General features: G+C 70.8%; 51 protein-coding genes and 1 pseudogene (1 of these 52 cut by a window edge). 37 read left to right on the top strand and 15 right to left on the bottom strand.

The window, feature by feature from the left end:
* The 4 genes from AC1DWR_RS15705 to AC1DWR_RS15690 form a co-directional block, all read right to left on the bottom strand.
* Nucleotides 1-854, bottom strand: partial view of an alpha/beta fold hydrolase gene (locus tag AC1DWR_RS15705; protein WP_477614571.1) — the 5' portion only. The gene continues 58 nt to the left of window position 1, outside the view; 854 of the gene's 912 nt are visible here — the first part of the coding sequence; its start codon is at nt 852-854; its stop codon lies off the left edge, out of view.
* Nucleotides 855-935: 81 nt separating this feature from the next.
* The gene (locus AC1DWR_RS15700) at nt 936-1,367 is read right to left on the bottom strand and encodes a phage holin family protein (protein WP_477614572.1); all 432 of its coding nucleotides are present in this window, start codon (nt 1,365-1,367) and stop codon (nt 936-938) included.
* A 48-nt stretch (nt 1,368-1,415) separates the two neighbouring features.
* The gene (gene nhaA / locus AC1DWR_RS15695) at nt 1,416-2,810 is read right to left on the bottom strand and encodes a Na+/H+ antiporter NhaA (protein ID WP_477614573.1); all 1,395 of its coding nucleotides are present in this window, start codon (nt 2,808-2,810) and stop codon (nt 1,416-1,418) included.
* A 90-nt stretch (nt 2,811-2,900) separates the two neighbouring features.
* A complete protein-coding gene (locus AC1DWR_RS15690; RefSeq protein ID WP_477614574.1) occupies nt 2,901-3,437 on the bottom strand; it encodes an NADPH-dependent FMN reductase in 537 nt (178 codons plus the stop codon).
* Nucleotides 3,438-3,558: 121 nt separating this feature from the next.
* Between AC1DWR_RS15690 and AC1DWR_RS15685 the strand changes: the two genes are divergently transcribed.
* From AC1DWR_RS15685 to AC1DWR_RS15580, 22 genes and pseudogenes are all read left to right on the top strand, one after another.
* Nucleotides 3,559-5,046: an NAD-dependent malic enzyme gene (locus AC1DWR_RS15685; RefSeq protein ID WP_477614575.1), complete on the top strand. Its 1,488-nt coding sequence runs from the start codon at nt 3,559-3,561 to the stop codon at nt 5,044-5,046.
* A complete protein-coding gene (locus AC1DWR_RS15680; RefSeq protein WP_477614576.1) occupies nt 5,043-6,299 on the top strand; it encodes a DUF6986 family protein in 1,257 nt (418 codons plus the stop codon). Before AC1DWR_RS15685 ends, AC1DWR_RS15680 begins: the two co-directional genes overlap by 4 nt.
* Before the next feature lie 65 nt (nt 6,300-6,364).
* Complete coding sequence (locus AC1DWR_RS15675) at nt 6,365-6,907, top strand: helix-turn-helix domain-containing protein (RefSeq protein WP_477624745.1); 543 nt, start codon at nt 6,365-6,367, stop codon at nt 6,905-6,907.
* Nucleotides 6,908-7,139: 232 nt separating this feature from the next.
* A complete protein-coding gene (gene pucL, locus AC1DWR_RS15670; RefSeq protein ID WP_477614578.1) occupies nt 7,140-8,048 on the top strand; it encodes a factor-independent urate hydroxylase in 909 nt (302 codons plus the stop codon).
* Between the two features lie 152 nt (nt 8,049-8,200).
* Entirely contained in the window at nt 8,201-10,132 is a 1,932-nt protein-coding gene (gene uraD / locus AC1DWR_RS15665; RefSeq protein WP_477614579.1) for a 2-oxo-4-hydroxy-4-carboxy-5-ureidoimidazoline decarboxylase, read from the top strand.
* Nucleotides 10,129-10,623 (top strand): 2-oxo-4-hydroxy-4-carboxy-5-ureidoimidazoline decarboxylase, encoded by a 495-nt coding sequence (uraD, locus tag AC1DWR_RS15660; RefSeq protein WP_477614580.1) that lies wholly within the window; start codon nt 10,129-10,131, stop codon nt 10,621-10,623. The genes uraD (AC1DWR_RS15665) and uraD (AC1DWR_RS15660) overlap by 4 nt, the downstream gene beginning before the upstream one ends.
* Complete coding sequence (uraH, locus tag AC1DWR_RS15655) at nt 10,623-10,964, top strand: hydroxyisourate hydrolase (protein WP_477614581.1); 342 nt, start codon at nt 10,623-10,625, stop codon at nt 10,962-10,964. The genes uraD (AC1DWR_RS15660) and uraH overlap by 1 nt, the downstream gene beginning before the upstream one ends.
* Before the next feature lie 2 nt (nt 10,965-10,966).
* Nucleotides 10,967-12,364, top strand: coding sequence for an 8-oxoguanine deaminase (locus tag AC1DWR_RS15650; protein ID WP_477624744.1), 1,398 nt, complete (start codon nt 10,967-10,969; stop codon nt 12,362-12,364).
* Between the two features lie 115 nt (nt 12,365-12,479).
* Nucleotides 12,480-13,289, top strand: a complete 810-nt coding sequence (locus AC1DWR_RS15645) for a hydroxypyruvate isomerase family protein (protein WP_477614628.1) — start codon at nt 12,480-12,482, stop codon at nt 13,287-13,289.
* Nucleotides 13,290-13,322: 33 nt separating this feature from the next.
* Nucleotides 13,323-14,213 (top strand): annotated as a pseudogene (locus tag AC1DWR_RS15640) (2-hydroxy-3-oxopropionate reductase); the annotation flags it as partial.
* A gap of 60 nt (nt 14,214-14,273) precedes the next feature.
* Nucleotides 14,274-16,052: a glyoxylate carboligase gene (gene gcl / locus AC1DWR_RS15635; RefSeq protein WP_477614583.1), complete on the top strand. Its 1,779-nt coding sequence runs from the start codon at nt 14,274-14,276 to the stop codon at nt 16,050-16,052.
* Between the two features lie 8 nt (nt 16,053-16,060).
* Complete coding sequence (locus AC1DWR_RS15630) at nt 16,061-17,188, top strand: glycerate kinase (RefSeq protein ID WP_477614584.1); 1,128 nt, start codon at nt 16,061-16,063, stop codon at nt 17,186-17,188.
* A complete protein-coding gene (locus tag AC1DWR_RS15625) occupies nt 17,185-18,054 on the top strand; it encodes a fumarylacetoacetate hydrolase family protein (RefSeq protein WP_477614585.1) in 870 nt (289 codons plus the stop codon). Before AC1DWR_RS15630 ends, AC1DWR_RS15625 begins: the two co-directional genes overlap by 4 nt.
* Nucleotides 18,055-18,070: 16 nt before the next feature.
* Complete coding sequence (gene allB, locus AC1DWR_RS15620) at nt 18,071-19,447, top strand: allantoinase AllB (protein WP_477614586.1); 1,377 nt, start codon at nt 18,071-18,073, stop codon at nt 19,445-19,447.
* Complete coding sequence (locus tag AC1DWR_RS15615) at nt 19,444-20,292, top strand: bifunctional allantoicase/(S)-ureidoglycine aminohydrolase (RefSeq protein WP_477614587.1); 849 nt, start codon at nt 19,444-19,446, stop codon at nt 20,290-20,292. Before allB ends, AC1DWR_RS15615 begins: the two co-directional genes overlap by 4 nt.
* A 63-nt stretch (nt 20,293-20,355) precedes the next feature.
* Nucleotides 20,356-21,042: a GntR family transcriptional regulator gene (locus AC1DWR_RS15610; protein ID WP_477614588.1), complete on the top strand. Its 687-nt coding sequence runs from the start codon at nt 20,356-20,358 to the stop codon at nt 21,040-21,042.
* A 155-nt stretch (nt 21,043-21,197) separates the two neighbouring features.
* Nucleotides 21,198-22,748 carry an NCS1 family nucleobase:cation symporter-1 gene (locus AC1DWR_RS15605; protein ID WP_477614589.1) on the top strand — a complete coding sequence of 517 codons (1,551 nt, stop codon included), beginning with the start codon at nt 21,198-21,200 and terminating at the stop codon, nt 22,746-22,748.
* Nucleotides 22,736-23,479, top strand: a complete 744-nt coding sequence (locus tag AC1DWR_RS15600; protein ID WP_477614590.1) for an aspartate/glutamate racemase family protein — start codon at nt 22,736-22,738, stop codon at nt 23,477-23,479. The genes AC1DWR_RS15605 and AC1DWR_RS15600 overlap by 13 nt, the downstream gene beginning before the upstream one ends.
* A gap of 483 nt (nt 23,480-23,962) precedes the next feature.
* Entirely contained in the window at nt 23,963-25,510 is a 1,548-nt protein-coding gene (locus AC1DWR_RS15595) for a xanthine dehydrogenase small subunit (protein ID WP_477614591.1), read from the top strand.
* The gene (xdhB, locus tag AC1DWR_RS15590) at nt 25,507-27,963 is read left to right on the top strand and encodes a xanthine dehydrogenase molybdopterin binding subunit (RefSeq protein ID WP_477614592.1); all 2,457 of its coding nucleotides are present in this window, start codon (nt 25,507-25,509) and stop codon (nt 27,961-27,963) included. The genes AC1DWR_RS15595 and xdhB overlap by 4 nt, the downstream gene beginning before the upstream one ends.
* 2 nt (nt 27,964-27,965) lie before the next feature.
* Nucleotides 27,966-28,781 (top strand): xanthine dehydrogenase accessory protein XdhC, encoded by an 816-nt coding sequence (xdhC, locus tag AC1DWR_RS15585; RefSeq protein ID WP_477614629.1) that lies wholly within the window; start codon nt 27,966-27,968, stop codon nt 28,779-28,781.
* On the top strand, nt 28,778-30,088 hold the full coding sequence (locus tag AC1DWR_RS15580; RefSeq protein WP_477614593.1) for a guanine deaminase: 1,311 nt from the start codon (nt 28,778-28,780) through the stop codon (nt 30,086-30,088). The genes xdhC and AC1DWR_RS15580 overlap by 4 nt, the downstream gene beginning before the upstream one ends.
* 19 nt (nt 30,089-30,107) lie before the next feature.
* On the opposite strand, the gene aceB is transcribed toward AC1DWR_RS15580, so the two are convergent.
* Entirely contained in the window at nt 30,108-31,730 is a 1,623-nt protein-coding gene (gene aceB / locus AC1DWR_RS15575; protein WP_477614630.1) for a malate synthase A, read from the bottom strand.
* Nucleotides 31,731-31,868: 138 nt separating this feature from the next.
* On the opposite strand from aceB, the gene AC1DWR_RS15570 reads away from it, so the two are divergent.
* The 3 genes from AC1DWR_RS15570 (at nt 31,869) to AC1DWR_RS15560 (ending at nt 33,930) form a co-directional block, all read left to right on the top strand.
* Entirely contained in the window at nt 31,869-32,666 is a 798-nt protein-coding gene (locus AC1DWR_RS15570; protein WP_477614594.1) for an IclR family transcriptional regulator, read from the top strand.
* A 102-nt stretch (nt 32,667-32,768) separates the two neighbouring features.
* On the top strand, nt 32,769-33,563 hold the full coding sequence (locus AC1DWR_RS15565) for a glycerophosphodiester phosphodiesterase family protein (RefSeq protein WP_477614595.1): 795 nt from the start codon (nt 32,769-32,771) through the stop codon (nt 33,561-33,563).
* 10 nt (nt 33,564-33,573) lie between these two features.
* Complete coding sequence (locus tag AC1DWR_RS15560) at nt 33,574-33,930, top strand: VOC family protein (RefSeq protein ID WP_477614596.1); 357 nt, start codon at nt 33,574-33,576, stop codon at nt 33,928-33,930.
* Nucleotides 33,931-34,009: 79 nt separating this feature from the next.
* Here AC1DWR_RS15560 and acs read toward each other — a convergent pair whose 3' ends face one another.
* Nucleotides 34,010-35,971, bottom strand: coding sequence for an acetate--CoA ligase (gene acs, locus AC1DWR_RS15555; RefSeq protein WP_477624743.1), 1,962 nt, complete (start codon nt 35,969-35,971; stop codon nt 34,010-34,012).
* 166 nt (nt 35,972-36,137) lie between these two features.
* Here acs and AC1DWR_RS15550 point away from each other — a divergent pair, with 166 nt between their 5' ends.
* Nucleotides 36,138-37,034: a hypothetical protein gene (locus AC1DWR_RS15550; RefSeq protein WP_477614598.1), complete on the top strand. Its 897-nt coding sequence runs from the start codon at nt 36,138-36,140 to the stop codon at nt 37,032-37,034.
* Here the strand turns inward: AC1DWR_RS15550 and AC1DWR_RS15545 are convergent.
* The 3 genes from AC1DWR_RS15545 to AC1DWR_RS15535 form a co-directional block, all read right to left on the bottom strand.
* Nucleotides 37,009-37,578, bottom strand: a complete 570-nt coding sequence (locus tag AC1DWR_RS15545) for an AMIN-like domain-containing (lipo)protein (RefSeq protein WP_477614599.1) — start codon at nt 37,576-37,578, stop codon at nt 37,009-37,011. The two genes, AC1DWR_RS15550 and AC1DWR_RS15545, sit on opposite strands and share 26 nt — an antisense overlap.
* 134 nt (nt 37,579-37,712) lie before the next feature.
* The gene (locus AC1DWR_RS15540) at nt 37,713-39,362 is read right to left on the bottom strand and encodes a solute symporter family protein (protein WP_477614600.1); all 1,650 of its coding nucleotides are present in this window, start codon (nt 39,360-39,362) and stop codon (nt 37,713-37,715) included.
* Nucleotides 39,359-39,691 carry a DUF485 domain-containing protein gene (locus AC1DWR_RS15535; RefSeq protein WP_477614601.1) on the bottom strand — a complete coding sequence of 111 codons (333 nt, stop codon included), beginning with the start codon at nt 39,689-39,691 and terminating at the stop codon, nt 39,359-39,361. The genes AC1DWR_RS15540 and AC1DWR_RS15535 overlap by 4 nt, the downstream gene beginning before the upstream one ends.
* A 232-nt stretch (nt 39,692-39,923) precedes the next feature.
* On the opposite strand from AC1DWR_RS15535, the gene AC1DWR_RS15530 reads away from it, so the two are divergent.
* Together AC1DWR_RS15530 and AC1DWR_RS15525 are read left to right on the top strand one after the other, a co-directional pair.
* On the top strand, nt 39,924-40,121 hold the full coding sequence (locus tag AC1DWR_RS15530) for a ribbon-helix-helix protein, CopG family (protein WP_477624742.1): 198 nt from the start codon (nt 39,924-39,926) through the stop codon (nt 40,119-40,121).
* Nucleotides 40,118-40,504, top strand: a complete 387-nt coding sequence (locus AC1DWR_RS15525) for a type II toxin-antitoxin system death-on-curing family toxin (protein ID WP_477614603.1) — start codon at nt 40,118-40,120, stop codon at nt 40,502-40,504. The genes AC1DWR_RS15530 and AC1DWR_RS15525 overlap by 4 nt, the downstream gene beginning before the upstream one ends.
* 1 nt (nt 40,505) lies before the next feature.
* Here AC1DWR_RS15525 and AC1DWR_RS15520 read toward each other — a convergent pair whose 3' ends face one another.
* The 4 genes from AC1DWR_RS15520 to AC1DWR_RS15505 are packed head-to-tail and all read right to left on the bottom strand — an operon-like array spanning nt 40,506 to nt 44,508.
* A complete protein-coding gene (locus tag AC1DWR_RS15520; protein WP_477613900.1) occupies nt 40,506-42,032 on the bottom strand; it encodes a sodium/solute symporter in 1,527 nt (508 codons plus the stop codon).
* A gap of 31 nt (nt 42,033-42,063) precedes the next feature.
* Nucleotides 42,064-42,486: a hypothetical protein gene (locus tag AC1DWR_RS15515; RefSeq protein WP_477613899.1), complete on the bottom strand. Its 423-nt coding sequence runs from the start codon at nt 42,484-42,486 to the stop codon at nt 42,064-42,066.
* Nucleotides 42,483-43,295 carry a LytR/AlgR family response regulator transcription factor gene (locus tag AC1DWR_RS15510; protein ID WP_477613898.1) on the bottom strand — a complete coding sequence of 271 codons (813 nt, stop codon included), beginning with the start codon at nt 43,293-43,295 and terminating at the stop codon, nt 42,483-42,485. Before AC1DWR_RS15510 ends, AC1DWR_RS15515 begins: the two co-directional genes overlap by 4 nt.
* A 10-nt stretch (nt 43,296-43,305) precedes the next feature.
* Complete coding sequence (locus AC1DWR_RS15505; protein WP_477613897.1) at nt 43,306-44,508, bottom strand: sensor histidine kinase; 1,203 nt, start codon at nt 44,506-44,508, stop codon at nt 43,306-43,308.
* A 138-nt stretch (nt 44,509-44,646) separates the two neighbouring features.
* On the opposite strand from AC1DWR_RS15505, the gene AC1DWR_RS15500 reads away from it, so the two are divergent.
* From AC1DWR_RS15500 to AC1DWR_RS15470, 7 genes are all read left to right on the top strand, one after another.
* Complete coding sequence (locus tag AC1DWR_RS15500; protein ID WP_477613896.1) at nt 44,647-45,489, top strand: Fic family protein; 843 nt, start codon at nt 44,647-44,649, stop codon at nt 45,487-45,489.
* 770 nt (nt 45,490-46,259) lie between these two features.
* Nucleotides 46,260-46,970, top strand: coding sequence for a CpaE-like family protein (locus AC1DWR_RS15495; protein WP_477613895.1), 711 nt, complete (start codon nt 46,260-46,262; stop codon nt 46,968-46,970).
* A gap of 13 nt (nt 46,971-46,983) precedes the next feature.
* Nucleotides 46,984-48,111, top strand: a complete 1,128-nt coding sequence (locus tag AC1DWR_RS15490) for a TadA family conjugal transfer-associated ATPase (RefSeq protein WP_477613894.1) — start codon at nt 46,984-46,986, stop codon at nt 48,109-48,111.
* 11 nt (nt 48,112-48,122) lie between these two features.
* The gene (locus tag AC1DWR_RS15485; protein WP_477624741.1) at nt 48,123-48,809 is read left to right on the top strand and encodes a type II secretion system F family protein; all 687 of its coding nucleotides are present in this window, start codon (nt 48,123-48,125) and stop codon (nt 48,807-48,809) included.
* Between the two features lie 158 nt (nt 48,810-48,967).
* Nucleotides 48,968-49,582, top strand: a complete 615-nt coding sequence (locus tag AC1DWR_RS15480) for a type II secretion system F family protein (protein ID WP_477624740.1) — start codon at nt 48,968-48,970, stop codon at nt 49,580-49,582.
* 53 nt (nt 49,583-49,635) lie between these two features.
* Nucleotides 49,636-49,995 carry a TadE family type IV pilus minor pilin gene (locus AC1DWR_RS15475; protein WP_477624739.1) on the top strand — a complete coding sequence of 120 codons (360 nt, stop codon included), beginning with the start codon at nt 49,636-49,638 and terminating at the stop codon, nt 49,993-49,995.
* Nucleotides 49,992-50,408, top strand: coding sequence for an Rv3654c family TadE-like protein (locus tag AC1DWR_RS15470; protein ID WP_477613889.1), 417 nt, complete (start codon nt 49,992-49,994; stop codon nt 50,406-50,408). The genes AC1DWR_RS15475 and AC1DWR_RS15470 overlap by 4 nt, the downstream gene beginning before the upstream one ends.
* A gap of 22 nt (nt 50,409-50,430) precedes the next feature.
* Here the strand turns inward: AC1DWR_RS15470 and AC1DWR_RS15465 are convergent, their stop codons facing one another.
* Nucleotides 50,431-51,450 (bottom strand): hypothetical protein, encoded by a 1,020-nt coding sequence (locus AC1DWR_RS15465; protein ID WP_477624738.1) that lies wholly within the window; start codon nt 51,448-51,450, stop codon nt 50,431-50,433.
* A gap of 107 nt (nt 51,451-51,557) precedes the next feature.
* Nucleotides 51,558-53,957, bottom strand: coding sequence for a DEAD/DEAH box helicase (locus tag AC1DWR_RS15460; protein ID WP_477613887.1), 2,400 nt, complete (start codon nt 53,955-53,957; stop codon nt 51,558-51,560).
* An 85-nt stretch (nt 53,958-54,042) separates the two neighbouring features.
* On the opposite strand from AC1DWR_RS15460, the gene AC1DWR_RS15455 reads away from it, so the two are divergent.
* Nucleotides 54,043-54,387, top strand: a complete 345-nt coding sequence (locus AC1DWR_RS15455) for an anti-sigma factor antagonist (protein WP_477613886.1) — start codon at nt 54,043-54,045, stop codon at nt 54,385-54,387.
* A gap of 154 nt (nt 54,388-54,541) precedes the next feature.
* Nucleotides 54,542-57,058 (top strand): sodium-translocating pyrophosphatase, encoded by a 2,517-nt coding sequence (locus AC1DWR_RS15450; RefSeq protein WP_477613885.1) that lies wholly within the window; start codon nt 54,542-54,544, stop codon nt 57,056-57,058.
* Nucleotides 57,059-57,094: the final 36 nt, after the last annotated feature.

Raw genomic sequence — 57,094 nt, 5'->3', positions numbered from 1 at the left:
TCGGGCAGGAAGTGGCCGGCTCCGGGCACCAGGTGTCGTTGGAACGGACCCGTGACGTAGTCCGCCGAGTCGCTGGACGTGTCGGGCAGCACGGCCCGGTCGTGCTCGCCGTGGAGCTGGAGCACGGGGAGCGTGATGGTCGTGCGCATCCTCGCGGCGAACCGCCAGCCGTCGGGGCGGATCTGGCTGCGGACGACCCAGCGGTAGTACTCCGCCGCCGAGTGCGCCACGAACGGCAGGGCCATCGCGTCGGCGTAGGTCCGCGCCTCCTCGGGCGAGGGCCAGATGCCTTCGGGTGAGGCCCACTCGCGCAGCAGCCGCTGGACGTAGCCGCCGTGCACCGTCATCTGGCGCTCCGGCACGAACGGCCGCTGCAGGCCGCCGAGGTAGGCGTTGGCCTTGAGCTGGCGGGGGTTCGCGAAGGACGCCCTGCGGAACACCAGCGGGTGCGGCATCGACAGCGACGCGATGGCGCGGGTGACGGTCGGCTGCAGGGTCGGCATGCTCCAGGCGATCCAGCCGCCCCACCCGTGACCGACGACGACCGCGCGCGAGGCCCCGAGAGAGCGCAGCACCGAGGCGACGTCGGTGGCCGACGTGCGCGTGTCATAGCCGCGCGGTGGCTTGTCGGACGCGCCGTAGCCGCGCAGGTCCATCGCGCACGCCCGGTAGCCGGCGTCGGCGAGCGCCTGCATCTGGTGCCGCCAGGCCCACCAGAACTGCGGGAACCCGTGCAGCAGCAGGACGACCGGCCCCTCACCCTGCTCGGCGACATGGAAGCGGGCACCGTTCGCTGCGACGAACCGGTGCTCCCACGGGCCCTCGATGAGGGCCATCGAGGCATCGAGACTCATGACTGGGTATGCCGTTCGGCTGGTGACGGGGGCGGGTCGCGTGTCGTGCTGGCCGGGTCGAAAAGGGGGGCGTTGGCCGGGTCAGGACCCGGACTTGACGGCGGTGACGGTGTCCTGGGCGTTCTTGATGGCGCGCTCGGGCTTGCCCTTGATCTTCTTCACGCTGTTGCGGCCGACGATCGCCAGGACCGCCGCGACGAGGAAGAGCAGCCCGGTGGTGATGAGGTAGCCGGCCCACTCGGGGAGCCAGATGTCGATCACGGCGACGACGGTGTGGAACAGGAAGATCAGGCCGAGCAGGGCGACGAAGCCCGCCGCGGCGAACATCCCCGCACCGGCGGCGGCCTTCTTCAGGTCGGCCGCGATCTCGGCCTTGGCCAGCGCGATCTCGCTGCGGACGATCGTCGAGACGTCGTGGGTCGCATCGGCGACGAGCTGTCCGATGGTCCGTTCGGCGCCTGAGCCGGTGCCCGCCTGGGTGCCCGTCTGGTCGTTCACGCGGTTGGTGGCCATGCGCGTTCACCTGCGCTTCCTGAAGTCCGGTGGTGCGGCGTCCCAACCCTAACGGCGTCGTCCGGGCTCCACATCCGAGACCTCGAAGCAGTCCGGCACCCCGTCCCCGTCGTCGTCGCGGGACTCGAGCTCGGCCAGGCGCCCGTAGACGCGGTTCCGGGCACGCAGCACGACGGTCGCCAGGACCGCCGCCATGGCCGACCCGACCAGGACGGCGAGCTTCACGTGCTCGTCACGGGGGCTGCCCGTCCCGAACGCCAGCTCGCCCACGAGCAGCGAGACAGTGAAGCCGATCCCGGCCAGGAGGGACAGCCCCAAGACGTCCCACCACGCGAGGTCGTCGTCGAGCTCGGCCCTGGTGAACCGGGCGAACGCCCACGTGCCACCGAAGACACCGACCAGCTTGCCGAGGACGAGCCCGAGCACCACCGCGAGGGCCGCCTCGTCCCCGAGGCTGTCGCCGAAGCCACCCCCCACCACCCGCACGCCGGCCGCGAAGAACGCGAAGACCGGCACGGCCACCCCGGCCGACAGGGGTCGCAACCGGTGCTCGAACCGCTCGGCCACGTCGACGTCGGCGTCCAGGGGGCGGACCCGCGGCACCCGGGACACCCGCGAGGCCCGACCCCGGGGCTTCACCGGCACGACGAGCCCCAGCAGCACCCCGGCGACGGTGGCGTGGATGCCGGAGGCGTGCACGAGCCCCCACGTCAGGGCCGCCAGCGGGAGCAGCAGCCACCAGTGCGCCACCCGTCGTTGCACCAGTGCAGCGAACAGCGCGAGCGGCACCAGCGCGAGCGCGAGCTCGGCCAGGTCGAGGCTCCGGGTGTAGAAGATCGCGATGATCGTGATCGCCACGAGGTCGTCGACGACGGCGAGGGTCAGCAGGAAGCTCCGCAGGGCCGATGGCAGGTGCGTCCCGATCACCGCCAGCACGGCGAGCGCGAAGGCGATGTCAGTCGCCGTCGGGACCGCCCAACCGCGCAACGCCCCGCCACCCGCCCCACCAACGGCCGCACCACCGGCACCAGCGCCGGCACCGAGGAGGGTGACCGTCACGGCATACACGATCGCGGGAAGCGCGACCCCGCACAGGGCGGCGGCCACGGGCAGCGCGGCCCTTGCGGGGGTGCGCAGCTCGCCCACGAGGAACTCGCGCTTCAGCTCGAGGCCGGCGACGAAGAAGAACAGCGCAAGGAGTCCGTCGGCGGCCCACTGCCCCAGGGTGAGTTGCAGGTGCCACGCCTGGGGGCCTGCCTGCCAGTCGCGCAGCGAGGCGTAGGTCTCGAACCAGGGCGAGTTGGCCCAGGCCAGTGCGGCGATCGCCGCGGACAGCAGGAGGGCGCCGCCGACGGTCTCGGTGCGCAGGGCGCCGCTGACGCGCTGCGCCTCCTGCCACGTCGTGCGGGCGAAGAGCCGTGGGCGCAGGGGGTTGAGGCTCACACCGGGCCTTTCGGGGTCGACGTCGGGTCAGACGTCCGCAGACGCCGCCGACCAGGCTTCCCGGCACACCAGTTGTTCCTGCTGCTCATCCTACGTGCGAGCCGTGGCGAGCAGCTCGGCGAACATCGTGGCGAGCTCCAGCTGGTCGGCCTCGCCGGCGAGCACCTCACCCTCTTGGGTGAGGGTCTTCCCGAACGCCAGACCGGGGCCGTCGACGACCGTCATCTTGACGCGCTCGAGCGTCTGGCGCAGGGCCGACTTCGCATAGCTCGCGCCGTGCCAGCCGTAGCCGACGCAGCCCACGGGCAGGCCCTCCCACTCGGCGTAGAGGAAGTCGATCGCGTTCTTGAGCGCCGCGTTGTAGCCGCGGTTGTACTCCGGCATCACCAGCACGAGCGCGTCCGTGGCCTGCATCGCGGCCGACCACTTCCGCGTGTGCTCGTGGGCGTAGTTGCCGTCCGCGGGCTGGCCGGGCTCGTCGAGGAACGGCAGCGCCAGCTCGCGCAGGTCGTGGACGGTGACCTCGGAGCCCGCCGGGACTGCGTCGAGCACCCACTGCGCGACGAGGTGACCGATCCGGTGCGGGCGGGTGCTGGCGATGACGACGGAGACGCGCGTGGAGGCCATGGGCGAAAGCCTAGGTGCGGTCCGCTCGGTCCCGGGGCGGCCTTGTCTGGAGAGATTCATCGCTCTAGAGTTCCGTTGAACAGAAATTGAAGTCCGTATCGTGGAAGATTGAGGTCGAGCGATGTCTGCACCGAGCCCGGGATATTCCATCACCGTTCGCGCCGAGGCGCCTGCCGCGATCGACACCACGGGTGCCGTCGCTGCCGCCGTGGCGTCGGCGGGCGGAGCGCTCACGGCCCTCGACGTCGTGGAGTCCCACGGTGACAAGCTGGTCGTGGACGTGACCTGCAACGCCTCCGACGCCGACCATGCCGACCGGATCACCGCGGCGATCGCGGCGGTCCCGGGGGTCACGGTCCGCAAGGTCAGCGACCGCACCTTCCTGCTCCACCTCGGCGGCAAGCTCGAGGTCGTGCCCAAGGTGCCGCTGAAGCACCGCGACGACCTGTCCCGCGCCTACACCCCGGGGGTGGCCCGCGTCTGCCTCGCGATCGCGGAGAACCCCGAGGACGCGCGCCGCCTCACCATCAAGCGCAACACGGTCGCGGTCGTGACGGACGGGTCCGCCGTCCTCGGCCTCGGCAACATCGGCCCGGCCGCTGCCCTGCCCGTCATGGAGGGCAAGGCTGCGCTCTTCAAGCAGTTCGCCGGAGTCGACGCGTGGCCGGTCTGCCTCGACACCCAGGACACCGAGGAGATCATCATGATCGTCAAGGCGATCGCCCCGGTCTACGGCGGCGTGAACCTCGAGGACATCAGCGCGCCGCGGTGCTTCGAGATCGAGGCGCGCCTGCGTGACGAGCTCGACATCCCCGTCTTCCACGACGACCAGCACGGCACCGCGATCGTCACCCTCGCCGCCCTGCGCAACGCCCTGCGCGTGGTGGGCAAGACGCTGGAGGACGTGCGGATCGTGGTCTCGGGGGTGGGTGCGGCCGGCCACGCCATCGTCCGGCTCCTCGACGCCCAGGGCGCGACCGACATCATCGGGTGCGACCGCCGCGGTGCGCTGGACCCGGAGGCCGACCACGCGGACGAGTTCCGTGGCTGGATCGCCCGCAACACCAACCCTTCCCGCACGACCGGCACGCTCAAGGAGGTGCTGCGCGGGGCCGACGTCTTCATCGGCGTCTCGGCACCGAACCTGCTGGACGGCGACGACATCGCCACCATGGCGGACCGTGCCATCGTCTTCGCGATGGCCAACCCCGACCCCGAGGTCGACCCGGTCGCGGCGAGCCACCACGCGGCCGTCGTCGCCACCGGACGCTCCGACTACGCCAACCAGATCAACAACGTGCTGGCCTTTCCCGGCTTCTTCCGCGGTCTGCTCGACGCCGGCGCGCGCGACATCACCGACGAGATGATGATCGCCGCCGCCGCGGCCATCGCCGACTGCGTCCACCCCGACGAGCTCAACGCGAGCTACATCGTGCCCAGCGTCTTCGACGCCGACGTCGCGCCCTCGGTGGCAGCTGCCGTGCGGCAGGCGGCCGGGGGACGGCACGCCGACCCGGCCACGCGGCATACCGGCAGCGCCACGCGGGAGGCGACCGCGCCGCCCGCCGCCACCCCCGCCATCCCGACGAGCCAGGCCCCGGCCCGATGACCGTGGACCTGGGCGCCCTCGGCGCCGCCCTCGACGAGCACCTGCGTGACGCGGATGCCGAGCTGGCCGCACGGTTCCCCGGCGAGCGGCCGGTGCGCCAGCCGGTGCACACGGTCTACGTGCCGGCCGACCGCTACGACGCCGACCTGGTGTCGCGGTGGCAGGCCGAGGCGGTCGCCGCGCTGGACGAGCACGGCGGCGGCGCCGAGGGGGCGGCCGAGGCCTTCGGGCTTCCGTCGGAGCTGGCAGCCGAGCTGTACGCGCGGGTGCGCACCAAGCTCGCGCGCGAGGCCATCGAGGACCTGCGCATCGACTTCGAGGACGGCTACGGCACGCGGTCCGACGACGAGGAGGATGCCGCCGTCGACGCGGCGGCTGCGGCGCTCCTCCGTGCCGTGGACGCCGGTGGGGCGACTGCCTTCAGCGGCATCCGGTTCAAGAGCTTCGAGGCGCCGACGCGCGCACGCGGGCTGCGCACCTTCGCCCGCTTCGTCGCTGCGGTGGCCCGGGACGGTCGCCTGCCGGACGGCTTCGTGGTGACGTTCCCGAAGGTGACGTCAGTCGACCAGGTCGAGGCGATGGTGGTGGCCTGCGAGAGGGTCGAGCAGGGTGTCGGGCTTTCGCCGGGGGCGATCCGCTTCGAGATCCAGGTCGAGACGCCGCAGGCGATCTGCGGACCTGACGGCACGGCGCTCGTCGCCCGGATGGTCCATGCCTCCGCCGGCCGGTGCACGTCGCTGCACTACGGCACCTACGACTACTCGGCCTCGTGTGGCATCTCCGCCGCCTACCAGTCGATGGAGCACCCGGCCGCCGACCACGCCAAGGCGGTCATGCAGGTCGCTGCGGCGGGCACGGGCGTGCACCTGTCCGACGGCTCCACCAACGTGCTTCCCGTGGGCAGTCACGACGACGTGGTGGCCGCCTGGCGGCTGCACGGGCGGCTGGTGCGACGCTCGCTCGAGCGGGGCTACTACCAGGGCTGGGACCTGCACCCCGCACAGTTCCCGAGTCGCTACCTCGCCACCTACGCGTTCTACCGCGAGGGGCTCTCGGCCGCCGGCCAACGGCTGAAGAACTATGTGGGACAAGTGGATTCGGGGGTCATGGATGAACCCGCGACAGCCCGAGCGCTGTCGGACTTCGTGGTCCGTGCGCTCGACTGCGGCGCCACGGACGAGCAGGAGGTCCATCGCCTGACCGGCCTGGACCGCCCCGCCATCGACCGCCTGGCCCGCCGCGCCACCGCCTGACGCGTCAGGGCGCTTGACGGGCCCGACCACCTGACCTGCCTGCCGTCCGCGGGTAGGTTGGCCGCATGCGCGTGCGGGTGGAGTTCACGACCGAGCCGTTCCACGGCGAGSACGGCCAGCTGCCTGCCCACGTGACCGCGTCCGCCGACGCGCTCCGGTATGCCGGGTTGTCACCCGACCTGGGACCGCTCGGCACGTCGGTCGAGGGCGAGGCCGAGGTGGTCGTCGACGCGGTGGGCGCCGCGCTCAAGGAGGCGTTGTCCCACGGCGCGACCCGGGTCACCCTCACCCTCGGTGACGTCGACGCGGTGACCGCCGTCACCCCCGCGGCCGGTGCCGGGGCCGGTGCTGGGGCCGGTGCTGGGGCCACCGACTTCACCGACGGCTTGTCGCGGCTCATCGCCGACGTCGAGCGCGAGCTCGGGGGCTCTCTCGCAACCCTGCCGCGCGCCGAGAAGCAGCACGCCGTGCGCCTGCTGGAGGAGCGCGGCGCGTTCGAGATGCGCCGCAGTGCGGAGACGGTCGCGGAGGCCCTGGGCCTGACCCGCTTCACCGTCTACAACTACCTCAACCGGATCCGGGACTCGGCGGCCGAGCCCGCCGGCTGACGCGGCATACCCGGTCGTCCTGGGACCCCGTCGACTGCTCGCCGCGTCCCCCGCAGGTCTGCACCGCAGAAACTTTCAACAGATTGTTGACTGGTTCACATTGGCGCGCCTATCCTTCCATCATCCGTAAACAGGTTTCCACCATTCGGAAGATCTCCGAATCGCTCGGGAAGCCGTCCCCGCGCCACCCACGCCGACCCCGCCAGGGTCGACGGGCACCGCAAGGAGCACCATGAGCTTCGTCCTCGGACCCAACCAGTACGGCAAGGCGGAGAACCGCGTCGTCCGCGTCTACCGCGACACCGCCCGCCACGAGATCCGCGACCTCAACGTGTCGACCGCCCTGCGCGGCGACTTCACCGAGGCGCACACGACCGGTGACCAGGCCAGCATCCTGCCCACCGACACCCAGAAGAACACCGCCTTCGCGTTCGCCAAGGAGCACGGCGTCACCTCACCGGAGGACTACGCCCTCACCCTCGGCCAGCGCTTCCTCGACGTCACGCCCGTCGCGACCGCCAGCCGGATCGAGGTCGAGGAGTATGCCTGGGACCGCATCGAGGTCGGCGGCACCGGCCACGACCACGCGTTCGTGAAGCGGGGCGGCGAGGTACGCACCACCGTCGTCACCCGCGACCGCAGCGGCGACGAGCCGCGCGCCTGGGTCGTCTCCGGCGTCAAGGACCTCGTGGTCCTCAAGTCGACCGGCTCGGAGTTCAAGGGCTACCTCAAGGACGAGTACACGACCCTCAAGGAGACCGACGACCGGATCCTCGCGACCTCGCTCGTGGCGCGCTGGCGCTACGAGTCCACCGAGGGCGTGGACTGGAACAAGTCGTTCGACGACGTGCGGTCGCTCCTCCTCGAGACGTTCGCGACGACCTACAGCCGCGCACTGCAGGAGAGCCTCTACGCGATGGGGTCGGCCGTCCTGGCCGCTCACCCCGAGGTCGCGGAGATCAAGTTCTCAGCCCCCAACAAGCACCACTTCCTGGTCGACCTGTCCCCGTTCGGGTTGGACAACCCGGGTGAGGTGTTCATCGCCGCAGACCGCCCGTACGGGCTGATCGAGGCCACGGTCCAGCGCGAGAGCGGCTCGGACGCGGGCGACGCCTGGCTCACCGTGCCCGGCTTCTGCTGACGCCCCTCCGCTCCTCGTCGCCACTCCTCGTCCCCGCTCCTCGGGGCCGGCGCCCGTACACCCCACGACGCCCGCGCCGGCTCCCGCACGCATCTGATTCCCTCTCCTCCTCCCGGAGCCTCCCGACATAGCTCCAGACAGAAAGGCCTGTCATGAGCGCAGCCACCGCAACACCCCAGTCCCAGCGCGCCTCCCGCCACCCGGTCGACGAGGTCCTGCCCATCCCGAAGCTCGCGATCTACGGCTTCCAGCACGTGCTGGCGTTCTACGCCGGTGCGGTGATCGTGCCGATCCTCCTGGCCAGCGCCATCGGGCTGTCGACCCAGGAGCTCATCCACCTCATCAACGCCGACCTCTTCACGTGCGGCATCGCCTCGATCATCCAGTCGGTCGGGTTCTGGAAGGTCGGCGTGAAACTGCCTCTCCTGCAAGGGGTCACGTTCACCGCTGTCTCGCCGATGATCGCCATCGGGATGGCCGCGGGCGGCGGTACCGACGGCCTGCTCGTGATCTACGGGGCGGTGATCGTGGCGGGCCTGTTCACCTTCCTCGTCGCGCCCTACTTCAGCCGGCTGATCCGCTACTTCCCCCCGGTGGTCACCGGTTCGGTCATCACGATCATCGGCCTCGCGCTGCTGCCGGTCGCGGCTGCGGACGCAGCCGGTGGCGCGGGCCCCACCCTCGACCCCACCAGCGGGCGCAACCTCGCGTACGCGCTCGGCACGCTCGGGCTGATCGTCGCGATCCAGCGGATCTTCAAGGGATTCATGGCCACCGTGGCAGTCCTCATCGGACTGGTCGTCGGCACGCTCATCGCCTGGATCCTCGGTGACGCGCACTTCAACTCGGTCTCGGACTCGGGCTGGATCGGGGTCACGACGCCGTTCCACTTCGGCTGGCCCAGGTTCTCCGTGGCCGCGATCATCTCGATGATCGTCGTCATGCTCATCACCGCCGTCGAGACCACCGGTGACGTGTTCGCCACCGGCGAGATCGTCGAGAAGCGCGTCGGCAAGGAGGACATCGCCCGTGCCCTGCGCGCCGACGGTCTGGCCACCACGATCGGTGGTGTCTTCAACTCCTTCCCCTACACCTGCTTCGCCGAGAACGTCGGCCTGGTGCGGTTGACCCGGGTCAAGAGCCGCTACGTCGTCGCCACGGCAGGGCTGATCATGGTCGTCATCGGCCTCATCCCGAAGGCCGGCGCCATCGTCGCGGGCATCCCGCACCCGGTGCTCGGTGGTGCCGCGCTGGCGATGTTCGCCACCGTCGCCGTCGTGGGCTTCCAGACCCTGTCGCGGGTCGACTTCCACGACCACCGCAACGTCGTCATCGTCGCCACCGCGGTCGGCCTCGCGATGTACGTCACCGCACAGCCCGACGTGGCCAAGGCCGTCCCGGACTGGGCCCAGATCATCCTCGGCTCGGGCATCACCCTCGGCTCGATCACCGCCATCGTGCTCAACTTCCTGTTCCACCACGTCGGGTCGAGCCGGGGTCCGGCCGTGGCCGGCGCTCCTGGGTCGTTGGTGCGGCTGAGCGAGGTCAACCAGATGTCGCGTGAGGACTTCGCCGACACCTTCGGCAGCCTGTTCCAGGGTCCGCGCTGGGTGGTCGAGCGCGCCTTCGACTCACGGCCGTTCAGCGACACCAGTGACCTGCGTCGCGCGTTCCAGGAGGCGCTGTTCTCGGCCAACGAGGACGAGCAGCGACAGCTGATCGACTCCTACCCCGACCTCGGCGCCGACAGCGTGGCGGAGGGCGACGAGGGGCCGGACTCGCTGCGCGACCAGTCCTCGCTCGGGCTCACCCGTCTCGACGAGAAGGGTCACGGCGAGCTGGCCGAGCTCACCTCGCAGTACCGGGACCGGTTCGGCTTCCCCCTCGTCACGTGTGTCCGCGACCGCGACTCCTTCGACCAGGTGGTGCGCACCGGCTGGGAGCGGTTGAACAACTCCCAGGCGCAGGAACACGCCTCGGCGCTGGTGGAGATCGCCAAGATCGCCGGCTACCGGTTTGATGACCTCGTGGCCGACGCCAACCCGATCCACTCCGCCCGCACCCGGTTCGTGGAGGGTCGATGACCCTCGAGAACCTCAACGCGCTGCCGGCGTCGGCCCTGGAGGGGCAGCTGACCGCGTGCCTCCCGGTGCCTCGCTGGGTCGCCGCCGTCCGCGACGGCCGACCGTATGCCGCGTGGCAGGACCTCGAGGCGACCGCCGGCGCCGCCGCCCAGCACCTCGACGACGAGGAGCTGGAGGCGGCGCTGGCCGGCCACCCGAGGATCGGTGAACGGGCCGAGGGGCCGCACCACAACGCGGCCGCCAGTGCACGCGAGCAGTCCGGGGTGGACCCGGCCGACGCCGAGGTGGCGCGCGCGCTCGCCGAGGGCAACGCGGCATACGAGGCGCGTTTCGACCGGGTGTTCCTCATCCGGGCGGCAGGCCGCTCCGCGCCCGAGATCCTCGCAGAGCTGGACCGCCGGCTCGGCAACGACGACGCCGCCGAGCGCGAAGAGACCGTGACCCAGCTGCGCGAGATCGCGCTGCTCCGACTCCGACAGGTGGCCTCCTGATGGGAACCCTCAGCACGCACGTCCTCGACACCAGCCTCGGCAAGCCCGCGGCCGGCATCACGGTGGTGCTGGAAACCGTTGATACGACTGGCTCCGGGGGACAGGCGATCGGTGACGGCATCACCGATGGCGACGGGCGGGTCGGCAGCATCGGTCCGGAGCGGCTGGAGGCGGGCGACTACCGCCTGCGGTTCGCCTCGGGTGGCTACTTCGCAGGGCGTGGCGTCGAGGCGTTCTACCCCGAGGTGGTGGTGGTCTTCACCATCGCCGACGCCGACCAGCACTACCACGTGCCGGTCCTGCTCAACCCGTTCGGCTACTCCACCTACCGGGGGTCGTGACCGTGGCGACCGTCGCGCGGCTGGTCCTGGACGGTTGCACGGTGGTGACGATGGACCCGGCCAGGACCGAGCACGCCGTCGGCCACGTGGTCGTCGAGGGGTCGCGCATCGTCGCCGTCGCACCGGGTCGCCACGTGGACGACGGGAGTGCGGCCGAGGTGGTCGACGCGACCGGCTGCCTGCTGACGCCGGGCCTGGTCAACACCCACCACCACCTCTACCAGTGGGCCACCCGGGGCCTGGCGGTCGACGCCACGCTGTTCGGCTGGCTGACCGAGCTCTATCCCGTCTGGGGTGGCATCGACGAGGACGTGGTCGGTGCTGCCGCAGCAGCCGGGCTCGGCTGGTTGGCCCGCACGGGGTGCACGACGTCGATGGACCACCACTACGTCTTCCCCCGCCACGGAGGCGACGTCCTGGGTGCCGAGGTGGACGCGGCGCGACGGATCGGCCTGCGATTCCTCGCGGCTCGCGGCTCGATGGATCTCGGCGAGAGTCAGGGCGGACTGCCCCCCGACCACGTGGTCGAGGACCTCGACACCATCCTCGCCGCGACGGCGGCCGCCGTCGACGCGCACCACGACCCGTCACCCGACTCGATGTTGCGGATCGGCGTGGCCCCGTGCTCGCCCTTCTCGGTGACCGCCGACCTCTTGCGCGAGTCCGCGGCCCTGGCTCGTGACCGCGGGGTGCGGCTGCACACCCACCTGGCGGAGACGACCGACGAGGAGCGCTACTGCGCCGAGCGATTCGGGTTGAGCCCGCTGGCCTACCTGGAGTCCCTCGGCTGGCTCGGCGACGACGTGTGGCTCGCGCACGGCATCCACTTCGACGACGTCGCGATACGCACACTGGCGGCCACCGGCACCGGTGTCGCCCACTGTCCCTCGTCCAACGCCCGCCTCGGTGCCGGCATCGCCCGCACGCGCGACCTGCGCGACGCAGGGGTGCCGGTGGGGCTCGGGGTGGACGGTGCGGCGTCGAACGAGGCGTCCTCCCTCGTCGAGGAGGCACGCCACGCGCTGCTCTTCGCCCGGGCCCGAGGCGGTCCGGAGGCGCTCGGGGTGCGGGACGCGCTCGAGCTGGCCACGATCGGCGGGGCCCGGGTGCTCGGCTGGGACGACCAGATCGGGTCGCTGGAGGTCGGAAAGCTGGCCGACATCGCGCTGTGGCGACTCGACGGGCTGGGCCATGCCGGCGTGGTCGACCCGGTGGCCGGGCTCGTGCTCGGTTCACGGCCGCCGCTGGAGCTGCTCCTGGTTGGAGGCAGCCGGGTGGTGTCGGGCGACAGGCTGGTGACCGCTGACGAGGAATCGCTTGCGGCACAGGCGGTCTCGGCAGGGGAGCGGTTGCTCGCGCGGCACCGCGACGCCGCCGGATATATCTCGGCCACCGGCTGAGACGACGGCCCCAGCGGTCTTGACGATGTCGCAGGTTGACGCCTACCCTTTCATTGATCGGAAAAACGATTCCACAATGCGGAAACAAGGAGAGAATGCCATGTCGGACCACGGACTGCGCTACGAGGTGAACTGCTCGATCCTGTTCACCGAGCTGCCGCTGCTCGAGCGGCCGGCCGCCGCGAAGGCGGCAGGGTTCGACGCCGTGGAGTTCTGGTGGCCCTGGCCGGACCAACCGGTGCCCGCCGACCGTGAGGTCGACGCCTTCGTGGGCGCCGTCCAGGACGCCGGGGTTCAGCTGGTGGGTCTCAACTTCTTTGCCGGTGACCTGGCCGGGCCCGACTGCGGGGTGCTCTCGATCCCCGACCGCGTGCAGCAGTTCCGCGACAACGTCGACGTGACGGTCGGCATCGGAGAGCGGCTCGGCGTCTCGGCGTTCAACGCCCTCTTCGGCAACCGTGTCGAAGGCGTCTCGGCGCAGGAGCAGGACGAGCTCGGGCGTGAGTCGGTCGCCTTCGCCGCCAAGGCCGCCGACCGGATCGGGGCGACCGTCCTCGTCGAGTCGGTCAGCGGCCCCAAGCCCTACCCGCTGCGGACCGCGGCCGACGCCGTGGCGGTCGTCGACGACGTGCGCGCCACCGGGACGAGCAACGTCGGCTTCCTCCTCGACCTCTACCACCTGGCCGCCAACGGCGACGACCTCGAGGCCGCCATCGCGGCCTACACCGACCGCACTGCCCACGTGCAGATCGCCGACGCCCCCGGGCGCGGTGAGCCCGGCTCCGGCGCCCTCGACCTCCAGCGCCACCTCGGCGCCCTCGCCCAGCGTGGGTATGCCGGGTGGGTGGGGCTGGAGTACAAGCCCACCACCGCGACCACCCCCGAGAGCTTCGGCTGGCTCCCGCGCGAGAGACGCTCTGCCTGACCGCATCACGACACGCCAACGACCTTCAAGGAGAACGCAATGAGCACCATCGCCTTCATCGGACTCGGCATCATGGGCAGCCCCATGGCCGTCCACCTCCAGGACGCCGGGCACGACGTCGTCGGCTACAACCTGCACCCCGACAAGACCAAGCCCCTGGTCGACGTGGGCGGCACCGCGGCGGCTTCGGTCGCGGAGGCGGTGCGTGACGCCCAGGTGGTCGCGGTGATGGTCCCCGACAGCCCCGACGTGCAGGACGTGCTGCTGGGCGAGGACGGTGTCTTCGCCAACGCCAAGGAGGGCACGCTGGTCATCGACTTCTCCAGCATCCGCCCCGACGTGACGGTCGAGCTCGCCAAGGCCGCGCAGGACAAGGGGTTCCGCCTGCTCGACGCCCCGGTCTCCGGTGGCGAGGCGGGCGCCAGGAACGCCGCCCTGTCGATCATGGTCGGCGGTGCCGCAGCGGACTTCGCGGAGGCCAAGCCGCTCTTCGACGCGGTCGGCAAGACCATCGTCCACGTGGGCGGCAACGGTGCTGGGCAGACGGTCAAGGCCGCCAACCAGCTCATCGTGGCCGCCAACATCCAGGCCCTGGCCGAGGCCGTGGTCTTCCTCGAGGCCTACGGCGTCGACCTCGGTCCTGCGCTCGACGTGCTCGGCGGTGGGCTGGCCGGCTCCAAGGTGCTGGACCAGAAGCGCGAGAACATGACCAACAAGTCCTTCGAGCCGGGGTTCCGGATCGACCTCCACCACAAGGACCTCGGGATCGTGACCACCGCCGCCCGCGAGGCCGGGGTGGTCGTACCCCTCGGCGGGCTCGTCGCGCAGCTGATGGCCTCGGCCCGCGCGAACGGCGACGGCGGGCTCGACCACTCGGCCCTCCTGCGCGGCGTCCAGCGCCTCTCCGGCCAGCTCTCGAGCTGAACCGACCCCACAGACCCGGCCACCCGGCATACCGAACCACCCTGAACCAGGAGCACCACCATGGCACGCATGACTGCGGCCCAAGCGGCCGTCGAGATCCTCAAGAAGGAAGGCGTGACGAATGTCTTCGGTCTGCCCGGAGCGGCGATCAACCCCTTCTACAAGGCGATGAAGACCAACGGCGGCCTGCACCACACGCTGGCCCGTCACGTCGAGGGCGCCTCCCACATGGCCGAGGGCTACACCCGCGCCAGGGCCGGCAACATCGGCGTCTGCGTCGGCACCAGCGGCCCGGCCGGCACCGACATGATCACCGGCCTCTACTCGGCCAGCGCCGACTCGATCCCGATCCTGTGCATCACCGGACAGGCGCCGGTGGCCAAGCTGCACAAGGAGGACTTCCAGGCCGTCGACATCGCCTCGATCGCGGGGCCGCTGACCAAGATGGCGGTCACTGTGCTCGAGCCGGCGCAGGTCCCGGGCACCTTCCAGCAGGCGTTCCACCTGATGCGTTCGGGACGTCCCGGCCCGGTCCTCATCGACCTGCCGATCGACGTCCAGATGGCCGAGATCGAGTTCGACGTCGAGACCTACGCGCCGCTGCCGACCTACAAGCCGGCAGCCACCCGCCCGCAGGTCGCGAAGGCCCTGGACCTGCTGGCCGCGAGCGAGCGCCCCCTGATCGTCGCCGGCGGCGGCATCATCAACGCCGACGCCGCCGCCCTGCTGGTCGAGCTCGCCGAGCTGACCGGCGTCCCGGTCATCCCGACCCTGATGGGCTGGGGCACCATCCCCGACGACCACGAGCTCAACGCCGGCATGGTCGGACTGCAGACCAGCCACCGCTACGGCAACGCCACCATGCTCGAGTCCGACTTCGTCCTGGGCATCGGCAACCGGTGGGCCAACCGCCACACCGGTGACCTCGAGACCTACACCAAGGGCCGCACGTTCGTGCACGTCGACATCGAGCCGACCCAGATCGGCCGGGTCTTCGCCCCTGACTACGGGATCGTCTCCGACGCCAAGGCTGCTCTGGGGCTGTTCGTCGAGGTGGCCCGCGAGCGTCGCGACGCCGGTCGCCTCGCCGACCGCACCGCGTGGGCGCAGTCCTGTCGCGACCGCAAGGCGACCATGTGGCGCAAGACCAACTTCGACGTCACCCCGGTCAAGCCCCAGCGGGTCTACCAGGAGATGAACCGTGCCTTCGGCAAGGACGTCCGCTACGTCTCGACCATCGGGTTGTCCCAGATCCAGGCTGCCCAGCTGCTGCACGTCTACAAGGACCGGCACTGGATCAACGCCGGACAGGCGGGGCCGCTGGGCTGGACGGTGCCGGCGGCACTCGGCGTCGCCACGGCAGTCCCCGACGAGACCGTCGTCGCCCTCTCCGGCGACTACGACTTCCAGTTCATGATCGAGGAGCTGGCGGTCGGGGCGCAGTTCAACATCCCCTACATCCACGTCCTGGTGAACAACGCCTACCTCGGCCTGATCCGGCAGAGCCAGCGCGGGTTCGACATGGACTACTGCGTCCAGCTGTCGTTCGACAACATCAACAGCCCCGAGGTCGGCAGCTACGGCGTCGACCACGTCAAGGTCGTCGAAGGCTTGGGCTGCAAGGCGATTCGCGTCTTCGACCCTGAGGAGATCGCCCCGGCACTGGAGAAGGCCAAGGCCATGGCGCAGGAGTACCGCGTCCCGGTCGTCGTCGAGGTCATCCTCGAGCGCGTCACCAACGTCTCGATGGGACTGTCCATCGACAGCGTGACCGAGTTCGAGGAGCTGGCAGCGGGCGGCGCCGACGCCCCGACCGCGCTCTTCGCCAACCTGGACTAGGTCAGCCGATGCCCCGCGTCCTGCTGGCCCCCGACAAGTTCAAGGGCACCCTGACGGCCGCCGAGGTCGCGGTGCACCTGTCTGACGGCCTGCGCTCGGTCCTGCCAGACGTCGAGGTGGTCGTCGTCCCCGTCGCCGACGGGGGCGACGGCACCCTCGCCGCGGCCGTGGCTGCCGGCTTCACCCGGATGCCGGTGTGGGCCACTGGCCCGACGGGTATGCCGCGAGAGTCGGCCTACGGGGTACGCGGCACCGAGGCGGTGGTCGAGCTGGCGGAGGTGTCGGGCCTGGCCCAGCTGCCCGGCGGGCGAGCAGCCCCCCTGTCGGCCTCCAGCAGGGGCACCGGCGAGCTGATCGCCGCTGCCCTGGACGCGGGAGCGCGTCGTGTCGTCGTCGCCGTTGGCGGGAGCGCGTGCACCGATGGCGGGGCGGGTCTGCTCCAGGCGCTCGGCGCCACCATCCACACCGCCACCGGCGCCGAGGTGCGCCCGGGTGGGGCCGGGCTGCTCGACGCGGCCCGTCTGGACCTGACTGGGCTCCATCCCGAGCTCGCCGAGGCGGAGCTGGTCGTGGCCTGCGACGTCGACAACCCCCTCACCGGCAGCCGTGGGGCTGCGGCGGTCTACGGCCCGCAGAAGGGCGCGGGCCCCGAGGACGTCGAGCTGCTCGACTCCGCGCTGACCCGCTGGGCCGACCTCGTCGCCCGCGCCACCGGCACCGACCGACGGGACGAACCGGGAGCAGGAGCTGCGGGCGGGGTCGGCTTCGGGCTTCTCGCCGTCCTCGGCGCGACGACACGACCAGGAGCCGAGCTCGTGTTCGAGCTGACCGGGCTGCCTGACGCCCTTGCCGGGGTCGACCTGGTCGTGACCGGCGAGGGCTCGCTCGACGCCCAGACCTTGCACGGCAAGGCTCCGGCCGCCGTCGCCGCGCTGGCCCGCGACAAGGGGGTGCCGGCTGTGGCGGTGGCCGGTCAGGTCACGCTGACGCCTGCCGAGCTGGGAGCGGCAGGCCTGCACGCGGCATACGCGCTCGTCGACGAAGGCACGCGGCACGAGGCGCTGAACGCACCGGGGCCGCTGCTCGAGCGGATCGGCGCGCGCATCGCGCGCGAGCACCTCGGAGGTGGGCGATGAGGTTCGCGAGGGTCGGTCCCCCCGGAGCCGAGCGTCCCGTGGTCGTCGCCGACGACGGTGGCCTGCTCGACCTGAGGACACTGACGACTGACATCGACGCGGCCTTCCTGGGCAACCTGGCTGCGGTCGACACCGCTGCGCTGCAACGGCTTCCGCGAGACGAGGACGTGCGGTTCGGCTCGCCGATCGCGCGGCCGGGCAAGGTGGTCGGCATCGGGCTCAACTACCGTGACCATGCCTCCGAGGCGCGGGTGCCGCTGCCCACCGAGCCGGTCGTCTTCCTCAAGGCGCCGACCTCGGTGTGCGGACCCACTGACGACATCAGGATGCTCCCGCAGTCGGTCACGACGGACTACGAGGTGGAGCTCGGGGTCGTCCTCGGGGCGCCGCTCAAGGACGAGCGCGACCGGTCCCGCGCGCTGCGGGCGGTCGCCGGCTACGTGCTGGCCCACGACGTCTCCGACCGGGCGCTCCAGCTCGAGCGCGGCGGCACCTGGACGAAGGGCAAGTCGGCTGACACCTTCTGCCCGCTCGGCCCGTGGCTGGTCACCCCCGACGAGCTCGGCGACCCTGCCGCCGTCAGGTTGCGGCTCTCGGTGAACGACACCCTCAGGCAGGACGGATCGACCGGCGACATGCTGTTCTCCGTCGCCGAGCTGCTCTGCTACGTCAGTGGCCTCATGACGCTCGAGCCCGGCGACCTCGTCATCACCGGCACCCCGGCCGGCGTCGCGATGGGCCAGCCGGAGCCGCGGCCCTACCTGCGCCACGGCGATGTCGTGTGCGCGGACGGCGGGGTCCTCGGTCGCCATCGCAGCCGCGTCGTGGACGCAGTTCGTTCTGCCACACCGGCAGCGGCGAGCTGAGGCAGGGATTACGGTCATGGCAGGCGCGGTGCAGAGCTCCGGGAAGGGGTCGGGCGTGACGGCAGAGGTGGTCCTTCGAGCGAGGCGTGCCGTGGTCGGCGGGGCCGAGGTCGCAGTGGCGGTCTCGCTCGCGGGCGGGCGGATCGTCGCGGTCGACCCCTACGACACCGAGGTGCCCGGCGCCCGCGTGGTCGAGCTGGCCGACGACGAGGTGCTGCTGCCCGGCCTCGTCGACGCCCACGTCCACGTGAACGAGCCGGGGCGCACGGACTGGGAGGGGTTCGCCAGCGCCACCCGCGCCGCCGCTGCCGGTGGTGTCACGACGATCATCGACATGCCCCTGAACTCCATCCCGCCCACCGTCACCGTGGCCGCCCTCGAGGAGAAGCGGGCGGTCGCCCGCGACCAGGCCTACGTCGACGTGGGCTTCTGGGGTGGTGCCGTGCCCGGCAACCTGCCCGACCTGCGACCGCTCCACGAGGCCGGCGTCTTCGGCTTCAAGTGCTTCCTGCTCCACTCCGGCGTCGACGAGTTCCCCCACCTGTCGGCGTCCGAGCTGCGCGAGGCGCTCGCGGAGACGGCCACCTTCGACGGGCTCGTCATCGTGCACGCCGAGGACGAGCAGACCATCGAGTCCGCACCGCAGTCGCACGGCCAGGGGTATGCCGGGTTCCTGGGTTCGCGTCCCAAGGAGGCCGAGGAGCGGGCCATCGCGCAGGTCATCGACGCGACCCGCGAGACCGGCGGGCGGGCGCACATCCTGCACCTCTCCGACGCCGACGCGATCCCGTTGATCGCCAAGGCCCAGGCCGAGGGGCTGCGGCTCTCGGTGGAGACCTGCCCCCACTACCTCACCCTCGACGCCGAGGAGATCCCCGACGGCGCAACGCAGTTCAAGTGCTGCCCGCCGATCCGCGAGCACGACAACCGCGACCGGCTCTGGGCCGGCCTGGAGGACGGCGTCATCCGCACGGTCGTGTCCGACCACTCGCCCTGCACCGAGGACCTCAAGCGGTTCGACTCAGGCGACTTCGGTGAGGCCTGGGGCGGTATCGCCGGTCTCCAGCTCGGCCTGCCCGCCGTGTGGACCGAGGCCCGGCAACGCGGGCACTCGCTCGCCGACGTCGTGCGCTGGATGGGGGAGGGGCCTGCTGACCAGGTCGGGCTCACCGACCGCGGGCGGATCGCGGTCGGCGCGCCGGCCGACCTCGTCGTCTTCGCCCCCGACGAGTCGTTCACCGTCGACGTCGCCTCCCTGCGGCACAAGAACCCCGTGTCGGCGTATGCCGGCCGCACGCTCACCGGGGCGGTGCGCCAGACCTGGCTGCACGGCATACCGGTCGACATCGAGGCCGACCCCCGCGGTCGGCTCCTGACGAGAGGACAGCGATGACCACGCCCCGCCACGCGACCACTTCCTACTACGCCCCCGCCGGGGGTCTGCCGCCGCAGACCCAGCTGACGACGGACCGCGCGGTGTTCACCGAGGCGTACGCCGTCCTGCCGCGCGGGACGATGACCGACATCGTCACGAGCAACCTGCCGTTCTGGGACGCCACCCGGCTCTGGGTGATCGCCCGGCCGTTGTCCGGCTTCGCGGAGACGTTCTCGCAGTACATCGTCGAGGTCTCGCCGGGCGGTGGCTCCGACAAGCCCGAGCTCGACCCGGGTGCCGAGGGGGTGCTCTTCGTGGTGGCGGGCGGGCTGACGCTGACCCTCGGGGACCAGTCGCACGAGCTGGCGGCCGGCGGCTACGCCTTCATCCCGCCGGGTCAGGAGTGGACGCTGCACAACCGCGGCGACGTCGTGGCGACCTTCCACTGGATCCGCAAGGCCTACCAGGTCGTGGAGGGTGTCGAGGTGCCCGAGGCGTTCGTGACGAACGAGGGCGACGTCGAGGGAGGGGAGATGCCTGGCACCAACGGGGTGTGGACCACCCAGCGGTTCGTCGACCCGACCGACGTGCGGCACGACATGCACGTCAACATCGTCAACTTCGAGCCGGGCGGGGCGATCCCGTTCCCGGAGACCCACGTGATGGAGCACGGCCTCTACGTCCTCGAGGGCAAGGCGGTCTACCTGCTCAACAACGACTGGGTCGAGGTGCAGGAAGGCGACTTCATGTGGCTGCGCGCCTTCTGCCCGCAGGCCTGTTACGCCGGGGGCCCCGGTCGGTTCCGCTACCTGCTCTACAAGGACGTCAACCGGCACGCAGTCCTCTCCCGCCAGTTCGTGTAGCTCACGATCTGGCGGCCAGGGCCACGGTGGGCATGATGGTCCGGTGACGGGTGGAGGTGGAGCATGACGCAGCCACGGCGACAGTCGGGCATCGTCAGCCTGCTCACCCGGGAGGACGCCTACGTCTCCGGACCCCAGGTGCTCTCCGAGCTGCGCCGCGTGATCGCCTCCGGCGCGGTGCCCCCCGGCAGCCCGATCCCGCTCGACGACGTGGCGGCCTTCTTCGGCGTGAGCCTGATCCCCGTGCGCGAGGCCCTCAAGACCTTGCTCGGTGAGGGCCTGCTGGAGCACCAGCCAAGGCTCGGCTACACCGTCACCGCCCTCTCGCAGGCCGAGCTCGACGAGCTCTACGTGGTGCGCGGTGCCCTCGAGGCGGCTGCCCTCGAGGCGGCGGTGCGCCAGTCCGCACCGGCTGACCACGCGCGCGCCACGGCGATCCACGACGCCCTCGACCGGGCCGTCGCCGCCGACGATGCCGCGGCGTTCCAACGCGCCAGCCGCGAGTTCCACGAGGCGCTCCTGGCCCCGTGCCGGATGCCCCGGCTGCTGCACATGCTCGACATCGCCTGGAACCTCACCGAGCCCGTCCAGACCATGATGCGCACGACCGAGCAGGACCGGGCAGGCATGCGCGAGGACCACCAGCGGATGCTCGACGCCTTCGTCGCCCGCGACGCCGAGACCCTCAAGGCTGTCGCCGAGGCCCACCACGACCGGCTCACGGCATGCATCGCCCGCATCGGCGGCTGACCAGCCTTTTCTCGCCCCGATCCGGCGCCGGTCGAACCCGCCCGGGGGCGCCTGGATATACCCAGATATACGGTTCAAAGCCTTCTGTCCCAACGGATCCGCTCCTAGCGTTCTCCGCAAGCATCCGCGATCACGCGGTGGACAAAGGAGTCCGGATGAGCACCACCGAAAAGCCCTTCGAGACCGAGGAAGCGGCCGCTGCGGCCGGGTTCGCGACCCACCACGGGGAGCACGACCACGGCGCCGGCGCCGGTCTGATCAAGCCGTCGTACGACGAGCGCCTGACCAACGAGGACCTCGCGCCGCTCAAGGAGCAGACCTGGTCCTGGTACAACATCTTCGCGTTCTGGATGTCCGACGTGCACAGCGTCGGCGGCTACATCACGGCCGGCAGCCTGTTCGCCCTCGGCCTGACGAGCTGGCAGGTGTTCGTGTGCCTCATCGTCGGCATCACGATCGTGCTCTTCTTCTGCAACTTGGTCGCCAAGCCCAGCCAGCGCACCGGCGTCCCCTACCCGGTGATCTGCCGGTCGGTGTTCGGGGTGCTCGGCGCCAACATTCCCGCCATTATCCGAGGGCTCATCGCGGTGGCCTGGTACGGCATCCAGACCTACCTCGCCTCGGCGTCGCTGGACATCCTGCTGGTTCGCATGTGGCCAGGGCTCGAGCCGTACGCCGACGTGAGCCAGCACGGGTTCCTCGGCCTCTCGACCCTCGGCTACGCGACCTTCGCCCTGCTCTGGGTTGCGCAGGCGGCGGTCTTCTGGACCGGCATGAACACGATCCGCAAGTTCATCGACTTCGCCGGACCGGCCGTCTACGTCGTGATGATCGCGCTGTGCGTCTACCTGCTGTCCAAGGCCGGCTGGAGCGTCAACCTCAACCTGTCCGACCACGAGCTCTCCGGCGGCAAGGTCGTCACGACGATGCTGGCGGCGACGGCGCTGGTCGTGTCCTACTTCTCCGGCCCGATGCTCAACTTCGGTGACTTCTCGCGCTACGGCCGCACCTTCCAGGCCGTGAAGAAGGGCAACTTCTGGGGCCTGCCGGTCAACTTCGTCTTCTTCTCGCTGCTGACCGTCCTCACCGCCGCGGCCACCCTGCCGGTCTACGGCGAGCTGATCACCGACCCGGTGTCGACCGTCGGCCACATCGACAACACCTTCGCCCTCGTCCTCGCGGCGCTGACCTTCACCACGGCCACGATCGGCATCAACATCGTCGCCAACTTCGTCTCTCCGGCCTTCGACTTCTCCAACGTCAGCCCGCAGAAGATCAGCTGGCGGATGGGCGGCATGATCGCCGCGGTCGGTTCGGTCCTGCTCACGCCGTGGAACCTCTACAACAGCCCCGAGACGATCCACTACACGCTCGACACCCTGGGTGCCTTCATCGGCCCGCTGTTCGGGGTCCTCATCGCCCACTACTACGTCGTGCACAAGCAGCGGGTCTGCGTCGACGACCTGTTCACCCTCGACGAGTCCGGCGCCTACCACTACAAGCGTGGCTACAACCCGCCCGCGATCTGGGCGACCGCGATCGCTGCAGCCGGCGCCCTTTCGGCCGTGTTCATCCCTGGCATCAACCGGTTCGACGACTACTCCTGGTTCATCGGCTGCGGTCTGGGCTTCGCGGCATACGCGCTCCTCGCTCCGCGGATGGGTGTCAGCGACAGCCCCCTCGACGCGAAGACGTGCGTGAAGTGACTGTCCACCTCACCGTCGTCAACCCGAACACGACGGCGTCGATGACCGCGCTGATCGAGGCGGAGGCGCGGCGGGTGGCCGGCCCAGACGCGATCATCACGGCCCGCACTCCGTCGATGGGACCGGCGTCGATCGAGAGCCACTACGACGAGGCGCTCGCGGTGCCGGGGCTGCTCGAGATCATCCGCGAGGACCAGCAGGCGGACGCGTTCGTCCTGGCCTGCTTCGGAGACCCCGGTCTGGACGCCGCTCGGGAGGCGGCGTCCAGGCCGGTGATCGGCATCGCCGAGGCGGCGATGAAGACGGCTTCCCTGCTGGGGCGGAGCTTCTCGGTCGTCACCACGATGAGCCGCACGGTGGGGCGCGCGTGGGACCTCACCCGCACCTATGGCCTGGAGCGTCAGTGCGCGGGCGTGCACGCGTGCGACATCCCGGTGCTCGAGCTGGAAGAGGACCGCGACCGGACGTATGCCGTGATCCTCGCCTTCGCGAAGAACGCCGTGGCGGCTGACGGCTCGGACGCGATCGTGCTCGGGTGCGCCGGGATGGCGGGCCTGCCCGAGCTGCTCACCGAACAGCTGGGGGTGCCGGTCGTCGACGGCGTCGCAGCGGGGACGCTGCTCGCCGAGAGCGTGGTGCGGCTCGGGTTGCGCCCCTCCACGCACGGCGAGCTCGCGCCGCCGCCGCCGAAGGCCTACGCCGGAGTGCTGCAGGGGTTCGGCCGCGCCTGAGTTGTGCCTTCCCGCGGCGCCTCCCCCCGAAGGCGGGCACGTGTTGCGCGCAGGTCGTCACGGGTGGGCGGAAATGGGGGTCCGGTGACCACCTGGCGGCAACAAGTCCCGGCGGTGGGGACGTGTTGCGCGCAGATCGTCGCGGGTGGGCGGAAATGGGGGGCCTGTGACCACCTGGCGGCAACAAGTCCCGACGGCGGGCACGTGTTGCGCGCAGATCGTCACGCGTGGGCGGAAATGGGGGTCCGGTGACCACCTGGCGGCAACAAGTCCCGAAGGCGGGCACGTTCGTCCAGCGCGCGGAATGGTCGGCCGAAACCCTTGATTCAACAGTTTGTTGAGGCCTATCCTGCTCGGGAACCAACGACAGGGCCGTCGTTCGGCATGGATAACCGGCGGACCCACTCCTGTCAGCAACCATGCCCCCAGGTGGCGACGCCTGGGGGATGATGGTCCCCAAGGATTGGGGCGACGGGAGTCACCATGGCGTCAACCAACACTCACGCTGTTGAAGAGCACAGTGTCACGGTCAACGGTGCGCCCAGCGCGCTCGACGGCACCGACCCGAGCACCACGGCCCTCGACTGGCTCCGGGCCCAGGGCCTGACCGGTGCCAAGGAGGGCTGCGCCGAGGGAGAGTGCGGCGCCTGCTCGATCATGGTGGCCCGACCCACCGAGGGGTCCTGCACCCAGTGGACCGCCATCAACGCGTGCCTCGTCCCGGTCGCGGCGCTCGACGGCCAGGAGGTCGTCACCTCAGAGGGACTCGGCCGCCCCGACGCCCTCCACCCGGTGCAGCGTGAGATGGCTGTCCGCGGCGGGTCCCAGTGCGGCTACTGCACGCCGGGGTTCATCTGCAGCATGGCCGCCGAGTACTACCGCGAGGGTCGGTGTGCCACCGCTGCGGCCGCTCCGGACCCGTCGCAGAACGGCCACGAGCGTGCAACCGAGGCTGCCCAGGGCCACACAGCGAACGACCCGGGTGCCGCTCCCGACCACGAACACGGACCCAACGGCTTCGACCTGCACGCACTCTCGGGCAACCTGTGCCGCTGCACCGGCTACCGACCCATCCGCGACGCCGCCTACGCCCTCGGCGAGCCCGCCGCCGACGACCCGTATGCCGCGCGGCTGGCTGCCGCGCCCCCCGCCGCCCGCGCCACGCGGCTCGACGGCCCCACCGGGACCTACGCCCGCCCCGGCGACCTCTCCGAGGCGCTGGCCCTGCTGTCCGAGCACCCCGACGCCGTCCTGGTGGCCGGCTCCACCGACTGGGGCGTCGAGGTCAACCTCCGTGGTTCGCGGACCCCCTTCGCGATCGGCATCGACCGGCTGCCGGAGCTGCGGACGCTCGAACTCGGTGACGACGCGGTGGAGATCGGTGCCGCCCTCAGCCTGAGCGAGGTGGAGCGGGGGCTCGCCGGACGAGTCCCGTTGCTGGACAAGATGTTCCCGCAGTTCGCCTCGCGCCTGATCCGCAACGGCGCGACCATCGGCGGCAACCTCGGCACGGGGTCGCCCATCGGTGACACGCCTCCTGCCCTGCTCGCCCTCGAGGCGACGGTGCTGCTCGCCTCGACCGACGGGGAGCGCGAGGTGCCCCTGGCCGACTACTTCACGGGCTACCGCCAGACGCTCAAGCGAGAGGGCGAGCTGATCCGCGCCGTGCGGATCCCGCTGCCGCTCAGCGAGGTCACGGCCTTCCACAAGATCGCCAAGCGACGGTTCGACGACATCTCCAGCGTCGCCGTCGGCTTCGCGCTCGACCTCCGCGACGGCGTCGTCGTCAAGGCGCGGATCGGCCTCGGTGGCGTGGCCGCCACCCCCATCCGCGCGCTGGCCACCGAGGCTGCCCTCGAGGGTCGGGCGTGGAGCGCCGAGGTCGCCCGCGAGGCTGCGGACGTGATGCGCGGCGAAGGCACGCCGATGGACGACCACCGGGCCAGCGCGGCATACCGCACGGCGACGCTGGGCACCGCCCTCCTCAAGCTGCACGCCGAGACCGCGACCCAACAGGAGGTCGGAGCATGAGCGCCCTGTCCGAACGCCCAGCCAATCCCGTTGTCGGCCAAGAGATCCCGCACGAGGCGGCATCGCTGCACGTGACGGGAGAGGCGCTGTACACCGACGACCTCGCGGTCCGTACGCACGGGATCCTGCACGCCCACCCGGTGCAGGCGCCGCACGCCCATGCCCGCGTCACCCGCCTCGACACGGCGCCGGCGCTGGAGGTCCCGGGCGTCGTGCGCGTCCTCACCGCCGACGACGTCCCGGGCGTCAACGATGCCGGGGTCAAGCACGACGAGCCGCTGTTCCCGTCGGAGGTCATGTTCTTCGGTCACGCGGTGTGCTGGGTGCTCGGCGAGACCCTGGAAGCCGCACGGCTGGGCTCGCTCGCGGTCGAGGTCGACTACGAGCCGCTGCCGTCCCTGGTGACCGTCCACGAGGCGATCGAGGCCGGGAGCTTCCAGGGCGGGCAGCCGCACATGGAGCGCGGCGACATCGAGGCAGGGTTCGCCGGAGCGGCCCACGTCTACAGCGGCGAGTTCGAGTTCGCGGGGCAGGAGCACTTCTACCTCGAGACGCACTGCTCGATCGCCCTCGTGGACGAGAACGGGCAGATCTTCGTCCAGAGCTCGACGCAGCACCCGACCGAGACGCAGGACATCGTCGCGCACGTGCTCGGGCTGCCGAGTCACGCGGTCACCGTCCAGTGCCTGCGGATGGGTGGCGGCTTCGGGGGCAAGGAGATGCAGCCCCACGGGTATGCCGCGATCGCGGCCCTCGGCGCGACGCTCACCGGCCGCCCGGTGCGGCTGCGGCTCAACCGCACGCAGGACATGACCATGTCGGGCAAGCGGCACGGGTTCCACGCCCAGTGGCGGGTTGCCTTCGACGACAACGGAATGCTGCAGGCGCTCGACGCCACGCTGACTTCCGACGGTGGGTGGAGCCTCGACCTCTCCGAGCCCGTGCTGGCCCGGGCCCTGTGCCACATCGACAACGCCTACTGGATCCCCAACGTGCGGGTGAACGGCCGGATCGCCAAGACCCACAAGACCAGCCAGACCGCGTTCCGTGGCTTCGGCGGCCCACAGGGGATGCTCGTCATCGAGGACATCCTTGGCCGATGCGCCCCCCAGCTGGGCATCGACCCGATCGAGCTGCGGTCACGCAACTTCTACGTCGACGGTCAGTCCACTCCCTACGGCCAGCCGGTCCGCCACCCCGAGCGGGTCGCGACCTGCTGGGAGCAGGTGCTCACCACCGGTGACATCGCGGCGCGCAAGGCCGAGATCGCGGCATACAACGCCTCGCACGAGCACTCCAAGCGTGCCCTGGCGATGACGCCGGTGAAGTTCGGCATCTCGTTCAACTTCACCTCGTTCAACCAGGCCGGCGCGCTCGTCCACGTCTACAAGGACGGGTCGGTGCTCATCACCCACGGTGGCACCGAGATGGGTCAGGGCCTGCACACGAAGATGCTCCAGGTCGCGGCCACCACGCTGGGGGTGCCGCTGTCGACCGTCCGGCTCGCACCGACGCGCACCGACAAGGTGCCGAACACGTCAGCGACGGCCGCCAGCTCCGGTGCCGACCTCAACGGTGGCGCGGTCAAGGACGCCTGCGAGCAGATCATCGAGCGGCTGCGGGCTGTTGCCGCCGGACGACTCGGGGCGCACCCGGCCGACGTGCGGTTCAGCGACGGGCACGTGGGCAAGGTCGGCGGCGGCGCCACCGTGCCGTGGGCGGACCTCGTCAACCAGGCCTACTTCCAACGGATCCAGCTCTGGGCTGCGGGCTTCTACCGCACCGAGGGGCTGCACTGGGACTCCTCCGCGATGCACGGGTCGCCCTTCAAGTACTTCTCCTACGGCGTGGCGGCGAGCGAGGTCGAGGTCGACGAGTTCACCGGCGCCTACCGGTTGCGGCGCGTCGACATCGTGCACGACGTGGGCGACTCCCTCTCGCCCCTGGTGGACATCGGCCAGGTCGAGGGTGCGTTCGTCCAGGGTGCCGGCTGGCTGACGCTTGAGGACCTGCGCTGGGACGAGTCGGACCGGCCGTCCCGTGGTCGGTTGGCCACCCAGGCGGCGAGCACCTACAAGCTCCCGAGCTTCTCCGAGATGCCCGAGGTCTTCAACGTGGCGCTGCTCGAGCGCGCCCACGAGGACGGCGCCGTCTACGGCTCGAAGGCGGTCGGTGAGCCGCCGCTGATGCTGGCGTTCTCGGTGCGTGAGGCGCTGCGCGAGGCTGCAGCCGCCTTCGGTCCGGCCGGAACGTCGGTCGACCTCGCGTCCCCGGCGACCCCGGAGGCAGTCTTCTGGGCCGTTCGGGAGGCCCGGGGCGGCGCGGAGCCGCCCCACATGACTGCGATGGTCGAGGGTGCGCCGGGCGTGGTCCCCGACCAGCCCGACCCCGACGCCGCACCCCTGCGGCCGCGTTCCGAGCAGGCCGCCCAGCCGGCCAGGGCGGGGACGTGACCGTGGAGTGGCTCTCGGCCGTCGAGCGCCTGCGTCGCGAGCGCCGGCCGGGCGTCCTCGTCACGCTGACCTCGGTGCGCGGACACTCGCCGCGTGAGGCCGGGGCCAAGATGGTCGTCGGCGTGGGTGCCACCTGGGGCAGCATCGGCGGCGGCAACCTCGAGGCCACCGCGGTCGCCCGCGCCCGCACGATGCTCGCCGAGTCCGTGGCCGTCCCTGAGCAGATCTCGTTGTCCCTCAACGACAAGGCGCCCGCAGAACATGGTCAGCAGTGCTGCGGTGGCGAGGTGCAGGTCCTCCTCGAGCCGCTCGCGGTGGTGCCGGCGGTCGCGATCTTCGGGATCGGCCACGTCGGGCTCGAGCTCGCCCGGATCCTCGCCCGTCACGACCTCGAGCTCCACCTCGTCGACTCGCGCGCCGACCAGCTCGGACACGACCGGCTCGACGTCCTCGACGACTCGACGGCCAGGGTCCACGTCCACCACGCCCCCGTCCCCGAGCTGGTCCTGGGCCAGGTGCCCCACGGCACGCATGTCCTCGTCATGACCCACGACCACGCGGAGGACGCGGCTCTGTGCGACGGCGCCCTGCGGTGCGAGCACCTCGGCTCGATCGGGCTCATCGGCTCGTCGGCCAAGTGGTCCCGCTTTCGCCAACGCCTTGCGGCAGAAGGACATTCGGACGCCGATCTCGCGCGCATCCAGACCCCGATCGGTGTCGCCGACCTCACCGGCAAGGACCCGGCGACCATCGCCCTGAGTGTCGCCGCCGACCTCGTGAGGGTGTTCGAGTCCGAGTCCTCGCGAGTGCCTCGATGACGCTCTTCCGGGCCACTGTGCTCGACACCCCCGACGACCCCTTCACCGGTGGCGCCCTGCGCGCCCAGGACGACTGCGGCCTGCTCGTCGAGGGCGGGGTGATCGTGGCTCGCGGTGCCTTCGCGACCCTGCGCGCCGAGCACCCCGACGAGGACGTCCTCGACCTGCGCGAGGGGATGGTCCTGCCCGGGTTGGTCGACACCCACGTCCACTTCCCGCAGGTGCGCGTCATCGGCGGGCTGGGCATGCCCCTGCTCGACTGGCTCGACCAGTGCGCGCTGCCGGAGGAGATGCGGCTGGCCGACGTGGACATGGCGCGTGGCGTGGCCAGGGACTTCGTCACCGGGCTCGTCGACGCCGGCACCACCACTGCCCTCGTGTTCGGGTCGCACTTCGCCTCGGCGGTCGACGTCATGTTCGAAGCCGCTGACCTCTGGGGGCTGCGGGTCACGACGGGCCTGGTCACCTCCGACCGGATCCTCCCCGAGCCGCTGCTCACCACCCCCGACCGGGCGTACCAGGAGTCGCGCGACCTCGCCTCGCGCTGGCACGGCAAGGGCCGCCTCCGGTATGCCGTGACGCCGCGCTTCTCCCTGTCGGCCAGCGACGCGATCCTCGAGTCCTGTGCCGCGACGTTCGGCGAGGTCGACGGGGCCTGGTTCACCTCGCACGTCAACGAGAACACCGCCGAGGTGAAGGAGGTCGCCGGGCTGTTCGACGGCGCGTCCTACGTCGACACCTATGACAAGCACGGGCTCGTGACCCCACGGTCCGTGCTGGCCCACAACGTCCACCCGACCGATCCCGAGCTCGCGACCCTGGCGGCGCGCGGAGCCTCGGTCGCGCACTGCCCGACGAGCAACTCAGCCCTCGGCAGCGGGCTGTTCCCGCTGCGCCGGCACGTCGAGGCCGGCGTACGGGTGGCGATGGGCTCGGACGTCGGTGCCGGCACGGGATTCTCGATGCTCAAGGAGGGTCTGCAGGCCTACTTCATGCAGCGCCTGCTCGGCGACTCGGGCCTGCCCCTCACGTCGGCGCACCTGCTCTGGCTGTGCACCGCCGCCGGTGCCCGTGCACTGGGCCTCGAGCACGAGGTGGGAGACCTGTCGGTGGGCAAGCAGTTCGACGCGATCTGGCTGCTGCCGGAGGCCGGCGACCCGCTCGCCGTCGGGCTCGGCAACGCCAAGTCGGCCGACGACGCGCTCTCGAAGGTGTTCGCGCTCGGCACGACGTCCGACATCGGCGGTGTCTGGGTCGGAGGTGACCAGATCGCCGCCGGTCGCTGGCGGATGCCCCGCCGCACCTGACAGGGCTACATCGAACCGGTCAGGAGGCGCGCTCGGCCTTCAGGACCTCGGCGTAGGCCGGGAGCGTCAGGAAGTCGGGGAAGTCGGGGTCGAGCGCGCACTCGACGAACAACCTGCGCGCCGTCTCCAACGCACCCCGCGCGGTCTCGTCGTCGCCCACGGCGTCGACCAGGGCGGCATACTCGCTCTCCACGACCTCGTCGACGAGCTCTCGGGTGACGGTCTCGCCGGACGCGAGGGTGGCGCCCGAGTTGAGCCACTGCCAGATCTGGCTGCGTGAGATCTCGGCGGTCGCGGCATCCTCCATCAGGTTGTGGATCGCGACCGCGCCGTTGCCGAGCAGCCACGCCTGGAGGTACTGGATGCCGACGGAGACGTTGCCCCGCAAGCCATCCAGCGTCCGGTCGCCCGGGGTGGAGGACGCATCCAGCAGGTCCGCGCCGGTGACCGAGACGTCGTCGCGCCGCTTGTCGAGCTGGTTGGACGAGTCGCCGAGGACGTCGGTGAAGATCTCCTTGCACAGCTCGACCATGCCCGGGTGTGCGACCCACGAGCCGTCGAAGCCCGCGCCGACCTCACGCTCCTTGTCGGCTCGCACCTTGGCAAACGCCGCCTCGTTGACCGACGGGTCCTTGCTGGGGATGAACGCCGCCATGCCACCGATCGCGAACGCCCCGCGCTTGTGGCAGGTCTGCACGAGCAGGTCGCTGTAGGCCTTCATCATCGGCGCGTTCATCGTCACGGCGTTGCGGTCGGGCAGGGTGAACGACGGCCCCGAGTCCCGGAAGTACTTGATGATCGAGAACAGGTAGTCCCACCGACCGGCGTTGAGCCCGGCGGCGTGGTCGCGCAGCTCGTAGAGGATCTCGTCCATCTCGAAGGCCGCGGGGATCGTCTCGATGAGCACCGTCGCACGCACCGTGCCGTGGGGGATGCCGAGCGACTCCTGCGCGAAGGTGAAGACGTCGTTCCAGAGCCGTGCCTCGAGGTGCGACTCCATCTTGGGCAGATAGAAGTAGGGGCCACTTCCGCGCGCCAGGAGCTCGGCGGCGTTGTGGAAGAAGTAGAGGCCGAAGTCGACCAGGGCGCCGACCAGCGGCCGTCCGTCGAGGGTGAGGTGCTCCTCGTCGAAGTGCCAGCCGCGCGGGCGCGGCACGATGACGGGTATGCCGCCCGGGTCCTTGAGCTCGTAGTGCTTGCCGTTGGGGGCGGTGAGCTCAATGGTGCGGCGGACCGCGTCGTAGAGGCTGACCTGGCCGCCGATCACGTTGTCCCAGTGGGGCGTGTTGGCGTCCTCGAGGTCGGCGAGCCACACCTTGGCGCCGGAGTTGAGGGCGTTGATCGCCATCTTGCGCTCGGTCGGGCCGGTGATCTCCACGCGACGGTCGGCGAAGTCGGCCGGGGCCGACGCCACCGTCCAGTCGCCCTCGCGCACCTCGCGCGTCTCGTCGAGGAAGTCCAGTCGTCCGGTCCTCGACACCTCTGCCCGGCGTGAGCGTCGTGCCTCGAGCAGCTCGTCCCGACGGTCACCGAACCTCGACTGCAGCTCCGCGAGGAAGGCCAAGGCCTCGGGGCTCAGGATCTCCGAGCTCCGCTCGACGTCGTGGGGGGCGTCGACGACGACGGTGGGCACGGGCTGCATGGTGGGCGTGGTGGGCTGGGACATGCGCATCCTCGGGAGAAGTCGGTGGTGTCGCGTGCCGCGGTGGCGGCTCACAGACTACGATTGTTCCATGATACGAAATCTTCTTCTCATTCGGGAAGGACTGGGGAGAGATATATGAGCACCCAACCGACCGTCGAGGACGCGGCGACGCCCGCGAAGACAGGCGGTGGCGTCCAGTCGCTCGAGCGCGCGTTCGCGATCCTCGAGACGATGGCCGACGCCGGCGGCGTGATCAGCCTGTCGCAGCTCGCGAACGACGCGCAGCTGCCACTGCCCACGATCCACCGCCTCGTGCGGACCCTCGTCGACCTCGGGTACGTGCGCCAGGAGGCCTCCCGCCAGTACTCCCTCGGCCCGCGCCTGATCCGGCTGGGGGAGACGACGTCCCGGATGGTGAGCCGGTGGGCGCGGCCGCACATGGAGCGACTCGCCCACGAGCTCGGCGAGTCGGTCAACCTCGCGATGCTCGACGGCGACCAGGTGGTCTACATCGGCCAGGTGATGGCCAGCCGCAACTCCATGCGGATGTTCACCGAGGTCGGTCGTCGCGTGCTGCCGCACTCCACCGGCGTCGGCAAGGCGATCATGGCCGACATGGACCCCGAGGCCGTGCGGGCCATCCTCGCGCGCACGGGCATGCCGGCGCGCACCGAGCACACCATCACCGATCCCGAGGCGTTCGCGGCCGAGCTGGGTCGCACCCGTGAGCGCGGCTACGCGCTCGACGAGGGGGAGCAGGAGGTCGGCGTCCGCTGCGTGGCCGTCGCCATCCCCGGCTCACCCCAGCCGTTGGCGCTGTCCGTGTCCGGCCCGCTGCCGCGCATGACGGACGCGTTCATCGAGAGTGCGACGACGCCGATGCACGCTGTCGCGGCAGCGATCTCGGCCGAGATGCGGGGCGCAACCGTCTAGCGCGTCAGCATCGGGCGAACGGTTGCCCTCCGTGATGTGAACATTGGTGCCAGACGCCGGTTTCCGCGCTCGGGGCCCCCGAGCGTTCGGCACGCTGGAGTCATGGCCTACGGCACGGAGTCCATCCCGCTCGCCCTCGCCCACCGCGGGGGTGCCGCCCTCGCCCCGGAGAACACCGTCGCCGCGTTCGCCCTCGCGTCGGCCCTGGGGGTGCGATACCTCGAGACCGACGTGCGACTGACCGCCGACGGCGCGCTGGTCTGCTTCCACGACTCGACCCTCGACCGCGTGACGGACGCACGCGGGCCGCTCGCGCGGCATACCCTCGCGTCGTTGCGTGGGGTGCGGGTGGCTGGGCGAGAGCCGATCCCGACCCTGGCCGACGCGCTCGAAGCCTTCCCCGATGCCAACTTCACCGTCGACCTGAAGGACCAGGCGGCGATCGGTCCCTTGGGGAAGCTGTTGCAGCACAGTGACTTCCGAGACAGGGTCTGCGTGGCCGGAGCCTGGGACGGTTGGCTCGATGTCGTCCGGGCCGAGGCGCCCGGAGTGCGGACCGCCCTGGGCTGGCGCTCCCTGGCCGCGGTGGTCACCACGGCCCATGCCGGTATGCCGCCCGCTCGCCGCTTCGCGACAGCCGAGTTCGCGCACGTGCCGCTCAAGCTCGGGCGGGTGCCGGTCTTCGTCGAACGGTTGGTGACGGGGGCGCACGGGATCGGCGTGAAGGTCGTGGTGTGGACCGTCAACGACCAGCCGTCGATGGTGCGGCTGCTCGACGCCGGCGTCGACGGGATCATCACCGACCGACCCGATCTGCTGCGCGAGGTGCTGGTGGCTCGCGACCAGTGGCTGCCCATGGGCGACATCAGGTCGCGGATCGTCCGGAACCCGCAATAGCCTGCGCGACATGGCTATCGCGCGCTTTCCCACCATCGTCCTCGACTGCCCCGATGCCGAAGCCCTGGCGACCTTCTACGGCACCATGCTCGACTGGTCCGTCAAGAACGAGGGCGACTGGTTCGAGATCCGCGCCGACTACGGGCAGTGCATCTGCTTCCAGCAGGTCGACGACTACCGGGCTCCCGTCTGGCCCGGCCAGGACGTCCCCCAGCAGATGCACCTCGACGTGGTGGTCGAGGACCTCGACACCGGCGAGGCCGACGTGGTCGCGCTCGGTGCGACCAAGCACGACCACCAGCCGGGGACGACCTTCCGGGTCTTCCTCGACCCGGCCGGCCACCCGTTCTGCCTCTGCACCAGCTGATACCACAAGAGACAGGTATGCCGCGGACGCCAGGTGGGTCCGCGGCATACCGAAATGCAGTGGTGCGGTAGGGAAGTCGTCAGTCCTCCTTGCCGGAGCTCATGCCTTCCTTGATCAGGCCCATGACCGACGAGTCGGCCAGGGTAGTGACGTCGCCGACCTCGCGGTTCTCGGCGACGTCGCGCAGCAGCCGTCGCATGATCTTGCCCGACCTCGTCTTGGGCAGCTCTGACACGACCATGATCGAGCGGGGCTTGGCGATCGGGCCGATCTCCTTGGCCACGTGGTTGCGCAGCTCCTGCACCGTCTCGTCACCGTGGTCCTCGGATCCGCCGCGCAGGATGACGAACGCCACCACGGCCTGACCGGTCGTCTCGTCGGTCGCGCCCACGACGGCGGCCTCGGCCACCGACGGGTGCGACACGAGAGCCGACTCGATCTCGGCGGTCGACAGCCGGTGGCCCGACACGTTCATGACGTCGTCGACGCGGCCGAGCAGCCAGATGTTGTTGTTGGCGTCGTACTTCGCGCCGTCCCCGGCGAAGTAGTACTTCGGCCCGAACCGCGACCAGTAGGTCTCCTTGTAGCGCTCCGGGTCACCCCAGATGCCCCGCAGCATGCCCGGCCACGGCTTGGTCAGCACGAGGTAGCCCACCGCCTCGGGGTCGTGCAGCGGCTGGCCTTCGTCGTCGAGGATCTCGGCGCTGATGCCGGGGATCGGTCGCTGCGCCGAACCGGGTTCGAGGCTCGTGACTCCCGGCAGCGGGCTGATCATGATGCCGCCGGTCTCGGTCTGCCACCACGTGTCGACGATGGGGCAGTGGCCGCCACCGATGTTCTTGCGGTACCACAGCCACGCCTCGGGGTTGATCGGCTCACCGACCGAGCCGAGCAGCCGCAGTGACGACAGGTCGAACTTCGCGGGGATGTCGTCGCCCCACTTCATGAAGGTCCGGATCGCGGTGGGCGCGGTGTAGAGGATCGTCACGCCGTACTTCTGAACGATCTCCCACCAGCGGCCCTGGTGCGGGGTGTCCGGCGTGCCCTCGTAGATCACCTGGGTCGCGCCGTTGGCCAGCGGTCCGTAGACGATGTAGGAGTGGCCGGTCACCCAGCCGATGTCGGCCGTGCACCAGTAGACATCCGTCTCCGGGTGCACGTCGTGCACGACCGAGTTCGTGTATGCCGCCTGGGTCAGGTAGCCGCCCGTGGTGTGGAAGATGCCCTTCGGCTTCCCCGTGGTCCCCGACGTGTAGAGGATGAAGAGCGGGTGCTCGCTGTCGTGGGCGACCGCCTCGTGCTGGTCGCTCGCGGAGTCGACGACGTCGTGCCACCAGACGTCGCGGTCGTCGTTCCACTCGACCTCGTCCTTGGTGCGTTGCACGACCAGGACCTTCTCGACGGTTGTCTCGCCCTCGACGGYGGCGTCGACGGCGGGCTTGAGCGGGGCGGACTTGCCTCGGCGGAACTGGCCGTCAGCGGTGATCACCAGCTTGGCCTCGGCGTCGGCGATGCGGGTGCGCAGGGCGTCGGCCGAGAACCCGCCGAACACCACCGAGTGCGGGGCGCCGATGCGCGCGCACGCGAGCATCGCCGCCACTGCCTCGGGGATCATCGGCAGGTAGATCGCCACGCGATCGCCCTTCGAAACCCCAAGGGACTCAAGGGCATTGGCGGCCTTGGCCACGTCACGCTGCAGCTCGGCATACGTGATGGTGCGGGAGTCCCCGCCCTCTCCCTCGAAGTGGATGGCGACGCGGTCGCCGTTGCCCGCCTCCACGTGCCGGTCGACACAGTTGTAGGCCGCGTTGACCTCACCGCCGACGTACCACTTGGCGAACGGCGCACCGCTCCAGTCGAGGGTCTGGTCGAAGTCCTTGGCCCACGTGAGACGCTGCCGGGCCTGGTCGGCCCAGAAGCCCTCGAAGTCCTCGTCCGCCGCGTCGTAGAGGTCCGCCTGGCCGTTGGCCTGGGCGGCGAACTCGGGGCTGGGAGACAGATCCCGACCCTCGGTCTGGCTCGTGGACAAGGTGTCGGACACGGTGGTTCCTCCTGGCGGCGTTGGCAGGCGACGTCGTCGGCAGATCCGGCGTCGCAGTCGCGGTGACACCCCAAGCCAACCCGCATCCGGGCCGCGCATCAAGGGGAGTGGTCGCGTTGATCGATCGACGGACGTTGGGAGCGGCAAGCGGCTAGCCTCTGGTGGCGTGAGCACCGCGAGGAACTCCACCTCTGACGCCGGTTCCGAGACCGCAACGCCCAGCACGCTCGAGCGTGGCAGGGCTGTGGCTGGCCGCGTCTGGCCAGAGGTGGCCATGCTGCTGGCAGCTCTCCTGTGGTGGCCGGTCGGCTTCTGGGGTCTGACGTCGTGGTTCCACCTGCCGCTGAGGGCCATCAACGGCGACGTCGTCCTGCTGGGGGCGACCGCGGCCGCTGCGTCGGTCTCGCTGCTCGTGCGCTCCCCGTGGCCACGCTTCGTCATCGTCGTGCTGTTCAGCGTGCTCGCCTGGCTCCTCTCCGCGCCCTCCACTGACGAGTACCCCGACGAACGCCAGGTCCTGGTGATCCTGCTGGTGGCGGCGGCCCTCGGCGGCATCGTGCTCGGCATCCGCGGGCACAGTGGGCCACTGGGAGCGGCCACGGTGCTCGCCGTCGTGGCGGGGCTGTCGCCGGCCACCTGGCCGCACGGGCTGCTGCTGGCGGTGGCCCTGGCCCTGCCGTTCGCGGTGGCGACCTTGCAGCGCGTCGCGCCAACCCTGCTCAGCGTCGCCCGGATCCTGTTGACGTGGCTGGTCTTCTCTCTGCTGGCCCGGTCGCTGAGCCATGGCTGGGACGTGCTCCACCCGCGCATGAACGTCGGGTCCAAGCGCGGGGAGCTGCGCCTGGTCGCCGAGTCGTCATGGGACTTCCTCCGAACGCAGTGGTGGAGCTACTCGGAGTCCCTGGTGCGGTCCACGAGCGGCTGGCTCCTCGTAGCCCTCGTGCTGGCGGTGCTGGTCGCAGCGACGCGGGCGCTGCTCGGCGGCTTGCGTCGCCGGACAACGCCCGCGCGGGATGTCCACACCGACGAGACGTCCCCTACCAGCGGTGGGCCACGTCGATGACGAGCCTGCTGCCGGTGGCGTCGTGGATCGTGAAGGCCCGGAACGGCAGCCGTGCCCTGACGCCCAGGCCCATCGACGTCTGACCCTCGAACGTCCCGGCCCACGCGACCTGCCGGAACGTCGTGTAGCCGGTGACGTTGACCAGCTCGCGCTGGTTGGCGGGCTGGTAGCTCGCGGTGCCCGTCGAGGTGTACGCCGGTGCCCGTGTGACGACGAGGAGCTTGGCGCCACCCCGCAGCGGCACGACCGCGCCCTGGCCCTCGGTGAAGACGTTGGACACGTACTTCACCGTGTAGCCGGGAGCCTTGCCCTTGACGTCGATCACCAGTCGGTCGAAGCAGGTGTGCCGTCCCGCCCTGACGTTCGTGAGCGGGCCGGGGACCATGGTGGAGGAGTTCTTGGCGAGCGAACCCCAGGTGAGCCCGCAGTAGGGTGCGGCCTCTGCGGAGGTGGTGGCGGCAACGACGGGGACAACGCCGGCCGCCAGGGCGATGACGAGCGACCGGATGGCCAGTCGCGTGGAGCTGTGCTTCGTGATGTTCATGGTGTCCTCCCTTCGGACACACCACTGACGCGGTCCGCGGCCCGGTGGTTGACCCGGCATACCAAATGGCAACGGTGCCGCGCCCCCTGTTCGGGGACGCGGCACCGTGGTGATCCCTGTGCCGGGTGGTCGACCTAGTGCGCGACCGCCTTCTCGGCGCCGTGACCGGTGAGGGAGCGAACCTCCATCTCGGCGTACTTGGCTGCGTTGTACTCCTTGCTCGTCACGGTGCCCAACCAGCCCAGGATGAAGGCCAGCGGGATCGAGACGATGCCGGGGTTGTCGAGCGGGAACCAGTGGAAGTCCACGGTCGGGTCCGTGATCATCGACGGGCTCGTCGTGAGCGGCGCGACCGGCGGTTTGCCCGAGACCACTGGGCTGAAGACGATCAGCGTCAGCGCGGTGATGAGGCCACCGTAGATCGACCACAACGCGCCTCGGGTGTTGAACCGCTTCCAGAACAACGAGTACAGGATCGTCGGCAGGTTCGCCGAGGCCGCGATGGCGAAGGCGAGGGCGACGAGGAAGGCGATGTTCTGGCCGTTGGCGAGTATCCCGCCGAGGATCGCGAGGATGCCGATGACGACCGCGGTGATGCGGGCGACCCGGACCTCGTCCTCCGCAGAGGCGGTGCCTTCCTTGATGACCGAGTTGTAGATGTCGTGCGACAGGCTCGCGCTCGCCGTGATCGTCAGACCGGCGACGACCGCGAGGATGGTCGCAAACGCCACGGCCGAGATGAGGCCGAGCAGCAGCTCACCGCCGAGCTCGTAGGCCAGCAGTGGCGCGGCCGAGTTGGCCTTGCCGGGAGCCGCCGCGATGGCCTTGGGCCCGACGAGTGCGGCGGCGCCGTACCCGAGGACGAGGGTAAAGAGGTAGAAGATGCCGATCAGCCAGATCGCCCACTCGACCGACTTGCGGGCCTCCTTCGACGAGGGCACGGTGTAGAACCGCATCAGCACGTGCGGCAGGCCTGCGGTGCCGAGCACCAGGGCCAGCGACAGCGAGATGAAGTCGAGCTTGGTCAGGCCGCTCTTCCCGTACTGCAGCCCGGGATCGAGGACCTTCTTGCCTCCGGACTTCGTCACGGCCTCACCGAGCAGGTGGGAGAGGTTGAGCCCGAACCTGCTCAGCACCCAGACGAACATCACGGCGGCGCCGATGATGAGCAGCACGGCCTTGATGATCTGGACCCAGGTGGTGCCCTTCATGCCGCCGATGAGTACGTAGGCGATCATGATGACCCCCACGACGGCGATGACGACGGACTGGCCGCTCTTCTTGTCGATGCCCAGCAGCAGTGCCACCAGACCGCCCGCCCCGGCCATCTGCGCGAGCAGGTAGAAGAAGCAGACCGCGAGGGTGGAGATCGCCGCAGCCATTCGGACCGGCCGCTGCTTGAGGCGGAACGACAGGACGTCGGCCATCGTGTACTTGCCCGCGTTGCGCAGCAGCTCGGCGACCAGGAGCAGTGCGACGAGCCACGCGACGAGGAAGCCGATCGAGTAGAGGAAGCCGTCGTAGCCGTTGAGGGCGATGGCCCCGGCGATGCCGAGGAAGCTGGCCGCCGACAGGTAGTCGCCCGCGATCGCGATGCCGTTCTGCCGTCCGGTGAAAGCACGACCACCGGCGTAGAAGTCGGCCGCGCTGCGGTTGTTCTTCGACGCCCGGATGACGATCGCGAGAGTGATCAGGACGAAGACGCCGAAGATCGTGATGTTGAGCGCCGGGCTGCCGACGTTCGTGGCGGCGGGGGCGAGGCTGGTAATGGTGGGCGCGCTCATCGGTGGTCCTCCCCGATCGTGGTGGCGAGTGCGGCGGCGCGCGGGTCGAACTCACGGTCGGCCCAGCGCACGTAGAGGATCGTGATGACGAAGGTCGACACGAACTGACCGAGCCCGAGGATCAGGCCGACGTTGATGTTGCCGAACACCTTGTGGCCCATGAACACCGGCGCGTAGACCGACAGCAGCACGTAGAGGAAGTACCACGCCAGGAACAGCGCGGTCATGGGGAAGACGAACCTGCGGAACCGGGACCTCAGGTCCGCGAACTCCTCGGACCCTTGCAGGTCCACAAAGGGGTCGTGCTCCGTGCGAGCGTCGTTGCTCACGGGACACCTCCTGTGGTGGCGCGGGCCGGTCCCGCGATCGTCGCCACTGTGCCGCTGCGAGCCCCTGAGCAGCAGGTATGCCGCGTGGTCGCGCGCCGTGCGGAGTCTGCGCTCGCCGGGTGGCAGGGGGTGCTGCGCCGAACGGTCGCCGTCGAGCGCCGAGCGGCGAGTCTCGCCGCAGCTGGTGGACCATCTGTGATGGTGTCACGAGTGATACCATAACATCATGGCCATGACGCTGAGACTGACTGAGGACGAGACCGAGGCCCTGCGCCGACGCGCCAAGGCGGAGGGTCGTTCGATGCAGGAGGTTGCTCGCGACGCCGTGTCGAGCTATCTCGAGCAGGCCGGCCGGCGACAGATCGTCGACGCGGTCCTCGACCGCGAACTGGTCCGCTACGCCGACGCGATCGAGCGACTCGGCCAGTGATCCTGCTGACCTTCGATGACGTCCTGCACATCGCGGAGCGCGTCCTGGGTGAGGTGCAGGTGCGTGACGCCGGCCTCCTCCAGAGTGCCGTGGCCCGCCCGGCTACGACCGTCTTCGGCGAGGATGCCTACCCGACGCTCCACGAGAAGGCAGCGGCCCTGCTCCAGTCGATGGTCGACAACCATCCTCTCGTCGACGGCAACAAGAGACTGGGCTTCGTCTCCATGCTGGCCTTCTACGGCGCCAACGGCCTGCAGCTCCGGCTCACCAATGACGCGGCCTACGACCTCGTGATGGCGGTGGCTACGGGGGAGCACGCCGAGATCTCCGACATCGCCCAACGACTCGAGCAGGCCACCGAGGCCTGGTCTCGCGACCGCTAGCTCAGTCTCGGTCGAGGGCCAGGTCCTCGGGGGTGTGCAGCCGCACCATGGTGCGAGAGGTGTGCCGGGGGATGCGACCCGGAGTCGCGAGGGACACGACGACCGCGGTGGCGAAGGAGATCGGGATCGTCCAGGCTGCCGGCTGGCCGAGCAGCGCCCCGGTCCAGCCCGGGACCGGGCCGGCGAAGATCGTGATGGCCACCGCGACGGCAGCCAGGGTCCCGCCGACCACGAGGCCGGCTGCTGCTCCCACGGTGCTGAGGCCGCGCCACCAGGATCCCAGCACCAGGAGGGGGCAGAACGTGGACGCGGCCACCGCGAACGCCAGGCTCACCATGGTCGCGAGGCCGACCGGCTCGATCAGTCTCGACGCGGCATACGGGACGATGACCGACAGCACCGTCGCGAGCCGGAAGCCCTGTGCCACGGTGAAGTCGTCGCCGGTCATCCGACCGAGCCGCCTGCGCAGCAGGTCCTGGTCGATCACCCCGGCCACCGACATGGTCAGACCTGACGCCGTCGACAGGAACGCGGCGAAGGCGCCCCCTGCAAGCACCGCCGAGAGCACCTCACCGAGCCCGTCGGGGACGATCGCCCCGGGCAGCCGCAGGACGAGGGTGTCGGCGGCCGTGCCCACCGGCAGCTCGGGGATGTAGACGCGGCCGAGGATGCCGTAGAGGGGCGGGAAGAGGTAGAAGGCGCCGAGGAGGGCGACCACAGTCAGGGTGGTGCGTCGTGCAGCCTTGCCGTCGGGATTCGTGTAGAACCGCACCAGCACGTGCGGCAGACCCATGGTGCCGAGGGCGAGTGCCAGCAGCAGGCTGTAGGTCGCGTAGACCGGATGGCCTTGTCCTGCAAGGCCGTTCAGTGGCTCGGCCCAGGCGGTCTTCTCGGCGATGGCGGGGGAGGGCGCGCCATCGCCCAGCCATACACCGAGCAGGACGAAGGCCGGGACGGCGATGGCGGTCAGCTTGATCCAGTACTGGACGGCCTGCACGAGGGTGATCGACCGCATACCCCCTGCCGCCACGTTGGCCACCACGACGACGGCGACGACCAGGCCGCCGACCCAGGTGGGGGCACCGGTGACCGTCGCCAGGGCCAGCCCCGCGCCCTGGAGCTGGGGTAGGAGGTAGAGCCAGCCGATCGCCACGACGAGCACGGAGCAGAGCTTGCGGATCACGGTGCTCTCGAGCCGGGCCTCGGCGAAGTCGGGCAGCGTGTAGGCGCCCGAGCGGCGCAACGGTGCGGCGACGAGGACGAGGAGGACGACGTAGCCGACGGTGTATCCGACGGGGAACCACAGCATGTCCAGGCCATTGGTGTAGACCAACCCGGCGATGCCGAGAAAGCTTGCCGCGGAAAGGTATTCACCACCGATGGCACTGGCGTTGCGGTAGGGGGTCACGGTGCGTCCGGCGACGTAGAAGTCGCTCGTCGTTCTCGACAGGCGCAGACCGAACGCGCCGATCGCCAGCGTCACGGTGCAGATGAGGACGATGGCGACGACCCCGTAGGCCGGGTTCACGACGCCTCCTCTGCCCGGTGGTCGGCGTCCATCAGCGACGCCGGACGACGTGGGAGAACTCCGCCTCGATCCGTTCGGACGCCCGCACGTAGTAGCGCGCTACGATGATCGCCACCGGGTAGACGACGAACGCGAGGACCAACCAGGGCAGTGGGACGCGGCCCAGGGCCATCGTGCGGGTCGCCGGCACCAGCAGGAACACCAGGGGCAGGCCGCCGAGTCCGACGGCCCCGAACGCCAGCACCCTCAGGGCTAGGCGCAGCTGGGCGGACATCAGGCCGGCCATGTAGACCTCCCCCAGCGTGCTCTGTTCGTCGATGTCACGGGTGAGCGGTCGCAGGTCCCGCCGCGTCGGTGCGTCGCGACGGGTGCTGGTGACCCGGACCCGGACGGGCGCCGGACCGTGGGGCTGCGCCGGCGCGGCGTCCGGTCCCTGGTCGCCGGGTCCGGTCACGACGTGACGCGCGGGGTGGCCCTGAGCAGGCGGTCGCGCAGCTCGCGGGTGTGTCGTCGGCTGACCTGGAGCTCCGCGCCCTCGAGGACGACGCTGCAGCGACCGTGCTCCATCCGAACTTCCCTGATGTGGGCCAGCGACACGAGGGTGCTGCGGTGAATGCGCACGAATCCTGCTGCCGCCCAACGCTCTTCGAGCGTGCTGAGTGGGATGCGCACCAGGTGGGACCCGGCTTCGGTGTGCAGCCTGGCGTAGTCGCCCTGCGCCTGGGCGTAGCGGATCTGGCTCCTGGTGATGAACCTGGTGACCCCGCCGAGCTCGACGGCGATCGTCTCGTCCTCAGGGGCGGCCGCGGTAGCGGTCCCGGACCCGGGGTCGGCGGCCGCCACGACGCGACGCACTGCCTCCGCGAGGCGATCGGCCCGGACCGGCTTCATGACGTAGTCCGTCGCGTCGATGGCGAACGCGTCGACGGCGTGCTGGTCGTGGGCCGTGACGAAGACGACCTGGGGCCGCTCCACGAACCTCGCGATGACCCGCGCGAGCTCCATGCCGTCGAGCCCGGGCATGGAGATGTCGGAGAAGACGACGTCGATGTTGCCGCCGTCGAGCGAACGCAGCGCGTCGGCCCCGCTCGAGGCCGTCATGACCTCGGCGATGCGGTGGTCCTGGCGCAGCAGCCAGCTGAGCTCCTCGAGCGCAGGGGCTTCGTCGTCCACGACGAGCGCGCGCAGCGCTGCGCCCGCGGGGCCGACGGTGGCGTCCTGCGGGCGGCGGGGCTCCGGGTCGGCGGAGGGCGCGCCAGCCATGGGGGAGAGCCTACGACGTGGGATGGACCCCGGGGGCGTACTTGGGCACCCGGAATGTGACCTTCGTCCCGGCTCCGGGCGCGGTCTCGACCACGAGGCCGAAGTCGTCGCCGTAGACCTGCCGCAGGCGCGCATCGACGTTGCCCAGCCCGACGTTGTCGCCCTCCGCCCCGCCGTCGAGCACGCTCCTGATCGCCTGCGGGTCCGAGCCCACCCCGTCGTCCTCGATGGTGATGACGGCCTCGGCGCCCTCGTCGCTCGCGGAGATGCTGACGTGGCCACCGCCCTCCTTCGAGGCCAGCCCGTGCCGGACCGCGTTCTCGACGAGGGGCTGGATCGCCAGGTAGGGCACCGTCACGGGCAGCACCTCCGGGGCGATCAACAACGAGATCCGCAGCCGGTCGCCGAACCTCGCCTGCTCGAGCACGAGGTACCGCTCCACGTTGCGCAGCTCCTCGGCCAGCGTGGTGAACGCACCTCCCCGGCGCAGGGCGTACCGCGTGAAGTCGGCGAACTCGAGCAACAGCTCACGGGCGCGCTCGGGGTCGGTCCGTACGAAGGAGGCGATGGCCGCCAGTGAGTTGTAGATGAAGTGGGGGCTGATCTGGGCGCGCAGCGCGCGCAGCTCGGCCTCCATCGTGCGGGTGCGCTGGTGGCCGAGGTCGGCGAGCTCGGCTTGCGTGGCCATCCACCCCGCGACCTCCTCCGTCGCCCGGGCGAGACCGGCCGAGGCGTGCGGACCGTATGCCGCGATGGCGGCGACCACGCGTTCACCGGTGACCACGGGCGCGATCACGGCCGTCCTGGCGGGGCAGTCGGGGTCGGGGCACTGCACCTGGCCGGCCCGCAGGACGATGGTTCGCCCGGTGCGGAGCACCTCCTCCGCGTGTCCTGGTGCGTCGGCGGCGTGGTGCTCCGGCGCTCCGTCCCAGGCCAGCAGCCCGCTCGCATCGCAGACGGCCACCCCCGGGGACCCCAGGAGCTCGCGCAGGTGCTTGGCGGCCTTGGTCGTGCCCTCGGCCGTCAGGCCGTCCTGCAGGTGGCGGGCTGCCATCGAGGCGGTGTGGAGCGTGGCGTGCGTGGCGTGGTCGACCTCGGAGACGAAACCCCGGGCGGCGTTGCGGCCATGACGCACCAGCCGCACCAGGGCGTAGACCAGCACCATGGCGCCCGCGACAAAGATCGCGGTGGGGAGGTTGAAGCTGCCCGACACATCGCGCACTCTAGGCGGAGTCGTGGCCTCCGAGCCGGATCGCGGGCCTGAGCGCCATCGCGAGCGCAGGGCCTCATCACGAGCGCAGGGCCTGATCGCGGGCTCGGAGCGGATCGGCCAACGCCTAGGCTGCTCCCCGTGGTCGACGTCATCGCTTCGCTTCGCCCCCTCGCCGACCTGCCCGGGGTCCCGGAGAAGATCGCAGCCGCCCGCGAGGCGTGTGAGCGGCTGCGCTGGCACGAGGCGCTGCGACGCCGCATCCCCGAGGCTGCGGCCGAGTCGCGGGTGCGAGGTGCCCAGGCCAGCGCGGCGCTGGAGGGCGCGACGGTGCCGCTCGACCTGGTGCGTGACGTCATGCGCGGCGCAGCCCAGTGGCCGCTCGAGCCCGACCCTGTCGAACGCGTGGCCCGCGGAGCGGTGACCGCCACCGCCGAGAGCGAGCACGTGCGGAGCCTGGTCGCCAGCGCCCCCCTCCAGGCCCTTGCGAGGCTGCACGTCGCCGCAGCCTCGGGCCTCCTCCCGGACCACCAGCTGGGTCGGCCCCGGATCGAGGGGGAGTCCAGCGCGGAGCTCCTCGACCTCGGGGCGGCCCCGGGTGCGAGCGAGCTGCGTGACCGGCTCGAGCTCCTGGTCGGTGTGATGACGGCAGGTTCCGCAGTGCCGGCCCTGGTCGTCGCGGCGCTGGCCCACGCGGAGATCGCGACCCTGCGCCCCTTCGTTCGCGGCAACGGCGTCGTGGCGCGGGCCGTCGAGCGCGCCCTGGTGCAGGCCACCGGGCTCGACCCCACCGGGGTCGTCGTCACCGAAGCTGGGCACGCCACCCAAGGCGGGCCGGCCTATCTCGGCGCGCTCGCGGCATACGGAACCGGCAGTCCGGAGGGGCTGGGACTGTGGATCGGGCACTGCGCCGACGCCATCGTGGCGGGCGCGGCGCAAGGCGAACAGATCTGCGACGCGGTGCGTGCGGGGCGGCTCACCTGACCCGTTCGTGGGGACACGCGCGGCACCCACGGACAGGTGAGGCATTGGATTTCCTGCGTCGCCCGGACGTATTGGATTTCCTGCTTCGCCCGACGTATTGGATTTCCTGCTTCGCCCGGAAGTCAAGGCTTTCCTTTGCCCCGGAGCGGGGGTACACATGGAGGCAAGTCGACGGTCGTGAGGCCGACGACCACCGTGACTCCATCGGGCACCCACGCGCGGGCAGTCCACTGGTGGACCGATCGTGACGGGCTTGTCCCGGTGCGACAACTACAGAATGCACGCCTGGTAACCCGTGGCGGATCACGGTGCGATGGCACCCCGCTGCGCGGGGTGCCATCCTTCGGTTCGTGGCGGTTTGCGCGCGATGGGCGTCTGTCGCTGCGACGCGACGCCAAAACTCGCCCCGAAACGCGCCGGATCGAGTTGCGGTTGAAGGGTAAATGGTCCACCATGAAGACGTCCGCTCCCCCTTGTGGGTAGAGCGGATCGGCGCACCGGCTCCTCCCCCCCGGAGCTTGGCGCGTCGACGGCCCCGGTTGTCCCCCCGACCGGGGCCGTCCCCTTTCCTCCTTCAATGCAGCCTCCTGCAATGAAGCCTGCTGCAAGGCAGCCTCTTCCAACCCTGCCTCGTGCAAGGCTTCTGAGGTGCGCCGGAACGGCGCCGTGGTGGCTGCGCTCGTCCACAGCGGCGACAGGCCTGGCGGATGGGTCCACAGGACGCCACGTGGTGGTGGCTCCGGTGAATGCGCAGGCCCAGGCTGACGGGCATGGACCACAGGGTGATGGGCGTGATCGGCGCGTCAGGCGGGCTGGGGGTGTCGACCCTGGCTGTCGCGCTCGCGGTGCGCGCCGGTCCGCGCGTGGGCGCCACGGTGGCCATCGACGGAGCGCCCGACGGCGGTGCCCTGGATGTGACGGCCTGCCTCGAGCACCTGCCCGGCCTGCGCTGGCCAGACCTGGCGGCAGCGCAGGGTGCACTCGACGGAGCAGCGCTGCTGCGGGCCCTGCCCAGTGAGGCGACGACCAGAGTCCTTTCCGGTGGTTACCCAGGGCTGAGCGATGACGTGGTGGGCGCCGCGGTGGCGGCCCTGGCGCGGGTCTGTGGTGTGGCCGTGGTCGACCTCGGCTGCTCCCTGTGGCTGGCGAACCGGTGCACGGAGCTGGTGGTTGTGGTGGGTACGTCCTCGCGCCACCTCGCGGACGCGATGACCTTGGCCGAGGTGGTCCACGAGCTCGGTCGTCCTGCGGTCCTCGTCGTGAGGACGGGTCGAGGCGACCCGGTCGGCCCCGAGGAGGTGGCGGTCCACCTCGACCTGCCCCTGGTGGGGACGCTTCGCGATGACTCGCGGATCGCGGCCGACGCGGACCGCGGTCGTACTCCGGGCAGTCGTTCCTCGGGGGTGCTGTCGGCCCTGGCCGACTCACTGTTGGGAGCCGGGGCGCCGGACGCCCGGTCCGAGCACCCGGTGGGCGCGTGAGGACGGTGGGCCGATGAGCCAGGAGGCTCTGATCGTGGACCGGATCCGCCGTGGCCAAGGACCAGACTCGGCTGCGGTGACCGATGTCGCCGCGGCCGACGTTGCCCGACTCGGCGACGGGGGCGTGGAGTCCGCGCGCAGCGTGCTGGCCTCCGAGGTCCTTGGACTCGGCCCCCTGGAGGCCTGTGTCGCCGACCCCGACGTCACGGACGTCCTCGTCAACGGTGACGGCTCGGTGTGGCTCGATCGGGGGAGGGGTGGCGTGCAACGGGCCGATGTCGACCTCGAACCGTCGGCAGCGCGACGGTTGGCCGTGCGGCTCGCGGGGCTTGCCGGGCGACGACTGGACGAGAGCCAGCCGTGGGTGGACGGCCTGTTGCCCAGCGGCATCCGGCTGCACGCGATCCTCCCGCCGCTGGTCGACGGCGGCCCCCACGTGAGCCTGCGGGTGCCTCGTGCTTCCGGGGTCGGGCTGGGGGCACTGCGGGCTCGGTGCATGTTCGATGGTGCGGTCGAGGAGCTGCTGCGCGGCCTGGTGCTCGGCCGCTGCTCCTTCGTCGTCAGCGGTGGGACCGGGTGCGGCAAGACCACCCTGCTCGCGGCCATGTTGGCCGAGGTGCCCGAGGCGGAGCGGATCGTCGTCGTGGAGGACGTCCGCGAGCTGGCCGTGGCCCATCCTCACGTCGTGCGGCTCCAGGGTCGTGGACCCAACATCGAGGGTCAGGGCGCGGTGGGGCTCGTCGACCTCGTCCGGCAGGCCCTTCGCATGCGACCCGACCGGCTCGTGGTGGGTGAGGTGCGCGGGGCTGAGGTGCGCGAGATGCTCGCGGCCCTCAACACCGGCCACGAGGGCGGCTGCGGCACCCTGCACGCGAACGCGCCTGCGGACGTGCCACGCCGCTTCGATGCACTCGGTGCGCTCGCGGCGATGCCGAGGGACGCCGTGCAGACCCAGCTCTCCAGCGCGGTGCAAGCGGTGGTCCACGTCGAACGCGGGGTGAGAGGGCGGCGGGTCGCCTCCCTGTCGGTGATCAGGTGGACCGGCGACGAGACGGTCTGCGACCTCGCGCTGGATGTCGCTTCCGGACGCCAGGGCCCCGGATGGGCCCGGCTGGCCACCCTGACCGGAGGACGGGTGTGAGGATCGCCCTGATGGCCGGACTGCTGGTCGCCGCCGCGACCTTGTGGCCCGTCTCCCGCAGTCATCTGCCCATGCGGGAGGGCGGCCAGGGAGGCGACGAGATCCGACCCGCCGGCGTCGCTCGCAGCCGCGGATGGCGCCGTGGGTCTCGTCGAGTGGCCTTCGACGCGGCTCTCGCCGAGCTCGTCGCGGCCGTCGCTGCCCCTCTGCGTGCCGGGGTCGTTCCAGCGGTTGCTCTGGCTGCGGCCGAGCCGAGCTGCGCCGACGACCCCGTGCTCGCCCGCCTGGTGCGAGACCTCGTCGAGGCGACGCGGGCGGGCGCGCCGGCGGCCGAGGTGTGGCTGCGTCACGCCCAATCCCAGGGCAGCGCCGATCTGCAGTTCGTGGGGCGAGCCTGGGCTCTCAGCGAACGGACCGGGGCGCCGCTGGCCGAGGCGCTCGACTCGTGTGAGGGAGTCCTGCGGGCGCGGGAGCGCGGACGACAGCGGCTCGCCAGCGCCGCCGCAGGCCCGCGAGCCTCGATGGCCGTGTTGTGCCTGCTCCCCGCGAGCGGTCCCCTCGTCGGTGCAGCGGTCGGGGTGGATCCTGGCGCACTCTATTTCTCGTCGCCCGCCGCGACAGGCAGTCTCGTGCTCGGGCTGTCCCTGGCCGCCGGGGCCTGGTGGTGGAGTCGCCGGATCCTCCGTCGGGCGACATGACGCTGCTCGCCCTGCTCCTGGTCGGGCTGGCCACGGCCTTGTGGCCGAGCCGGTCTGGGCAAGGAGGGCTTGGACGGCAAGGAGGGCTTGGACGGCAAGGAGGGCTTGGACCGCAAGGAGGGCCGGGAGGGGATCGGCACCATGCGTCGACGGGCATCGTGGCTTGGCCGACCGTCGCCTTCTTCCGCGACCGGAGACCCACCCGACGGCGCCACCTCGCGTCGTCGGACGAAGTGGCCGATGCGCTGGTCCTCATCAGCCTGGCCCTTCGCGCTGGCCTCCCGCTGGTCGAGGCCCTGCACCAGGTCCAGGCGGCGTCGACCGGTCGGGTGCGCGGCGAGCTGGCGGCGGTCGTCGCAGCACTGCGTTGGGGACGTCCTGCCCGCGAAGCGTGGTCCTACGCGGGACCGGGCTGGCGGCCGGCTGCGCTGGCGACCCACATGTCCGAACAGACGGGGGCGGCCCCGGCAGCACTCATCGACAGGGCGGCTGCACGGCTTCGCGAGGAGCGCGAACGCGAGCGCGAGCGGGCGGCGGCTCGCGCCGGAGTGCTGCTCGTGCTGCCCCTGGGGCTGGGTTTCCTGCCGGCCTTCGCCTGCACGGCAGTCGTCCCCGTCGTCCTGAACCTCGCCTCGGGTGTCCTGTCGGGAGCATCCCGCCCTGGCTTCGCGTGCACAGGCCTGAGATGCAGTGCTGGCGGGGGGTGCGCAGACGCGCTGAACTCGGCTGGAACAGGGCGCAGTGCCCGACCTACCACCAAGGAGTCAGCGTGAAATGCAAACTGGTTCAACGAGTTTCGACGCTTCGTCAGCACACCGAAGCAGGCATGACCACGGCGGAGTGCGCCATCCCCGCCCTGGTCCTCGTGCTCGTCGTGGCCTTGTCGGCGATCACCACCGTGACCGACCAGGTGCGCTGTGTTGACGCCGCGCGCGCCACGGCGCGAGCCCTCGCTCGCGGAGACGATGATGCGGTAGCCCTCGAGGTGGGGCACCGGCTCGCGCCTCCGCGGGCCGCCTTCTCCGTGACGCGCTCCGACCGGGATGTCTGGGTCGTGGTTCGGGGAGCTCCGTCCCCAGGACTGCGGTGGCTGGGGTCAGGGGCGTCCCCGACGGGTCAGGCGGTGGCTGCGCGCGAGGACGTCGACTCCAGTGATGCCCTGCTCGGGTCGGAGGCCCTGCCATGAGCTGGCGTGGGTTCGGCCGAGGTGAGCTCGGCCGGCGTGGGTTCGGCCGGCACGGTCGCGGGGAGATCGGCGGGGTGACGGTGGTCATCGTGGCGGCCGTGGGGGTGGCCTTCGTCCTGATCGTGGGCGCGCTGGCCCTGTCGAGCGCGGTCGTCGCCACCCACCGTGCGCGGTCCGCCGCCGACCTCGGCGCCTTGGCGGCGGCGCAGGCGTTGCAGGCTGGGGCAGATCCACGGGCGGCCTGCGCCGCCGGGGCCTCGGTCACGGCGAGGAACGGCGCGCGGCCTCAGGGGTGCTTCGTGGCGGGGGACGGTTCGGTCACGGTGAGGGCCAGGGTGACAGCGGGCTTCTCGCTGCCGGGACTGGTGGCCGGGACCACGACGGCGACGGCCCGTGCTGGGCCGTCGCCGTGATGGTGCTCGCGGTCAGTCGCGGTCAGTCGCGGGGCGCGGGGTCGCGACCCATGATCTTGTCGGCCACCGTGCGGTGGCCCGGGTGCGCCGAGTCGTCCGCCGCGGCGGGCCTGTCGTTCGAGGTCTCGTCGTCCGCCCGCTCGGTCCGGTCGTCGGTCCGCTCGCCGGCCGTGTCGGGAGTGCCAGCGGTCTGGGCATCGGACACGTGCGCGTCGTGTGAGTCACCGGCAACCGTGTCGCCGCTGTCCCGCTCGAGCACCTGGGTGGAGTCGGCGGACCTGGTCCCGGTACTGGTCCCGGTGGCGGCCCCGGTCTCGGTCTCGGTCCCGGTATGGGACTGGGTCCGCCCGGCAGGAGTCACGCTGTCCGGCTCGGCATCGGACGAGTGGCGGCCAGTCGTGGCGTCGGTGTCGGTCGTCCCCGCGCCTGCGTAGGTCGCGGTGGGTGCAGCGTCCGCGTCGCGGGCACCGCGCGGCCCACCAGCCCCAGTGGCGGCGGCCCCGACACCAGCAGCTCCCGCCGCGCCCGCACCTGCAGCAGCCGTCCGCGAGGCGAACTCCTGCTCGACCTTGCGGCGCTCGTCTGCACGCACCCGCTCCTCGCTGGCCTTCTCGCGGGAGGCGAACTCCTCTTCACGCGAGGCCAGCTCGCTGTCGCGCTCGCGGTCATGGTCGGCCAGGCGGGTCTGGAACTCCTCGTCCCGGATGCGGTCCCGCTCGGCGAGGGCGCTCTGGTGGGTCTCCTCGGCGCGGGCCCGCTCGTCGGCGCGAATGCTTTCCTCGAGCTTGGCCTGACGCTCGGCGTCCTTGGCCTCACGGATTGGACGGCGCCTGCGCTTGATGCTTCCCCGGATCATCGCCAGGCCGAGGACGAGGAGGAGCATCGCCACGGCGCCGGTGGCGAGCATGGCCAGCGGGGTCATTCCCCAGTGGTAGCCGGAGAGCTCCATGTCCACCGGCGAGGTGAGCGAGTCGGTCGCCAGGAAGAGCACGACACCCGCGGCGAGGGCGAGCAGAACAAGGATCAGTCCGAACACGATCACGGGTCGAAACCTCCGACACATCAAGGGTGCGTGGTGCACCGTCCGAAGGGTGCGGGGGCACCCTTCGCTTCGACCCTAGCCGCTGGCCTGCGGGTTTGCCCCTTTCGTCACGTCCGTTCCTTGCCGAGGGCGGACGCGGCCGGCAGCTGGACCTGGCGTCGATCGGACCCCCGTGGCGCGTGGGCCAGCACCGCCCGCAACAGTGCCACGGCCCCGGCCTTGTCGAGCGGTTCGTTGCCGTTGCCACACTTCGGCGACTGCACGCAGGCGGGGCAGCCGCTCTCGCAGCGGCAAGAGCGGACCGTCTCGAGAGTCGAGTCGAGCCAGAGCTCGAAGGAGTCGAACGCGCGCTCGGCGAAGCCTGCACCCCCGGGGTGCCCGTCATAGACCATGATCGTCGGCAGCCCGGTATCAGGATGCAGGGCGGTGGACACGCCCCCGATGTCCCACCGGTCGCAGGTCGCCACCAGAGGCAGCATGCCGATCCCCGCGTGCTCGGCAGCATGGGCGGCACCAGGGATGTCAGGCTCACCCACGCCGGCCGCCTCGAGCCACTCGACCGGCATGGTCCACCACACCGCGCGGGTGCTGAGGGTGCGCTGCGGCAGGTCGAGGGGGTGGGTCCCGATCACCTCGCCGCTGGCCAGCCGCCGCAGGAAGGACGTCACCTGCGTGTGCACCTGCACCGTCCCGAACGACACCCGCACCGGCCCCCAGTCCACGCTGCGCTGCGCACTGACGATGTCGAACGCGCTCACCGACTGCGCGAACGTGCTCCAGCCGGGGTCGCCCCTCACGACGGTCGCCGTCCCGTGGTCGAGGTCGAGGTCGGTCACGACATAGCTGTCGCCCTGGTGCACGTGCACCGCCCCCGTGTGCACCTGCGTGTGCGCCGACGCCTCGTCGATGGTGCCCAGCACCCGGCCGGTGCGCTGGTCGACGATCCCCACGACCTCGCCGGCTCCCCGCAGCGACACGTGGTCGGAGGCCCGGTCGGTGCGTGCCCAGTACCAGCCGCTCGGTCGCCGACGGAGGATCCCGCGCGCCACCAGGGCGTCCACGAGCCCGCGTGCCTGGTCGCCGAACATCGCGAGGTCCGCCTCCCGCAAGGGCAGCTCGGCCGCCGCGGCGGCGAGGTGCGGCCCGAGGACGTGCGGGTTGTCGGGGTCGAGGACAGTGGCCTCCACCGGTTGTCCGAAGACCACGTCGGGATGGTGCACGACATAGGTGTCGAGCGGGTCGTCGGCTGCGACGTAGATCGCCAGCGACCGGGTCCCGGCCCTCCCGGCGCGCCCGGCCTGCTGCCACAACGACGCTCGCGTGCCGGGCCACCCGGCGAGCAGCACGGCGTCGAGTCCGCTGATGTCGATCCCCAGCTCCAACGCGTTGGTCGCCGCGAGTCCCACGATCGCCCCCGAGCGCAGCGATCGCTCGAGCGCGCGGCGCTCCTCCGGCAGATAACCGCCCCGGTATGCCGCGACGGCACCTCCCAGCGCGGGCTCCACCTCCATCAGCGTCCGGCGGGCGCTGGTCGCCAGGGCCTCCACCCCGGCGCGGGACTTGGCGAAGGCCACCGTCTGCACCCGCCCGGAGACCAGGCTCGCGAGCAGGTCGGCCGCCTCGGAGGTGGCCGACCGGCGACCCGCACCCTCTCCGAGGAGTCCCGGTTCCCACAGGGCGAAGGTCATCGCCTCACGAGGTGAGCCGTCCTCCGTGACGGGCGCGACCGGCATACCGACGAGGCGCGAGGCGTGGGCCGCCGGGTCGCGCACCGTCGCCGAGGCGAGCACGAAGGTGGGATAGGAGCCGTAGCGTGCGCACACACGGCGCAGACGACGCAGCAACGCCGCGAGATGGGAGCCGAAGACTCCCCGGTAGGTGTGGCACTCGTCGATGACGACGTAGCGCAGCGCCCGCAGGAACGGCGCCCACCGCTCGTGCAGGGGTAGCAGGGAGTGGTGCACGAGGTCGGGGTTGGTCAGCACGAAGTGGGCGTGGTCGCGGATCCAGCGACGCTCCTCGGTCGCGGTGTCACCGTCATAGGTCGCGGCCCGCACCCCTGGCACGGCCATCGCCTGCACCCGGGCGAGCTGGTCGGCCGCGAGGGCCTTGGTGGGGGACAGGTAGAGCGCTGTCGCTCCGCGACCCGACGGCGCCAGCGCCCCTTCCACCACGGCGGACAGCACGGGTAGGAGGTAGCCGAGACTCTTGCCCGACGCCGTGCCCGTCGCCATGACCACGTGCGACCCGTCGTGGGCCAGGTCGGCGGCCTCCCGCTGGTGGGACCAGAGGGAGGTGACCCCGGCGTCGGCGCACGCGGCATACACACTGGGGTCGACCCATGTGGGCCAGTCAGCGAGCGATGCGGCCCGCGCGGGCACCTCGTGCACGTGCAGCAGCCGCTCGGCTCGCACTCCCGACGCGAGGCCGGCCAGCACCGACTGGGGGTCGAACGGAGCACGGCTCGTCCCGGCGGAATCGGGTGCGGTGGGACCAGAGGTGGACATTGCCGCTACCGTAATCCCGAGGGCAGACGGTGCACCCGTCTGCTCACCAGTGATGGCACCAGCGATGGCAACAGAAGGGGTGAGCGTGGACCTGTCGGTCTCCAGCAGCGAACAGGGCGCCGTGACGATCGTCCACGTGGCGGGCGAGATCGACGTATACACCGCTCCGCTGCTCCGCGAAGTGCTCGACAAGCAGGTGGCTGCGGGTCGCACCGACCTCGTCGTCGACCTCGAGAAGGTCACCTTCATGGACTCCACGGGCCTCGGCGTGCTCGTCGGCAGGCTCAAGCTCGTGCGTGGTCAGAACGGCACCCTGCGCATCGTCAGTGCCCAGGAGCGGATCCTCAAGGTCTTCAAGATCACCGGTCTGGACAAGGTCTTCCACATCTACCCCACGGTCGACGAGGCCTCCGAGGCGTCGAACGTCTGACGAAGTCGGCGTGATGAATTCTCTGTGACCCTGCTCACGCGGCGTCACATACCCTGTGACGTGCATTACCCTCGCCTGCAACGTCCCCTCTGTGGTGCGCCGTCGTGGCGTGCCCTTGGGCGGTCCTGAATGATTCCCCATCGAGGAGGATGGAATGTCGCGCCTTGCGCCTGCCGCCACCGCTGCTGACCTGCAGCTTGACGGCACCAATCTCACCCTGGTCTTCGCCGTGCTCGCCATTGCGATCATCGCGCTGGTCATGGGTGTGTTCTTCCGCCAGCAGGTTCTGGCGGCCGACCCCGGCACCGAGAAGATGCAGGAAATCGGCGCTGCCGTGGAAGAAGGCGCCCAGGCGTACCTCGCCCGCCAGTTCAAGACCCTGAGCGTCTTCATCGTCCTGGTCTTCGGCCTGCTGCTCCTGCTTCCCGCCGACACCTCCGAGGTTCGATGGGGTCGGTCCGCGTTCTTCGTCGTCGGCGCACTGTTCTCCGCCGCCATCGGCTACCTCGGCATGAGCCTGGCCGTCAAGGCCAACGTCCGGGTCGCGTCCGCCGCCCGCGGCGGCGACCGCGACTCGGGTATGCGGATCGCCTTCCGTACCGGTGGCACCGTCGGCATGGCGACCGTGGGCCTCGGCCTGCTCGGCGCCTCCGTCGTGGTCCTGCTCTACCAGGGCGACGCCCCCAAGGTGCTCGAGGGCTTCGGCTTCGGCGCCGCCCTGCTCGCCATGTTCATGCGTGTCGGCGGTGGCATCTTCACCAAGGCCGCCGACGTCGGCGCCGACCTCGTCGGCAAGGTCGAGGCCGGCATCCCCGAGGACGACCCGCGCAACGCCGCGACGATCGCCGACAACGTGGGCGACAACGTCGGCGACTGCGCCGGCATGGCCGCCGACCTGTTCGAGTCGTATGCCGTGATGCTGGTGGCCGCGCTCATCCTGGGTTCCGCCGCCTTCGGCACCTACGGCCTGGTCTTCCCGCTGATCGTGCCCGCAATCGGTGCGGTCACCGCCCTCATCGGCGTCTTCATCACGCGGGTCAAGCCCGGCGAAAACGCCCTCTCGGCGATCAACCGCGGGTTCTACATCTCGGCTGTCATCGCCGCCGTGCTCTCCGGCGTGGCCGCCTACGTCTACCTGCCCGACACGTTCAAGGGGCTCGGCTCCGCCGACGAGACGATTGCCGCTCTCACCGGCGACCCGCGCCGCTCGGCGGTTCTCGCCGTGATCATCGGCATCGTGCTGGCCGCGGTCATCCTGTGGCTCACGGGCTACTTCACGGGCACCGACAAGCGCCCCACCAAGGACGTCGCCCGCACCTCCCTCACCGGCGCGGCCACGGTCGTCCTGTCGGGCATCGGCGTCGGCCTGGAGTCGGCCGTCTACACCGCGGTCATCATCGGCGCGGCCGTCTACGCAGCGTTCCTGCTCGGCGGTGGCTCGGTCGTCCTGTCGCTGTTCCTCATCGCGCTGGCCGGCTGTGGTCTGCTGACCACGGTGGGCGTCATCGTGGCGATGGACACCTTCGGACCGGTCTCCGACAACGCCCAGGGCATCGCCGAGATGTCCGGCGACGTCGACGGCGAGGGCGCGCAGATCCTCACGGACCTCGACGCAGTGGGCAACACCACCAAGGCGATCACCAAGGGCATCGCGATCGCGACCGCCGTGCTGGCGGCCACCGCGCTCTTCGGCTCCTACTCCGACGCCTGGAAGGCCAAGTTCGAGCCCATCTTCACGGCCCTTCAGCAGAAGACCCAGACCGACCTGATGGCCAAGGTCCAGAGTGGCGCCCTGACCCAGGAGGCCGCGCAGGCGCAGTTCTCCTCGACCCTCCAGAAGGCCGCCGCGCCGTTCGACCTGCAGATCGTCACCCCGAGCGTGCTGGTCGGGCTGCTGCTCGGCGCGGCCGTCGTGTTCCTGTTCTCCGGACTGGCCATCAACGCGGTGACCCGCGCCGCCGGCGCCATCGTCTTCGAGGTGCGCCGCCAGTTCCGCGAGCACCCCGGGATCATGGACTACACCGAGAAGCCCGAGTACGGCCGCGTGGTCGACATCTGCACCAAGGACTCGCTGCGTGAGCTCGCGACGCCGGGTCTGCTCGCCGCCCTCACCCCGGTCGCCGTCGGCTTCGGCCTCGGCATCGGGCCGCTGGCCGGCTTCCTCGCCGGTGCGATCGGCACCGGCTGCCTGATGGCCGTGTTCCTCGCCAACTCCGGTGGGTCGTGGGACAACGCGAAGAAGATCGTCGAGGACGGCACCCACGGTGGCAAGGGCAGCGACGCCCACGCGGCCACCGTCATCGGTGACACCGTCGGTGACCCGTTCAAGGACACCGCCGGTCCGGCCATCAACCCGCTGATCAAGGTCATGAACCTCGTCTCGGTGCTCATCGCCCCGGCGGTCGTCACCCTCTCGATCGGCGACGACAAGAACAACGTGGTCCGCTACGGCATCGCTGCCGCCGCGATCATCATCGTCATCGCCGCGGTCGCCGTGTCCAAGGCACGCGACCTGGCGATCGGTGGCGACGGAGACGGTGAGGCTGCCGCGAGGTTCGACGCAGCCGCGCCCGACTCGGGCGAGGCCGAGACCGCTCCCGGCAAGGCAGTCGACGACGCCACCGACGCTGCCGACGCTGCCGACTCGGTCGAGGAGCCGGCGAAGCGCTAGCTCCACGGCATACCCACGCCTGCTGGAACGGACGGG

The sequence above is a fragment of the Pedococcus sp. P2_E2 genome, from assembly GCF_056403955.1.
Note: the sequence above shows the minus strand (reverse complement) of the source record. Positions and strands in the feature narration are given on the sequence as shown.

Excerpts from the sequence above, each read along its gene's own strand:
- AC1DWR_RS15630 (WP_477614584.1), top strand. The coding sequence starts at position 16,061 with ATGCCCCGCGTCCTGCTGGCCCCCGACAAGTTCAAGGGCACCCTGACG.
- AC1DWR_RS15510 (WP_477613898.1), bottom strand. The coding sequence starts at position 43,295 with ATGGCTGGCGCGCCCTCCGCCGACCCGGAGCCCCGCCGCCCGCAGGAC.
- AC1DWR_RS15450 (WP_477613885.1), top strand. The coding sequence starts at position 54,542 with ATGTCGCGCCTTGCGCCTGCCGCCACCGCTGCTGACCTGCAGCTTGAC.
- AC1DWR_RS15570 (WP_477614594.1), top strand. The coding sequence starts at position 31,869 with ATGAGCACCCAACCGACCGTCGAGGACGCGGCGACGCCCGCGAAGACA.
- AC1DWR_RS15475 (WP_477624739.1), top strand. The coding sequence starts at position 49,636 with ATGACCACGGCGGAGTGCGCCATCCCCGCCCTGGTCCTCGTGCTCGTC.
- uraD (WP_477614579.1), top strand. The coding sequence starts at position 8,201 with ATGAGCGCAGCCACCGCAACACCCCAGTCCCAGCGCGCCTCCCGCCAC.
- AC1DWR_RS15595 (WP_477614591.1), top strand. The coding sequence starts at position 23,963 with ATGGCGTCAACCAACACTCACGCTGTTGAAGAGCACAGTGTCACGGTC.
- AC1DWR_RS15610 (WP_477614588.1), top strand. The coding sequence starts at position 20,356 with ATGACGCAGCCACGGCGACAGTCGGGCATCGTCAGCCTGCTCACCCGG.
- AC1DWR_RS15685 (WP_477614575.1), top strand. The coding sequence starts at position 3,559 with ATGTCTGCACCGAGCCCGGGATATTCCATCACCGTTCGCGCCGAGGCG.
- gcl (WP_477614583.1), top strand. The coding sequence starts at position 14,274 with ATGGCACGCATGACTGCGGCCCAAGCGGCCGTCGAGATCCTCAAGAAG.
- AC1DWR_RS15605 (WP_477614589.1), top strand. The coding sequence starts at position 21,198 with ATGAGCACCACCGAAAAGCCCTTCGAGACCGAGGAAGCGGCCGCTGCG.
- AC1DWR_RS15560 (WP_477614596.1), top strand. The coding sequence starts at position 33,574 with ATGGCTATCGCGCGCTTTCCCACCATCGTCCTCGACTGCCCCGATGCC.
- allB (WP_477614586.1), top strand. The coding sequence starts at position 18,071 with ATGGCAGGCGCGGTGCAGAGCTCCGGGAAGGGGTCGGGCGTGACGGCA.
- AC1DWR_RS15580 (WP_477614593.1), top strand. The coding sequence starts at position 28,778 with ATGACGCTCTTCCGGGCCACTGTGCTCGACACCCCCGACGACCCCTTC.
- AC1DWR_RS15460 (WP_477613887.1), bottom strand. The coding sequence starts at position 53,957 with ATGTCCACCTCTGGTCCCACCGCACCCGATTCCGCCGGGACGAGCCGT.
- aceB (WP_477614630.1), bottom strand. The coding sequence starts at position 31,730 with ATGCAGCCCGTGCCCACCGTCGTCGTCGACGCCCCCCACGACGTCGAG.
- AC1DWR_RS15700 (WP_477614572.1), bottom strand. The coding sequence starts at position 1,367 with ATGGCCACCAACCGCGTGAACGACCAGACGGGCACCCAGGCGGGCACC.
- AC1DWR_RS15690 (WP_477614574.1), bottom strand. The coding sequence starts at position 3,437 with ATGGCCTCCACGCGCGTCTCCGTCGTCATCGCCAGCACCCGCCCGCAC.
- AC1DWR_RS15530 (WP_477624742.1), top strand. The coding sequence starts at position 39,924 with ATGACGCTGAGACTGACTGAGGACGAGACCGAGGCCCTGCGCCGACGC.
- AC1DWR_RS15625 (WP_477614585.1), top strand. The coding sequence starts at position 17,185 with ATGAGGTTCGCGAGGGTCGGTCCCCCCGGAGCCGAGCGTCCCGTGGTC.
- AC1DWR_RS15545 (WP_477614599.1), bottom strand. The coding sequence starts at position 37,578 with ATGAACATCACGAAGCACAGCTCCACGCGACTGGCCATCCGGTCGCTC.
- AC1DWR_RS15615 (WP_477614587.1), top strand. The coding sequence starts at position 19,444 with ATGACCACGCCCCGCCACGCGACCACTTCCTACTACGCCCCCGCCGGG.
- uraH (WP_477614581.1), top strand. The coding sequence starts at position 10,623 with ATGGGAACCCTCAGCACGCACGTCCTCGACACCAGCCTCGGCAAGCCC.
- AC1DWR_RS15495 (WP_477613895.1), top strand. The coding sequence starts at position 46,260 with ATGGACCACAGGGTGATGGGCGTGATCGGCGCGTCAGGCGGGCTGGGG.
- AC1DWR_RS15540 (WP_477614600.1), bottom strand. The coding sequence starts at position 39,362 with ATGAGCGCGCCCACCATTACCAGCCTCGCCCCCGCCGCCACGAACGTC.
- pucL (WP_477614578.1), top strand. The coding sequence starts at position 7,140 with ATGAGCTTCGTCCTCGGACCCAACCAGTACGGCAAGGCGGAGAACCGC.
- AC1DWR_RS15680 (WP_477614576.1), top strand. The coding sequence starts at position 5,043 with ATGACCGTGGACCTGGGCGCCCTCGGCGCCGCCCTCGACGAGCACCTG.
- AC1DWR_RS15485 (WP_477624741.1), top strand. The coding sequence starts at position 48,123 with ATGGCCGGACTGCTGGTCGCCGCCGCGACCTTGTGGCCCGTCTCCCGC.
- xdhB (WP_477614592.1), top strand. The coding sequence starts at position 25,507 with ATGAGCGCCCTGTCCGAACGCCCAGCCAATCCCGTTGTCGGCCAAGAG.
- AC1DWR_RS15565 (WP_477614595.1), top strand. The coding sequence starts at position 32,769 with ATGGCCTACGGCACGGAGTCCATCCCGCTCGCCCTCGCCCACCGCGGG.
- AC1DWR_RS15490 (WP_477613894.1), top strand. The coding sequence starts at position 46,984 with ATGAGCCAGGAGGCTCTGATCGTGGACCGGATCCGCCGTGGCCAAGGA.
- AC1DWR_RS15470 (WP_477613889.1), top strand. The coding sequence starts at position 49,992 with ATGAGCTGGCGTGGGTTCGGCCGAGGTGAGCTCGGCCGGCGTGGGTTC.
- uraD (WP_477614580.1), top strand. The coding sequence starts at position 10,129 with ATGACCCTCGAGAACCTCAACGCGCTGCCGGCGTCGGCCCTGGAGGGG.